Consider the following 54852-nt stretch of genomic DNA (forward strand, 5'->3'; position numbering starts at 1 on the left):
CCGGACAGACGAAGGTACTGACAAAATACCCGCAAACATCACCAAAAAGTTCTTGCAATGCAGGAGCCACCCACAGATGCCTTTCCCGCTTTATTTGACCGCTGCAATTGCATTCTTCGGCTTTGGTTGGATTGCTGATCTTCACGGCTTGATTGGCGAACTCACAGGTCGCGGACGAAGCTGCCGTTAGCTACAACAAATTCCGATGACCGCTTTCGGTGTTTAACACTACCAAGGTATGTTCACTTGTGTTGGCGATAAAACACACTTTACGCACATGTGCCTGTCTCCAACCATGGCTCGAAAAGGAAAATCTTAAAACCGCCATCCCGCATCTGTTAAGGCTGAAATCACCCCTTCCGACAAATCTGGGCTGGAGTAAAACGCTGCCAGAACCAATTCTGGCCTGAACTCTGGCCAGGACTGTTTCAGTTGGTTCAGTATTGCCTTCGCTTTGTTGGTTTCACCCAACCTCTGATGGGCAGCCGCCAGATAAACCAATGACAACGCACTGACAGGGTCACCGTTGTCACTCGCAAATTTCAGAGACGAGATTGCCTCCCTGAACTCTCCAATGTGAAAGCTGGCAACTGCGTGAATGTTCCTGTGTGCAAACCGATGGCTCCCAATTTCTCGCGGATGGCTTGGGTCACTGACTTCATACGCTTCTTCAAAACGACCCAGAACCAGCAATATCAGGCCGCGAAAGTCCAGAACATTTCCATCTTTGGGACGTAGCGACTGCGCGAGTGCTGAATATTCCAGTGCATTGTCATAGTCGCCAGAGACATAAGACACCCATGCCAGCGCGGATTGGCTCCAGCCGTTTGAGGGCGCAATGTCCACCGCTTTCTGTGCCATTTCTATTGAATACAGTATCAGTGCGTCACGCTCTTCCCCGCCTCGCGATAGGAGGGCCTGGGTTCCCAGGCTGTGGGCCAACCCAGCATATCCACAGTAGAAATCGGGGGCTTCTTTAATAGCCATACTGAATATGTCGCCAGCCAGGATCTGGTTATCGATAGATGCGATTGGAAACAGCAGGCCCCGAGCTTGATCGCAGTAGTTTGACGCCTGTACTGCAGCGGGTGATTTAGCGGAAAGAGCACGTCGCTCAAGTGAGCGCGTGGGGGTCTTTTGGTTGAGGTCAACAACCTGTTCCATCCGCCCGCCCAGGATGTAGGCAAGAGCAATGATCGCTATGGTGATAGCAGGGATGCCAATCAGCCAGGGCAATCCTGGGCTGAATGGCGTACGATCAACATTGCTCTGAATTTTGCCAGAGCGGTCCTCGAACCAAGGCGCGTAGCCGCCGCTATCAATGTGAATGCGCAGATCGTCTCCAGCACCTGCCGTTTCATAGTACTGCTGCAGTTTCCGCCGTAACCGCCCCGCATCCACACGAACAACGTTGATGTGGCCGTCATCACTGGCAAAACTCTTGAAGTAAACATCCTGAGCGATTGTTTTGCCAAGAATAGCCTCGGATCTACCCGCAATGGCCTCTTCGACAACGTAGCTCAGAAAATTCCGAAGGCGTTCCGCCTTGCCAAATATGTCACTCGCCAATACCTGGTCCAGCGCGTACTTCACACGGGTCGCGTGACGTTCCGGATCAAGGGTCAATTCTCTGTCGGGCATCTGAAACTTCAAGTTTCTCTGTATTTTCAACTTCATACTGTCAAATGAATATTTGAATGTCACCCTAATTTCACGGTGTAACCCTTCCGCGTTGCGCGATGTGCCCTCAGCCTGGTGCCCAGAGATGGACTAGGCGCCAGGGCAATGACGGACATCAACTTACTAAAGCTCGCTTTTCCGGACCAAATCATCTGCATCCGCGTCATGCGAAAGAACCATCGTGGATTCGAGGCACTTTGCAGTGACTTCGAGTTGCTCTCAGCCGAGTTGGAGAGGGCCCGGAAGGTCAATGAGCAGACGTCACCATGTCTGATCGATCCTGTCACCGAAAGCCTAGACGGGCTGGCCGAGGAAATCGCCGAGCATCTCTCTCGCTTCACCAATTCAGAGATTGTCCCGAAAGCCATTTCAGAAGTGGTTCCCATATTCACCCAGGCTCGAACAAAGGACTGAAAATATGCTGCAAGACAGACAGAGGAAGTCAATTAAGTCACTCAGCGCACTCGCCGTCGCAGCGACATTGTTCGCCACAAGTGCGTTCGGTCAGGCTTCTCCGGTACAGGAGCCCTCATCCCAAGAAGATATTGAGGCTGCACTGACTGGCGGCGTCCCAATGGGACGTTGGAAAGAGGGCCTGACCTTTGAGGGCATCTCTCCTCAACCGTGGTTGAAAAGTGCGGCAAACTGGTTCCCACGCACCGAAGATGTACAGCCCAACGAGATGAGAATTATCTTCATGGGATCTGCTCCGTTCATTCGCCCTGGGCAAATGAACACAGCGATTCTTGTTGAGCTGGGTAACGGTAAGATTTTCATGTTTGACATTGGTGAGGGCTCACCAGCGAACATCATTGCCAGTGGATATGCACTGAATGAAATTACCGATGTATTCATCACGCACCTGCACGTAGACCACTTTGGTGGGTTGCCGTACCTGTGGATGTTCGGAACCTGGGCCGGTGGATGGCACGAGCAGCTCACGGTCCACGGTCCATCCGGCCGCACCAAAGAGTACGGCACCGCAACGATGGTAGAAGGTATGAAAATGATGACCGGCTGGCACCGGGATGCGTTCAGCGTCTTTCCCGTTGGCAAAGGTTGGGACATCGAAGTCAACGAATTTGATTTCCGTGACAATGGCGGCGTGATCTATGATGAAGACGGGGTCAAAGTCACACACTGGCAAAGAAGCCATGCCAAGGACGGTGCGTCTGGATACCGGATGGATTGGAATGGCATGTGCTTCATCTGGACAGGTGACGGTCGACCCAACATGATCGATATTCCTTTTGCCAAAGGCTGTGATGTCTTCGTCACGGAACAGCAGCAGGAAATCATCGAAATCTCCTCTGGAGTTCAAGGCGTGCCGCCATTCCTCGGGCGGTATACCGTCGATACCCATCACACGCCCAGTTATGCGGCTGGCTACATTGCCAACCTGGTGCAACCCAGGCTTTTGATGAATACGCACATGAGCTATGACCCCTATCAGATTGAAGAAACCGTCGCGGAAATCCGCGAGCACTGGAAGGGTCCCTATCACTTTGGCGCGCCAGACGGCATCGTAGTGAATGTGACCAAAGATCAGATATGGGTTCGCGAAGGCATATTGCCCGAGTTTCCAAACTCACGTGCGCCGCAGTTTGACTTTAGCAATGGTCAACTGATCGTGCCGAAGCCACCCCATCGGCGCGAAGACATTCAAGAACCCTACGTGCGCGATATGGAGATCGATCCTAAGCTGTACTATCCCGAGGGATATCATCCTGAGCTGCTGACCGAGTGGCCAGTTGATGACGATCTTGTTGTTCCTCTGGAAGCGCTTCCCGAAAACCTAAAAGAGAGTATGGGCGCGGCGTGGCGCCATCGTGAAGCCAACCGCAAAGTGTTGGAAGAGCAAGGTGACAACTAAGTCATCATGACAAACAGGGCGATCACTCGTAAGTTCGGGTGGTCGTTCGAGCTTTTCTGGAAACATCACGAAGGAATGAAGTCTTGTTAATCGTACTTGGCCTCTACTTTGGAATAGTCTGGCTGGTCTTTTCCAAGTTTCACCTTCTCCCCTGGAATGGATTCTGGAAAACTCTGGTTTACGGTGTAGCCGCTGTTATCGCTCTGGTGGTCATCGGTGCGCTGAACCACACAACTCCGACTGGCCCTGTATCCATTCAGGGTGTTTCAACGAATATTGCTCCGAACGTGGCGGGCACGGTTACAGAAGTCGTTGTGGAGCCAAACCAGGAAGTCGCAAAGGGCGAGACCCTATTTCGGATAGATAATGAGGTTTTCAAAGCCGAGGTTTCCCGGCTCGAAGCTGTCTTGGAAACTGCAAAGTCATCTGCCGACCAACTGGTATCAGATTTATCAGCTGCCGAGGCCGAGATTGAATCCTTGACTGCTCAGCTGACTTTCGGAATTCAGCGTCGTGATGACATCATCCGTTTGGAAGAACGCGGGGCATCAACCACGTTCCAACTGCAAGAAGCTGTCTCAACCATCGACCAGTTGACCGCGAATATCCGCGCAGCAGAAGCCCGGAAGACAAGCCTTGAGCGGCGTATCGCCGCGAAGATCGACGGGCGTGACGCAGGTGTTGTGGAGGCCGAGCAGACACTTGCGCAAGCTCTTTGGGATTTAGAGCAAACAGTTGTAAAAGCGCCGGGAAACGGCGTTGTCACGGCTGTATCACTACGGCCAGGTAACCGCGCCACTCCGCTACAAGGGGCAATAACTTTTGTCGAACCCGGAGACTTTGCAGTAATTGCTACTCTTCCCCAATCCAGTCGTGCCAATGTTTCGGTCGGTGACGAAATCCGGCTGGCATTTAGAACGGAACCCGGTGGAGAAATTACCGGCCGTATTTCCGATTTTCCGGTCGGAACTGTCGAAGGTACTGTTGATCTAAGATCAGGCCTTCCCTCATTGCGGGAACTAACCGGGATATCCAGCTACATCGTATTGGTTGAACTACCTGCAGATGCAGACAATATTTACTTGCAATTTGGAACGTCAGGAACAGCTTTGGTCAAGACAGACAAAGCCGGAGCCATTGGTGTTTTGGCAGAGGTCCTTTTCTGGGTCACCAAGAAGCTCAATTATCTTTGAAAAACCAAGCCAAAGCATCTGTGTCATCAATGAAAACGGTCGAACTCAAATCCTTGATGTTTCGGTGGCCCGGTCAACCTGACCCGGTTCTCTCAGTCGATAGCTTCGATCTTGAGGCCGGGGAAAGCGTGTTTATGAGAGGTCCCAGTGGCAGCGGAAAGACCACGTTGCTCTCGGCAATTGCTGGCGTGATCGATGTACCGCAAAGCGCGGTTCGCGTTGCAGGCAGGGATGTCGGGGCTTTGGCCGGAGGTGATCGTGACTGTTTTCGCGTGGATCATTTGGGGATTGTTTTCCAAATCTTTAATCTTTTGCCTTGGCTCAGCGCGCTTGAAAACACATTACTGCCCTGCCGGTTTTCAGTGAAACGTCGCGATCGATCAGGGCCAGATTCCAAGGCTACCGCAACACGGTTGCTAAGTGAACTGGGTCTTGAGGATGCTGAGCTGATCAATCGACCTGCCAGCGCCCTGAGTGTCGGGCAGCAACAACGCGTTGCGGCGGCGCGGGCGTTGATTGGAGCGCCCGAAGTTGTGTTGGCGGATGAACCCACCTCGGCTTTGGATGAGGACGCAAAAGGCTCGTTTGTCCAGTTGTTGTTGAAGGAATGCAAAGCATCAGGGGCGAGTTTGCTATTTGTGAGCCATGATCGCAGCCTGGAAAAACACTTCGATCGGAGCGTTGACTTGCCGAAGCTGAACGCGGGCAAAACGTGATGTTCAACCTTTGTTTGAAAAGCCTTCTCAATCGCCGCTTTATCGCTGCGTTGACTGTTCTTAGCATTGCCTTGAGCGTGGCTTTGATTGTTGGGGTTGAACGACTGCGAACAGAGGCACGAGCGGGTTTTGCCAATTCTGCATCAGGGATCGATCTGATCATTGCGGCACGCGGAAACGATGTGCAGATCCTGATGGCAACGGTTTTTGGTGTCGGCACAACAGGCGCTGGTATCAACTGGGACAGCTACGAGATGATCGAAGATTTGCCTCAAGTAAGCTGGACAGTGCCGATTATGATGGGTGACAACCACCGTGGATATCCAGTGATTGGTACGTCCGAGCAATATTTTGACCACTTTCGTCATAGTGGCGGCCAGCAACTGATATTTGCTGAAGGTGTTCCCTTTAAGTCTCCAGATGGCGCAGTGATTGGAGCAAAAGTTGCTCAGGCTTTCGGGTACACGTCAGGCACTGAAATCGTGAATGCCCATGGCTCAGGGGAAGTCGCCTTTGATGTTCACGACGAAGCGCCTTTCACAGTGACCGGCGTGCTGGGGTATACCGGGACGGCCGTCGACAGAATGGTTTTTGTCTCGCTCGAGGGGTTTGACGCCTTGCACGAAGAACCTGCGTCAGAGGTTGCGGACCCATTCGTTTTGATCGATGCACCTGAGGTCGCCGAAGAACACGAAGACCATCACACCGCGCATTCCCATAGCGAAGATCACGCAGACAGCGAATTTGCGGACGGGCATGTGGATCACGGCGACGGCCATGGACAAAACGATGACTATGCGGAGCACGGCGAGCCTGACGAGCACGAAGAAGGGCATCAGGAACATGACGACAGTCATGCCCACGAAAGCGACCATGAAGACGAGGCGGAAGCTGTCAAGACCTCTGACGGGCACGATCACGATGGCCATGATCATGAACCGGGGACCATCAACGCGATTTTTGCCGGGCTTGAGGAGAAGACGGCGGTGCTTTCAGTTCAACGGCAACTGGCAGACCATCGCGACGAGGCACTGACTGCTGTTCTTCCTAATGTTGCGCTGTTGCAGCTTTGGTCGATTACCAGTACGGCCGAGACCGCGCTGCGTCTGATGGCCGGCGCTGTGGCAGTGGCTGGAATGATCGGCATGGTGGTCATGTTGTCTGCTTCGCTCGACAACCGGCGGCGTGAATTTGCGATCCTTCGATCCGTGGGCGCAACTCCAGCCGGCGTCTTTTCCCTGATCTTGCTTGAAGCCGTTTTATTGTTGTCGGCCGGCATCGTGCTTGGAGTAATCGCACTCAGCGCTCTCACGCTCGTGATAGATCCGGTTCTTGCCGCAAATTTTGGGCTTCGCATCGGTGTTGGCCTGCCGAGTTTTCGCGAGGTTCTTCTCATAGCCATCGTTTTCTGCTCTGGTCTTCTTGCCAGTATTATACCTGCGTTAAGGGTGTACCGTATGACGCTGTCAGACGGATTGTCGGTGCGGCTTTGAATAAGAGGACCCGCTGAAATGAAGACCATTACGCATTTTCTGAATATCTTATTCGCCCTTGCGATTGCGGGGCCTCTTCTAGCAGCGGATCCGCGCAACATACGTTGGCAGGATCTCCTTCCTGAAGAGCGGCCTTACCACGATCCATTTGCCACCTTAGAATATTCTCAGATCAATTCGTTGGCCATGCTTTATCGGATTGAGGTTCTGCATGCGGACACTGCGGATGACGAGAAGCGCGCCGAAGCGGTTCAGATCCGCGAAGACCTCGTATCTCAAGGCCTTGACCCAGATTGGCTGTTTGAACAACGCGAAGTTGTGATGAACCAACGGTTGATTGCCGCGCGCGAACCGAACCTTGACCTTTTGGGGGAGAACGTGCGTCTTCCCGGCTATCTCCTTCCCCTGGATATTGTCGACCAGAAGGCGGTCGAATTCCTTCTGGTTCCGACAGTTGGAGCCTGCATCCACACACCACCACCTCCCGCCAATCAGATGGTCTATGTGCGATACGAACAAGGCTTCGAAATTGACGAGTTATATAAGCCAGTTTGGATAAGCGGGGAAATGCGGGCACAGAGCAGGTCCCAGTCACTCAATTACGTGGACGGCCAGGCCAATATCGAAACCTCATATGCGATGGATGCGCTGTCGGTAGAAATCTATGACTGATCAGTCAGACTAGAGGTCCGTTCTTTGGCTTCACCGGGATACATTTTTGCACCGAACCCTGTATCAGAATCTTTGGTTCGTGCAGATGTGACGCTGCAAATCTCTTCTGAAGCTCCTTGATGATCAATTCGGCGATTTTTTTTGTCACGATCCGCCATTTTGTGTCCACACCAATCCGCGCGCATGGGTTTAACAAGTACACCCGGCAACCCTCGCTGGTTAATCAGCGTATCATAAGTGGCGAGAACTCTTTTTCATTGCTCTTGATCGATCATGTTGTCTCTTTGACTTATTGATCAGAGTTCTTAATCGAATCGCATACCGCGCTTGTAAGCCGCCTTTCGTGCGTGTCGCAGCATCCGTTAGTTTGGGCTCTCCCCCGCCGTTCTCTGCGGCACGCATCAACTGACTGAACGAGCCCAATGCCGTCATTACCGTACCATCTAAGTGCTGTGGGTATATTCGTCGGGTTGCAACCTGAAGCGGACAATGGATTTGAGGCGCACTTGGCGGGTCAGCGGAAAAAGCTGCCAGCCTGGATGACTGTCTTTTCACGAGCACAAAATTGTTGGTTGTTTTCAAATAAACTCAAGAAAAGTTGCACGCCAACAACGCTGCCATACTCTTGGAACAAAAATTGTCTGAGAAAGAGACTGAAGACTTAACTGCGTTTATGAAGACGCTGTCCTGTACATAGTCGCCCGAGGTTCAAATTTATGGTTTCGTTCCTACAGGTCAGGTCAGAAAAACCACCGCCGTTCGCTGCTACTTACGTGACTATCTGCAGCATGTCTGAAGGGAACACAAATATCCATCGAGATAGCCAAAACTCACTCCCCAAAAAAACAAAGAGTGAATGGCGTGAGCTAAATTCCAAAAATTAGTCTTTTAGGTTCCAAATGCATCTGCCCTTAAAAAAAGTTTTTTCCGAGTAGTTTCGAAAAGTCCGCACGCCGCCGGTTGTCTAAATTTTTTTGTTTTCAATACAGTAAGGCGCTGTATCTTGAGCGGAAAGGACCACCGTTGGGACGCGGGAGATTTCACAATGGAATTGATTACAGAACAACTGCGCGCCTTCCCGATCATGGCACTGTTTCTTTGTCTGGGTCTGGGATACGGCGTAGGAAAGTTTCGGGTCGGCAAGTTCGAACTGGGGGGCATCGCTGGTACGTTGTTGGTGGCGGTCTTCATTGGCCAGATCGGCGGTATCAACCTTAGCACCGATGTTCAGAATGTTTTCTTTTCCCTCTTCATTTTTATGGTTGGCTATAATGGCGGCCCTCAATTTTTTGCGGCTTTGAACCGAACTGCGCTCACCAAGTTACTTGCCGCGTTTATGATGACCCTCTGGGGGTTGTTTTTTGTTATTGTTGTTGCTCGGTTGGCCGGCTTGGATAAAGGGTTGGCGGCTGGATTGGCCGCTGGTGGTCTGACACAATCAGCGATCATTGGCACCGCTGGAAATGCCATCGATCTGCTTGGGCTGGCCGCAGATGAGGCGGAAAAGTTAAAAACCAACATCGCCGTAGGATACTCGGTTACTTATATCTTCGGCTCGATCGGCCCAATATTGGCAGTTAGTGTCATTCCAATCATCATGCGTGTCGACCTGCGGCAAGAAGCGATTAAGCTGGCTCAGAAACTCAGCGGCGGCGGTCGCAAACTAGAGGAAGGTGAGTTCCTTCCTATGAACCGGTTTGACGCCCGAGCCTATCAGGTAAATGCCGATGCAACCATTGCCGGAAAACCCATTAAAGACATCGAAAGCGGCTATGATGGTGATCTGATCGTCGAACGGTTACTCCACGATGGCGCTCCTGTGGATCCGAATCCTGAAACAGTGGTCAATGCAGGAGACGTTGTGGTCGTCTCCGGCCTCGTAGCGACTTTGACCCAGTTCGAGGGTAGCGCCAGTGGTGAAATCGGAGAGTATCCTCCTGAACTGACGGTTGTAGAGGAACGCCGTAACGTAGTGGTCACCAACCGCAAACTGACTGGCAAAACCTTGGCAGAATTGAGTGAGGCTCTGACAGCGGATCAGAGGCGCGGTGTTCACATCTCAAAGATCACCCGCATGGGCCATGATGTCCCTGTCCTGCACAACACTGAGATACACGCAGGTGACGAGGTCAGCATTGTCGGTCACAAGGACGATCTGAACCGAGTTGCGAAAGTTGCGGGCTACGTTCCGCCTTCGGCCTCGGTAACCAATTTCATTGCATTGGGGATCGGCGTGGCCATCGGCTTTCTGATAGGAGAGATCAGTTTTGTCATCGCAGGAACCAAGGTGGCTTTGGGGTCCGGTCTTGGTTGCCTAGTTACAGGGTTGATCATCGGCTACATGCGCATCCGGCGACCCAAGATCGGCGGTATTAACCGTGGGGCCGCGAATTTCCTTCAGAGCTTTGGATTAGCTGTGTTTGTTGGTGTCGTTGGCCTCAATGCAGGCAAGCCCGCACTAGAGGCGATTCAGGAATATGGGATCACGCTGCTGCTGTTGGGTGTGGTGGTTACATTGATGCCCATGATCGTGCAGTTCCCAATCAACTATTTCGCCCTGCGTATTAAAAACCCGATTGAGGCCTGTGCGGTTGTGACCGGATCACGCTCGGGCAATCCCGGTTTTGCGACACTATTGGAAAAGGCCGGAAACTCGACTCCCACACCAGCCTTCACCATGACCTATGCCGTGGCCAACATCTTCCTGACGCTCTGGGGACCGTTGGTTGTGGCTTTTGTTCCGTAAGTCAAACCGGAAATGGGCGCGACAACCGGGGTCCTGACTTGGAAGGGTGGGATCAGCGTGTGTGCCAATCATCACGCTGATCCGTTCCTCTTTGCTATTGCTAGATATCAACCGTGCAACGGCAGTCCTTTCGAGGCACGGTAGGCCTGCACGTAGCCAGTGGCCACAGCGCGCACCGCTTTTCCGATCTGGCGGTAAGCGCTATCATCCAAATTGGCGAACGATACCCGCGCCGACCAGTTGGGCGCGTCAAAGCCCGATCCATTCAGCAAAACGATCCCGTGATCCTGAGCCAGTTTGAAGGATATATCTAGCGGGTGGACATTCTCCTTGATCCATTCGACCACCTCTTCGCCCACGTATTTACGGAGCCAGAATTCGAAGTCGATGATACCGTAGTATTTGTCGAACAGCGGGTTATCTGGAACTTCGATGCCCATCCCTTCGACCAACTCGTCAAAGCGATGCTTCAGAATACCCCAGCAGAATTTCTGATAGGCCTTCTCTTCGTCCATAAGCTCGACCAGTGAAAACAAAGTCATCATCACCTGCTGCGGCAGTGATAGACCGGCGGTGTGGTTCAGCGCAACATCGCGGCTGTCGGCGACGATCCGGTCAATGAACTTGAACGAGGATGGATCAGGCGTCAACGTTTCGTACCGTGCGTTGACGACGGCCTTGGTTTCGTCCGGAGCCTCCGCAATCATCTTGTCGAAGATGTTGTTCTCGGCCACCAAAATTGCGCCCAAGCGCCATCCGGTACAACCAAAATACTTGGAGTAGGAATAGACCCCGATGGTATTTTCAGGCAGGTGCCCCAAGATCGACTGAAAGCTTGGAACAAAGGTCCCGTAAACATCGTCAGTCAGAATGATCAGGTCCGGGCGGCGGTTCTTTACGAACTCGACAAGCCGGGTCGTGACCTCGGGGCTGATTGCAACTGATGACGGGTTGCCCGGATTGACCAGAAACAGCGCTTTGACTTTCGGGTCGGACAAAAGTTCGAAATCATCGTCGTTCAGTTGAAAGTGGTCCTCTTCTTTCGAAGATACATCCACTGTGTTCAGCCCGTAGTCCTCAAGTACCGGCATTTCCAGATACGGTGTGAAGATCGGTGTGCCCAACGCAATGGTGTCGCCGGCATTCAGCAACCGCTGGTTCTTGAGTGCCTTGAAAATGTAACACATCGCAGCGGTTCCACCCTCAACTGCGTAGATATCGAACTTTGCATCCGGTCGGTGCCCCGCGCACATCGCCCACATGACGTATTCGTGGACAATCGCCTCGTTGTGCTCCATGCACCGGTCGGGCATCGGGTAGTGGTCGCCAACAATACCGTCGGTCAACTCGAGCACGAAATCGTCCGGTGTAAAACCAAATTTCTCAATCGCAAAATCCACTACGGCCACCAAAGTTTCCGCACCTGGAGGGCCGTTTCCTTCAACCGATTTGGAACAATATGCTTTTAGCCGGTCATAACAGCCTGGCCCTTGCGGCATCCCGGCCAAACCGACCTGCGGCTCATTACGATGGCGCTGAGCTTCTGTCATAGCGAACTGCCCTAAAAGGAAAAACGCCTCCCGCGCTTTAGTGGCGATCCAGTTAGGGTTCCCTCGACCGGCATTGAGGTATGGCAAAGCCATCTGCCGCGCCTCTTTTTGCGCCAACTTAATAAGTTCGTCTTTGATTTGGAAAGGACTTAGGTTTTCAAATTTATGCAGGTTGAGCGATTCTGGCATGACATCAAATCCTTGCGTTAAAACAGATGACGTAGTTTAGCGGATCGCATGCAAGGCAATGTGTCAATGAAAACAACACTATTTGAAGGGAACGGCGCAAAATCGAGGATTACGAGTCTTCATTTCAAGCCTTAGCTGTAACCATTTTTCAGGGCAGACAGAGTGATTGAAATTTCGCCGAGGCTTTGGGCTGGGAGCTGATGCCCCACGAAAATTTACAAAGTTCTCTATCTGCGCAAAACTGCCTTTCGTGGCCGCTAATACTGCGCATGCAGCGAAAGTCCGGAAGGTGGCCACTCCACCAACTCTGATCCTTGGAGGAACGTCTGTTTTATCCGAGGTAGGATGACGGTGGAATGTTCGCATCGGGATGGGTGCCGTCATTTGTCGCGTTTGGCATCAACCCTGCTTCTTGAAAATACCCGTGATTGCCCTTGAGCTGGCACCAACACGATGACCATGCTTTATGACAGATCAGGCACATTAATAAGGTAGACGAAAACCATGGCAGAACGTTTTGAGCGCCACCGTCAAGCTTGGACACAAGAAGAAATTCAAAAATTGCACCTACTGGTGTCAAAGGGCGTCGGCTTGAAGGCCATAGCCAAAGCTCTCACACGCTCTGAGGAATCGACCAAGAGCAGAGCGAAGCTTGACAAGATAAAGATCAAGAAAGCACGTTGATCTTGGTGCCCTTAGTGTACTCCTGTCTTTCTTTGCAGCCGCGACCAATGGCTTCTTTGGCCTGCGAACAATCAATTGAGCTGAGCGTATAGCATGGTGGCAACGAGCCCAGTTTCACGGCTGCTGTGTGGAGATAGAGTGATCACTTTAGGGCCGGTAGAACTGCATCGACACACCATTTCCGCAGTGCTCAAATCTGGTTCGCTTTAGTTGACAAGGCGGGCTCCCATTCTCGAAAAGACGTTTACCCCCGCCGACAACCACCGGAAAGATCCACAAGCGGAACTCGTCGATGAGATTATGGGCACGAAGCGTTTGAATCAGCCGGGCGCTGCCATGAACCTGTAAAAGAGGCCCATCCCTTGCCTTCAAAGCCGAGATTTCGCCGATAACGTCATCGTTGATCGGGTGCGAGTTTTCCCAGCGCAAACTGTCAGGCTGCGAAGTAACGACGTATTTCCTGGCGCCATTCATTCGGTCTGAAAGAGCGGACTTTGGTGCACCCGGCCAATGACCCGCGAAGATGTCGTAGGTTTTGCGACCAAAAACCATGTCATATGGCTCGGACATGGCGTGACGCTCGACTTGCTCCATCACGCCGTCCCAATACGGCGCGGCCCAGCCACCGTGTTCAAATCCTTCCGACGGATCTTCTTCTGGCATACTCGGGGATTGCATCACGCCATCGAGCGTCACGAATGTCAGAATGGCAAGCTGTCGCATGTGTCCGACCTGTCAGCTAACTTCTCTTGCAGAAAGGTACTCAGCGAGCTTGTCAAAGGCCTGATTCCAGCCACCGGCACCTGCCGTGCCCGCCTCAACACCGATGTGGACCATGGTCATCAAAATTTTGCCATTCACCTCAGAGAGTTCAACAATGATCTCGGTGATGTCAGGAAAGTCATCAGGCATGCCCATCGCCTGAGGTGTGATAAGGGTTCCATCCTCATCACACATGCTCTCCGTATAGACGAGGCGATGCGGTCGGGTGACTTCTTTGTACACGCCTGTGAACCACATTTTCATGGGTCGCTCAGCCGACTTCATTTCCATGCAAACCTTACGCATGCCGCCAACAACCACGTCCATTTCGGCTACTGGAACCGACATGCCACGGGGTCCATACCATGCACTAAACAGGGCCGGGTCAGTCCACATGTCCCAGATGGTGCCAATCGGGGCGTCAAATTCTCGCTCGATCTTTACCCATTTCTTCTCGTCATTCATCCGGTGTTTCCTTCATTCCATTCAGAATTCTGTCCATTGCGTCGAACCGTGCTTCCCAGATGAAACGGTATTGGTCGGTCCAGCCTGCAACGGCCTCCAGCGGTTTTGTGTCCAAAGCACAAGGGCGGAACTGAGCATCCTTGCCACGTAAGACCAAGCCAGCAGCCTCCAGTACCCGGATATGTTTGGAAATCGCGGGTAAGGTCGCATCGAAGGGTTTTGCAAGCTCATTCACAGTCGCTGTGCCTTTGGCCAATCGGGCCAGAATTGCGCGCCTCGTCGGGTGGGCTAGCGCTGAAAAAGCTGCATCAAGTTGTTCGTCACCTGTCATGCTGACATATTATACCATTTAGTTAATTAATCAACTGGTATAATAGAGTTCTGCAAGTACGTGTTCGCATTCACCGCTTTTGTGCGGCTTAGGCGAGCCGAAGTTCAATACACCGTCGGCAGACACCATCAGTTTTGGAGCGTTCCCAGGCAAATGGTTGACTTCAACCTGAATGGTGAACTAATTCGATATACATGATGAAAGCGTTCGACATTTCCAAAGGTTATTACCCTCAGCTTGCATAGCTGCGGACGCTTCACTGTGAATTTTCCGCTGCCCTGACAGCGGTCTTAACACGAAATGATCTCCTGCCGGGCGGCAGTTTTTTGAGGTCATGAGATGAAAAACTCTAGAGTTGAAAAAACCGAGACGTCTGTCGGTATCATCGGTTTCGGCGCATTTGGGCAGCTGATCGCCAGACACTTGAACCAGAAATTTGAGTTGCTTGCATATGATCCGTCACCACACCTGGGAGAAGACGCGTCGAAGCTCGGCGTGTCATTTGCTTCTCTTGGTCAAGTTGCAATGTGCGACGTTATTGTAATCGCTTCACCTGTTTCAAGCTTTGAGAGTGTAGTGAAATCCATTGCTGCAATCTGCCGGCCAGGTGCGATCATAGTTGATGTAGGCTCGGTAAAAGTTCAACCCTCTGAAATTATGGACAGGCTACTCCCAGATTACGTTAGTATCGTCGCAACCCATCCACTATTCGGCCCGCAAAGCGCTCGCAATGGTGTCAGAGGTCTAAAGATCGCGGTTTGTCCAATACGCGGGCATCACCATACCCATGTTGCGGCTTTTCTACGAAAACACCTAGGCCTTCACGTCATAATGACGACACCTGACCAGCACGACAGGGATGCGGCAACTGTTCAAGGCATTACCCATTTGATTGCTAAAGTGTTGCTGCGCATGGGGCCTTTACCGTCTCGCATGACGACCAGAAGTTTTGATCTGATCTCAGAAGCGATCTCGATGGTACAACATGATGCGCCAGAGGTTTTTGAGGCTATTGAGAACGCAAACCCCTACACAAAAGAAGTCAGGCAACGGTTCTTTGGTTTGGCATTCGAACTGAGTTCTATTTTGGAAGATAGCGAGAAGCACGATTGAGCAGCTACCTGCGCCTACCGCCGTTCCTCGCGACGATGAATGCAGCCGAACCCTGCTCTGGACGCCATTTGTGTTCGATACTGAACCCGTGAGCCAGCATTCGCTCAACAAGGATTTCTTGGCTAAGCACACGGATCTTGGGCAACAAACCAATGGCCCCGAGGGCCGGTATGGCGTATTTTTCCATGCCTTCCAGGCAAACTGTCGAGCTGAAGAGCAGGCCACCTTCTTTCAATGAGCCTCGAACCCGCTCCAAGGCTTCGTTAAGATCCAGAACCAGGTGCAGTATCGACATAGCCAATACGGCATCATACTTCTGATCCTTCACCGGAATGGGCCAGTTGCCGAACGCGCTCACTTCGAAGTTCACGTTCTCAACACCCTGTTCTTTGGCTTTTTCCCGAGCAATTGCGATCATTTCTGAAGAGTAATCGATGGCGTCAATATGAGCGACATAGGGGGCGTGAATGAGCGCTGTCGTTCCCGTGCCGCAACCGATTTCCAGGAGGCGATCCTGAGGAGCGAGATGTCTCGCAGTAAAGTCGAGCTTGTATTCGTAGGCAGCTTGGTTTCCGACGGGGCGGCGCGCATATGAACGCGCCATCATGTTCCAAAATCGTGGTGGATGGATGAGCATATCTGTTCCTTGGAATAATATGTTGCAGTCGCGAAGACTTAACTGGCGTCTTGGATGTCGAAAACTTTTCGAGGGGCTTGTCGAAGACGCGTGAGATTAGGATCGCTAGTTCAAGTGTTGGTGAATATTTTGCATTTTCGATGGCAACGATAGTTTGTCGGGTGACACCAACTCTTTCGGCGAGCTCTTTCTGGGTCATTTCGTTGGCGTCAAACCGTAAACGTCTGATGTTGTTGGTGATCTTGAGCTTTCCTATGGCTCAATACCCACGCCGATAGCTAACGAATTTGACTATATCTGCCGCAAAAGACCCGAATGCCATGCCGAAATAGATAATGTTAAACCCAATCAAAGCTGATGCGTTGAAGGCCAGGGCCAAAACGGCAGAGACAAAGCCTGCACCTGCGAAGACAATGATGGCGAGGCTACCGCGGCGTTCGAACAGTTTGTCACGTTCATCGACGACGAAACTGGGCTTGGGTTCGCGTGTGACAATCGCAAAACCGATATAAGCTGTAGGTGTGCGCATAACGCTGCATTACCGCCATTGATTTAATTAAAGAAAATCTTGGAACTTTGCCCAAATCTCTGCGCGGTATATGCGCATAACTTTGCACGATTTGCCCATAAGTTTGCACGTTTCAAAGTACGCGCTCAATTTAAGATAGTTCCTGCATGGTTCCCACAATTTTAACAAATTGTACTTCAATCATAAATGCACTTTGATTGGCAATCTTCAACCCTTGTTTGATGAATGCGGCTCACTCGCACGTTGACGATAGATCGCCAAAATGGACTACAACGGCTGGGGCTTGAGGTCTGTGGCAGATCCTTTGAAACCAATAACTGTCCTTAGGAATTTACGACGGATTGGTTCGGCACTCATCTGGCCGAAATTCAATACCGAGATGTGATATAGTTCCATCATGAGCACCGAAACCCTAATCAGCCTTACCATATCATTTGCTCTAACCAGCCCATACGTTTGGCTAGTGCGTCACGTCTTAAAGCACAGCGGTCGAGACAGAACAGTAGACCCAGAGGCCGTGAAAGAGCTTATGCGAACCCTCGACTGGTCACAGCTCGATAGAGTCTTGGATCGGTCCCGGGGACAAGCAGCCCGCCGCTGAATGCTCGTAACGAATGCCTTAGGGTCAGGATGCATTGATTTTCAAAGCGCTGCGTGATTCACGGCTCGAAAAACGGAGCGGTGATATGAGCGACCTTTTCTGGCCGACTAACGAGTAGATGGCCAAGCTTTCCCCTCTCTTCCCGCGGTCGCATGGCAAGCCACGGGTCAATGACAAGAGGGTGCTGAGCGGGATTATCTTTATCAATCGCAACGGGTTGCGGTGGCGCGACGCTCCCAATGACTACGGACTGCACAGTTGAAGGGGACCGTGATGATCGACGCGACCTATCTGAACGCACATCGCACCGCGACCAGCATGGCCGCGAAAAAAGGGGGGCGTGGCCGCCTGATCGGCCGAACCAAGGCGGCATGAATACCAAACTGCATGCTATCTGTGACAGCCAAGGGCGACCGATCAGCCTTTTTGTCACCGCTGGCCAAGTCAGTGACTCCATCGGTGCGCGAGCGCTACTGAGCAGTATTCCAGATGTCGACTGGCTGCTCGGGGATCGCGGCTATGATGCGGACTGGTTCCGAGGCGCGTTGAAAGACAAAGGAATAAGCACCTGTATCCCAGGTCGAAAGCAACGCAAGACAACCGTGAAGTATGACAAGCGCCGATACATAAGCTGTAGGGACGCGCATAACGCTGTGCTTCTGCTATTGATTTCAATCATTAAATTCAGATGTTCTTGCCCATAACAATGCGTGGTATTTGCGCATAAAATTGCACGATTTACCCAAAAGTTTGCACAATCCCCCTATCGGTGTCCAACTACATCCTTCCAAAAGTCTCTTTGAGTTCTGCGACTTGTTCTGCATCCAACATCCGGGTTGGCATACCCCGCAGTGCCACGAGCAGCTTGGCTGTTTCTTCCAACTCTTCCGCTGCACAGACCGCTGAGAAGAGATCCATTCCTGATACGACGGGACCGTGATTGGCCAGCAGAACAGCACTATACTTGCCGCCCAGTTCGCGGATCAAATCACCGGATTTTGGATCACCGGGCTTAACGTATCGAACCAGTTTGACCGTGCCTACGCGCATGACCACGTATGGTGTAAGCGGCGGAATACAGTCATTGGGATCGGTGTCTTCCAGACACGACAGTGCGGTGGCCCAGGTCGAATGCAGATGCACCACTGCACGAGCTTCCGGCCGCGTCTCATAAAAGGCTTGGTGCAGAAAGACCTCCTTGGTCGGCTTGTCTCCGGAAACGTGGTTGCCATCCAAATCAATCTTGGCAATTCGCTCGGGGTCAACATTGCCTAAAGTCGAATTCGTTGGCGTCATGAGAATCCCGTCCGGTAAACGCGCAGAGACATTGCCCGCAGTGCCAACGGAAAAGCCACGCACAAACAGCGAGGCACACAGCTCCGACATCTGCTGCCGCAGCGCCATTTCTTCAGAGCTCATTTGCCCGACTCCATCATTCTCAGCGCTTTCGCGAAAAAATCCGGAGCGCCAAAGTTTCCGGATTTCAAAGCCATCGCAATGGGTTCAGTTTTTCCAACGCTCAGGACAGGTACGCCTGGGTCAATCTCTGTCCCAATTGACATGGCCGGTGACCCCAGTGCCTCAGAGACAGCCTGGGCGACAGCTCCCGACGTCTCTCCTCCGGCCACGACAAGGCGCTCATAACCCGTTTGGACAAGTTCCCGTGCAGTTTCTGCAAAGAGATTATCCAGCCTGTTCGCTACAGCTTCCTGACCAAATTGATTTTGGATCGCTCGCACATCATCCGGACTTCCCGATGAATATGCGAGCGGCGCCTGACCCCGATGCGCTTTAAAGAAATCCAGAAGCGTTTGCGTGGTCACATCCCCGGACATGACACCCGGAACATCAATGGCGAAGGTTGGATGGGATTTCGCATGAACATCGATCTGCCCGCGGGTCGCACCTGAACAAGAACCCGCAAGGATCGCGGCAGGCCCTGCGATACCAGTGAACGCACTGCCAGCACTTTTGGATGAAGTCTCTCTCAGGAAGTTTCTTGGTAGACCCAGCGCTATACCCGATCCCCCGGTAATGAGCTTGGCATCTTTTATAGCTTCGCCCCAGGCCAACAAATCTTCATCCGAAATCGCATCGCCAATCACAAATCGTTCGTCGGCTTTCTGCAAAGCATCAGCAATCGCCTTTGAACCTTGCTTCACAGTGTCAATTGACACCAACCCAACCGCTTCTTCAGTCTGATACTGCAACCATCGCCCGATGTTGGCATCCCTCATCGGAGTAAGAGGGTGATTTTCCATCCCAGACTCGTGCAACAACTTACCAAGCACAAAGAGATGACCGTAATAGATAGTACGCCCCGTTGTCGGAAAGGCCGGACAGAAAATCACTTTTTCCGCGCCCAGTTCGTTGGCCAGCGCTTCCGCAACGGGACCGATGTTTCCCTCCGTCGTGGAATCAAAGGTCGAACAATATTTGAAGATGAACTGCTGGCATCCTTGGTCCACGAGCCATCGCAAGGCACTCAAACTGTCTGCAACAGCTTCCTCGACCGGTCCAGTGCGGCTCTTGAGCGATACGACACCCGCTTCGATCTCCTCGTCGGCTGGGATATTGGGAACACCCGGAAACTGCGCGGTTCGTAATCCGCCTTCCGGCTCAACGCCTTTTGCCAGGGTGTTCGCTACATCACTCGCACCGGTAAAATCGTCCGCTATGACACCGATCTTCATAATTTGATGTCCCTGGTTGGCCCGAAATCCAGCCTATGGATATGCGGTGCCGCTCCGACGGGAAAAATCTCTCGCACAAGTGGATCATGGCCGGGCACGATGAGTCGAGGGTGCGAGGCCAACCTCTCGAGCGTCTCGAAACCATCCATCATGTCTTGCAGGTCGACGACGATGGGAAACGCTTTGCGCGCCATGAAATTCTCATAGTAATGCGAGGCATCAGAGGCGAGCACCATCCACCCGGCTTCCGTTCTCACGCGAACGCATTGCAACCCGCGCGAATGCCCACCGATGCAGTGCACCGTGATCCCATCTGCAATCTCGGTATCTCCATCGTAGAACACGACCTTGCCTGAATAGAGACGCTTTATGACCTCGCAGACATGGCCGGCCGTGAAAGGCGCGCGCAGATGGTCGTGGCACATGCAGGGGCCTGTGGCGAAGGCCATCTCCGCCGATTGCATATGCAACTTCGCGTTCGGGAACATATGCAGCCCACCCGCGTGGTCATAATGAAGATGGGTCACGATGATGTCTGTCACCGCTTCCGGCGTGATGTCCAAGGGGCGCAGAGCCTCGCGTGGGTCCATCGCAATGGGACGACCACGGGCGGCGGCCTCATCGGAGTCGTAGCCGGTATCGACCAGAATGACTTCGTTGCCGCGCTTCAATACCCAAACGAAATAGTCCATCGCGTGAGGTGCGTCGTGATTGTCATCCAAGATGAAGCTGTCGCGTCGAGTGCGGGCATTGCGATCCGCATACTTGACAGCGTGAATCTCCCAATCGTTCATCGGATGACCTCGAAATACTGGTGAACTGTCTTCGTGGCGATCATATCAGCCACAGCCGCATCGAAGGATTTGAAATGCGCGCTTTCCAGGTGGGCGGAGAACGCCGCGCTGTCATCATAAACCTCATAGAGAAAAACTGTCTCGGGATCGTCGCCGAGGCAAACGTCAAACTGCTGGCATCCGGCTTCGTCACGCAAAGAGGTTGAAGCGTTTTCAACCATCAGCGGTAAAAAAGTGTCTCTCGTACCGGGTTTGAGAGTGAAAGTGACAGTGACTACAAACATCAGACAGAAAGTCCTTTCAGACGTGAGAAAGCGCGCTTTGCAACGGGCAACTGGCTGAGGATCAGACCAATGTTGAGCACCAGCAGAATGGCCGCACCGGGTCGTGAAAAGAAGACCGAAAGATCCCCGTCCGACAAGAACAGCGACCGGCGGAATGTTTCGTCAAACAGGCTGCCCAAAATAACACCTATCACCAACGGCGCGATTGGGTATTTCATCAAGTTCATGAAATAGGCAACGGCGCCGACGCCAAGCATCAGGTAAAGATCATTGATGCCACCACCGACGCTGAAAGACCCAATTGTTGTTAGAACCATCACAACCGGCAAGAAGATAGTCTGCGGAATGGCGAGTATTCTGATGAAAACCCGAGCAGTGAACAGGCCCATAAGGAACATTGTCAGGGAGGCCAACACAAGTATTGCAACCACGCGCAGAATGATCTCGGGATCTATCGTGGGGCCCGGGATCACGTTGTTGATCTTGAAAGCCCCCATCAAAGCCGCGGCGGGTGGTGAACCGGGAATGCCCAACACCAAGAGCGGGATTAGCGCGCCCCCAATGCAGGCGTTGTTTGCTGTTTCAGAGCACAGCAGACCTTCCAATGACCCTTTTCCAAACTTGTCGCCCTCGGCAGATACGGTCTTGCCGACACCGTAACTGACCCAACCGGCGACATCTTCGCCCACGCCGGGAAGCGCTCCTACCCCGGTCCCGATCACTCCTGACCGGCCAATGGTGGGCAGGTAGCGTCGGATGGAGCGTAGGTTCGGAAAGATGCGACCTTTCAGGGCCAGAACTTTCCCGGCCTCAACGTGCCTTAAACCGTCGATGATTTGGGGAATGGCAAATGCCCCCATCAAAACCGGCACGACCTGAAACCCGCTCATCAAGTAAGACCAGCCGAAGGTATAGCGCGGTTCAGACAACAGAGGGTCAAGCCCCACCATGGACATCGCAAGCCCGATCAGACCGGCGATCCATCCCTTGATCACCAGGTCTTCGCTCATCAAAGTGCCAGAAAGCAGAATGCCGAAAAGGGCCAGCAAGGCTTTCTCCGGGCTTGCGATGTTCTTTGAAACCAAAAGCAGCGCCCAGACAAAGATCAAAAGCGTGATGGTCCCGATAACCGTGCCAATGAAACTGGCCGTCGTGGTCAGCCCAAGTGCTTCACCCCCTCGACCCGCTTTGGCCAGAGGGTAGCCATCCATGGCCGTCGCCGCGCTGGCTGCCGTGCCCGGAATGTTCAGCAAAATAGACGGGTAAGAGCCGCCGTAAATCGCGCCGACATATGCCCCGAGCAAAGCGATAAGCGAATAGTCCAATGGGATCTTGTTGCCGAAGAAACCCGTCAGGATCGTCACTGCCAGCGTTGCGGTCAGGCCGGGCAATGCGCCGAAGGTGATGCCCAGGAACACGGATGCGATCAAATACAGATAGGTCAGCGGGTCTACTGCCAGGCCCACGAATGCGGTCCCAAATCCAGCCAGTTGCGAAAGGATAAAGTCCATCCGGTCAATCTTTCCATAACGGACGAAGCGTCACGTAGTAGTGGTATTCGATTTGCTTGAAGATCAACCCGCCGCGCGCGGGCACGTTCTGCCGGAAAACAAAGGCCATCGCACAAACGAGGATGAGCGGGGCAAGTATTGCCACCAAAGGAACGAACCGCAAAACGCGTTCGGAAACCGCCTTGCTCAACACCACAAGTGTGAGCGAGACCCATAAGGCCAGTGTAAACCAATCATCACTGTGTGCGTTCCAGTCCGCCTGCGCGGGAAATACAGCAAACGCAAATAGCCCGGCAGAGACAACCGCGCTACAGGCCACCAAAGCACGCCGCGCATGACCTCCGTAGTAGCCGTAAGTCAAAGCTGTAATCAGCAACCCAGAACACAGAATGAAGTCCACTCTGGGAACGAGCCCCACGACATAGGCAAGAAGGATCAGGCCTATTGTAGAAGCTCGATAGGCTTCCGACTTATCCCATCCGATGCCCAAAGCACTGAGCGCGTTTTGGGCACCACCTGAGCGGATTGAAATAGCCAGCAAAACGAAGGACAAGCCAAGCAATCCCCCGAAGATGAACAGCGGTACAATTGCAGCCGAGTTGTACCAATCCGATCCACTTACACCTGCGCGGTTTTCGCCCCAAAGTGGAATGTCCGACGTCTTCCAAAGAAAAAAGACGGACACTGTTATAAGAACAATTGCTGCCCAAAAGTCGCGCGACCGCATGACCAGTGTTTCGTCAGGTTTGTCCATTGCCTGCCTCCTGAGGGAAAGGGCGCGATCAAGCGCGCCCTTTCAAAATTGATCGGATTAGGGTTGCGCGATACCCAGCGAGGCCGGATCCACTGTGGCAGCGCCAAGGTCTTGCAAGGTATAGGCAAAAGTAGCCTCGAGGTTCGCAAACAGTTCTTGAGCTTCTTCACCGTGTTGACCACCGACATCGTAATTGTTTGCCGCGGCCCATTCGGCGACGGTGTCGGAGGCAATAGCTTGCTCGAAGGCATCACCAAGCGCGGCCTTTACGTCGTCCCCGGCTGAACTGTGGACTGCAAACCCGATGGCCTGTTTGAGTGGTAAATACTGATCGAGACCGTCATAAATGCCAAAGGCAGAAGGCACCGTTGCCCCTGCAATCTGCGCATCTTCGGGCGTCAACATCGCGAGCGGTTTAAGTTGACCGCCTTCAATCAACGGAGCCTGTTCAGCCAGTGACGTCACAACCAACGCAACTTCACCCGCTATCGCTGCTTCCTGCCCGGGCGCTGAGCCTTTGTATGGAACAAACTTGAATTCTGCACCGGCCCCTTTTTCGATGGCCAGAAGATTCAAGTGGTGGATCGAACCCGCGCCGGAGGCCGCCGCTGGAATAGTGCCAGGAGCAGCTTTTGCAGCATCAACCAGTTCTTCCAGCGTATTGTAAGGGCTGTCCGCCGGAACCGAGATCAGATCAGGTGATCCGCCAACAATAAACGGATACCAAAAATCAAATTTCTTATCCCAACCACCTTGCACAGCAGCGGTGACGTTGGACTCTGACAGACCAACCAATGTATAACCATCGTCTGGTTGGTTCATGACATAGACCATCCCGTTGGAGCCTGCGACGCCACCTGTTTGATTGATCACATTGATCGAAACCGGAAGGTGTTTTTCCATCTCGGCCATGATCATTCGGTTGATCGTGTCCGTGCCACCACCGGCCCCCCAGACCACAGCTGTGGTGATATCACGATAGGGATAATCCTGCGCAGCAGCTGCCCCTGTAATCCCGGTCGCCATCACGGCTGCGGCCGCCAACCGCCCTAGCTTTAGTTTCATTTCCAAGTCCTCCCAAACAACTTTGCGTTTATTATTGCATTTATTTGCGTATACATTAAAGAATGCATTGTCAACGGACTGTAGTGAAAGCTGCTATCGCGCTATGAATGCGAAACGGGAAGGAAGCGGGCTAAGATGAAAAAAAGTTATGATGTGGCAGTGTTCCACGGGGACGGAATCGGCCCTGAAATTATGGCCCCTACGCTTGGAATCCTGCGTCAGCTCTCGCGCGGCAGTCCTTCCTACGAACTGGTGTTTACAGACGCTCCGGCAGGCGCAGGCCACTACGCCAAAACTGGAGAATCGTTTCCGGCTGGATCACTCGAAACCGCACGCAATGCGGACGCAATTCTGCTGTCTGCAATGGGCTTGCCGGATGTTCGTTACCCTGACGGAACCGAGATTTCACCGCAGATCGATCTGCGAAAGAAACTGGGACTTTTTGCTGGTGTGCGGCCAGTAAAGGTAAGCAGCGGACAAATGACCCCTTTGGCGCTGCCTCCCGAAAAAGAGATCGACTTTGTCTTAATACGCGAAAGCACAGAAGGGCTGTTCTTCACCCAAGGCGCTGGCGAAGTTACCGATGACGAAGCACGTGAAACTCTGCTGATCACTCGTGAGGTGTCCGAAAAACTGTTCCGGTTCGCGTTTGAACTCGCCCAGAACCGCAAAAGAACCGGGCGCGGTCCGGGTCGAGTTACATGTGTCGACAAAGCCAATGTATTCCGCGCCTTTGCATTCTTCAGATCGATGTTTGATGCAGAAGCCGCCCACCATCCCGAATTACAGGCAGACCATGCTTATGTTGATGCTACCGCTCTGTGGATGGTTCAAAAGCCTTGGGAATTTGACGTTTTGGTCACTGAGAACATGTTCGGAGACATTCTCTCCGACCTTGGTGCGGGTCTCATGGGTGGTCTAGGACTGGCGCCATCAGCGGATATCGGGTTGAACCACGCTGTATTCCAACCCTGCCATGGTTCCGCTCCCGACATTGCGGGACAGGGTATTGCCAACCCGTTTGCGATGATCTTGTCCGCAGCAATGATGCTTGAATGGTTGGGGTTCACCCATGATCATCCAGACCTGTCCAGCGACGGCGAACGATTGCGTGAAGCCGTGGAAAAGGTGACGGCGAACGGACAGAACCTGACCCGTGACCTAGGTGGAACGGCCGGAACGCAGGGTGCCGCGGCATCGGTATTGGAAGCAATGCGGGCATGAATACTCAACAAGCCATCAGGGTCGCGTGCGTGGGTGCGGGGTATTTCAGCAGGTTCCACTACGAAAGCTGGTCCCGAATGCCCGGAGCGGTTCCGATTGCATCCTGCAACCGTGATATCAACAAGGCGAAAGAAACAGGACTGGCCGCTTACGATGATCTATCAAAAATGCTGGAGGCGGAAAAACCAGATCTCGTGGACATCATCCTTCCACCTGTGGCGCAGGCCGACGCCATTCGAACTGCGCTGCATTCGGGCATAAAATGGCTGATCTGCCAAAAACCTTTCTGCATGTCTCTGGATGAAGCGGAGAAAATCGCCTCCGAGGCTGAGGCGGTAGGCGCAACTATTGTTGTGCACGAGAACTTTCGCTTCCAGCCTTGGTATCGCGCAATCAAAGAGGCGATGACCGAGGGTCGAATTGGTACACCTCTCCAAGCGACTTTCCGGCTTCGGCCCGGCGACGGACAGGGACCACGCGCCTACCTAGACCGGCAGCCGTACTTTCAGAACATGCAACGTTTCCTTGTTCACGAAACAGCGGTTCACTGGGTAGACACATTCCGATTTTTGTTCGATACGCCCAGCGCAGTTTATGCGGACTTGCGCCAAGTTAACCCAGTTATCGCAGGCGAGGATGCAGGTTACATCCTGTTTGACCACGCCAACGGTTTAAGAGCTCTGTTCGATGGCAACAGATGCCTTGACCACTGCGCCGAAAACCTGCGTCAGACCATGGGCGAAGCGCTCATCGAAGGAACGGAAGGATCACTGGTTCTTAACGGCGACGGTTCAGTCGAGATCCGCGCTTTTGGAAAACAGGAGCGACAGCAGATTCTACCTCCAAGCGATCATGATGGGTTTGGAGGAGACTGCGTCCACGCCTTGCAAAGTCACGTCGTTTCAGGCCTTCTAAGAGGCACGCCGTTGGAGAACACGGCTCGAGACTATTTGGACGTGATCCGCATCGAAGAAAGCATCTATCTCTCGGCTGCGGAGGGACGAAAGATCAACCTGGAGACGCCGTGAAGGATCAGGACGCAAAAACTCTTTCCAATACGCAACGCGCTGTTAGGGATTTGCGCCAAATGATCCTGTCCGGCGAACTTGCGGCCGGAACTGACCATCTGGAATCGGAACTCGCCGAGACCCTTGGCATGTCCCGCACCCCGATACGGGAAGCTGCGCTGATGTTGGAAAGTAAGGGGTTGCTGGAAATGCGGCCCCGCAAAGGTGTGCGAATACTGCCCGTTTCGTCGGACGATATGCGCGAAATCTATGACATCCTAACGGAACTCGAGAGTCTCGCAGCACAGCGCGCTGCCGAAGCGGGTTATTCAGATGATGAACTGGCGGTACTTGCCGGATCAATTGCAAAGATGGACCAAGCCATCGAAGCCGAAGACCTTGAAGCCTGGGCCGAGGCCGACGAGTTGTTTCACCAGGAGCTTGTTCGGTTGGGCGGCAACAAACGGGTCGAAGCGATTGTCGCCATGATGAGCGATCAGGTGCGTCGCGCGCGCGCATCGACGTTGTTCATCAGGCCCCTGCCCGTCAAGTCCAATGAAGATCACCGAGTCGTTTTCCAAGCGATTAGTGAAGGTCGACCGGATGTCGCCCGTGAACGCCATCGAGAACACAGGCTGCAAGCACAGGTTATGCTTTGCGGGATACTCGAAAAGCATCGGCTCACCAGCCTCTGATCTTCTCGTGTCCGGTCGTTAATCGCTTAAAATAGCTGCCTATTTTCGGCATTAAAGGCGCTCCGAATACTTGTCTCCCACGGCAGCCCACGGTTGCGTCCGGCTGCTCTGATTTACTTTTTTTCAAGCCACTCATCCAATCACCGCATTGACAGGGTTGAAGTAGTACGATTTCGTATTATTTAGTTCGATATCGTACTATTGGAGAGTCAAAATGCCAAACAGAAGACATTTTCTAAAAGTTCTAGGCGGAGGCACGATTTTGGCGGCAACGGGTGCGGTTGGATTCCTCGCTACACGCACGCCGCATGCCGCGCTGGCTCCGTGGACGCCAAAACCGTATGACGACCCACGCAAAACCGCTTTGTCCTACGCAATTCTCGCCCCCAATCCACACAATTTGCAACCTTGGCTGGTCGAGTTGGTTGGACAAGACAAGGTGCGCATCCACCGCGATCCTGATCGCGAGCTTCCGGAAACCGATCCTTACCACCGCCAGCTCTATATTGGCCTCGGTGCATTTGTTGAGACTATGGTCCTGGCGGCAGGTGCACAGGGATTTGATACCGAGGTCAAGATACTGCCAGATGGGAATGATGGACCTATCGCTGAAGCAGTGTTTGTTCCTGGTGGAGCACCCGACCCAATCTCAGATCAAATCCTCAAACGGCATTCCAACAAAGAACCATACACTGAACAGCGCCTCTCTGCCGACCAAGTGTCTACGCTTGGCGATTATGCAACTTTGATTACCGATGAAGATTTGGTGGCCCGTATTCAAGATCTTACGAAACGCGCTTTCGATATCGAAATGCGAACGCCGCAGACTCTGAAAGAATCCGTCGACCTGATGCGGATCGGGAAAGCAGAAATCAATGCCAACCCAGACGGGATTGAATTACGCGATCCCATGCTGGAAACGCTGCGACTTACCGGCCTATTGGACAATGAGACCCTGATGAACGTTGACCACCCAGGCACTCAGTCACACATGCGAGGCTACTTCGCCATGCTAGACGCGACGCCGCAATACGCAGTCCTCACGACAGCCTCAAATACGCGAAGCGATCAACTCGATGCCGGGCGTCAGTTGATGTGTTTTTACCTGAAGACAACCGAAATGGGCCTGGGCGTTCATCCGGTCAGTCAGGCCCTTCAGGAATATCCTGAGATGGCTAACGAATATGCTCTGGCTCATGAGCTTCTTGCGTCACCGGGCCACACAGTGCAAATGTTGCTGCGTTTGGGGTATGGACCCGAGCCAATCGCCACACCCCGCTGGCCGCTGGAGACACGAATTCTGAATGAAGCCTGAAGATGAGACCAACGAAGTCTACCGGTTCTTCACCGAGGTCGGGATCATCAATCAGTTGATCTCGACCAAGCTTGAAGCGTTCTTACCTGGTCGAATGACGGCGACTCAATTTGGAATTTTGGGCCATCTGGTACGGCGGCCCGAAGGTGAAACCCCACTGCAACTCTCAAACGGGTTTCAGGTGCCCAAGACTTCGATGACGCATATGCTCGCCAGCCTTGAAAATCATAACTTGATCACTCTTGAGACCAACCCAAAGGACAAGCGTTCGAAAATTGCCCGGTCAACGCCGCAAGGCGCAGAGTTCCTGAAAACTTGTATGGAGCGGATGTCGGAAGCCCTGGCTCCAATTTTGTCCGAACTCGGGGCAAGTCCATTTCACAATTCGCTGCCGAATCTGACGCTCATACGCGAAGCTTTGGACAGCGAACGGGACTAGGCAAAAACCGGTGTTAGCCAGATTACGAAGCCAAATTCTTAGAACATCATGCAATCTCCGCCCGGGGGGAACGCCAAGGATCGGCGCAAGGTTGTGTGAGTTTGAAATTTCCAGCGCTTCAAACCAAGGTGAAGAACTGGAGCAGTTTCTTAAATCACAGCGAGACCCGAGGGAGGTCCCGTATCGCGCAACAACTATAGAAGAGCCTATCGCGTCACCATTCTCGGCGCTGAGTGTTCCTTGGCTTTGGTGTTACCAATTGCAGAGTTCGATCTGATTTACCCTAACTCACAGAAAGCCTGGTGTTGTGCCCCGAAGCGCTCAAGCTTCAGCGATCATTGTGCCCCAGCTGGAAAAGCCACTCTCTGTCTCACAGATGATCGTTTCCGCCCCGGTTACCTCATCGTTCCCAAAGTAGCACTCCGCAAACGCACCAGTGCCAACAAATGATAGGGTCAGGGCAACAAGGCCCAATGCTGCAATCCTCTTCATGATACTCACTCCTTTAGATAAGCGTCATGTGGGAGTTGTTTTTTGCTAAAAGTACTTTGCTTTGATTAAGTATTTTTAACTTGGGACTGCCAGTCGAGTTGTCTCTTCAGAAAGCAGCACACTCTGAATGTTCGCTCAGAAAAGACAGGTTCAGCATCTAAAAAAGAAACAGCACATCCGCATTCAGGAACTGACAGAAGAAGAAATACCGGCGTTGCGGACCTATTTGAAGAACACAGCCCTCGTTTGAGAGACCTTCAGTAGAATCCAATCTCGCTGACATCTACGCTGGCCTCGTGATCGCGCCCGTAGGCTACAACTCCAACAGAGGTGATTTCGTTAGCAACGGGAATAGCGCGCAACATGGCACCTGAAGCCTTGAAGCCTGACAGAGGTAAAGAGACTTCGGTCCATTTGTCAGAAGTTGCGAACTCGGCCTGATAGTATTGCCACGGAAGCACCGTGCCACGTGTCCTGAGGTGGACGAAGTATTGCTCGCCATTCCCCCGTACCAACAGCCTGACGCCCGATACACTTGCATCTGGCCTGTCTGGCAACTTGCGTCGGAACTGGATGAAGCCGCCGTTGTTTTCTGTGCTGACGGTTCCGGTCAACCGCGCGAATCCACCATCACCTTCCGAACGGAACTGCACCTGCCCTGAGGAAACTCCTCCCATGACGGTGTCGGCAACGTAGTCCCAACGCGTCTCCGGAGACTCGGAGAAGTCTTCTGCAAGATTTTCATCAGCCTGTGCCATTGTAGATCCGATGATAAGAAGACTTGAAACAAGCCCAGCGAAGTTTCCACGCATATCGTTCTTTCTCAGTTCAGTATCGCGATAGAAAAGTTCAAGGCCGTGGCAAATGCGACCCATGCTAAGTACGGCACGAAGCCCAGTGCAGAAACCCTATCCGAGTCCCTGACTCGAGCGATGAACACGACGACGACAATCAGCAACCCGACAATGACCACAAGGGCAAACCACGGCTGTTGCAGTACGAAAAAGGTTGGGGACCACAAAAAGTTCAGACCCATCTGCGCCCACCACAGCTTCATGGCAGTCGAGCTTCGGTCTGCTTCGAACTGGCGCCAACCCGCCATAGCGATCAACACATAAAGCACCGTCCAGACCGGGCCAAATACCCAATTTGGTGGATTGAAAGCCGGTTTAGAAAGCTGAGCATACCAATCGCCAGGTGCGGTCAGTGTCCCGATCAGGATGCCGCCTCCCAACATGAGCGCAAGAAATGCTATGCGGATCAACAAATTCGACATTGCGGGACTGCTTTCAGCAATCCTTGGTCGTCACGTTGACAAGCGCTTCGGAAGAGAATGTTGCAGTACTGACCTTGTCCGCATCGGAATATGATACCGTGGCGCCTTCGATCTCCGACCCTGTTACGGTGATTTCGCGTTGCCCGATGGTGTCGTCTACATCGATGGTAAAGGCGAGTTTGTCCCCGGCTGGAAGGGAGGCGATCTCAAGTTCAATTGAATCTTGCCCGTCCACGACCACTGGAATTTGCCGCAGAGCATCCGCACCCTCAACGAATTCGAGAGGTTGAAAGACCTCTACGCCCGCACCTTTTTCGGTAACGTCGAAGATCAATCGTCCGGTAGATTGCGACAAATCAATTTTGACAGTCGAGGCATCTACTTCGCACGCTCCGACATTTGTCAGAACAAAACGGTCCTTGGGTGCGCCCTCTATGAACCGAATTTGTACACCAGCTTGAAGCGAAGTAGCTGCAAACAATCCAAGGGTCGCGGCAAGATTACTCTTCGAGAGCATATTTATCTCCTTTCTAAAAGGTTCTTGATAAATACGCTTCGGCGGGTTTCTTGGATCAGACTTATGACTTTTAACTATCGTGGCTCAGCCGACAGGGCCTTTCGAAGTTCCATGCACCGCTGTCAGAACGGTTAAGTCAAAACATGCCATTGTCATTCTCGCTGTTTGCTGGAACTTCCTGAAGAACGTCCCAATGTTCGACAACCTTACCATCAGCATCCAGGTGAAAAATATCGATCCCTGCGTACTCGAGACCATCGGGCCAGATTTGGTGGCAATGCAGAATTACGTGATCGTCTTCAGCAAAGGCACGTTTGATGTCCACGCGCTTTCCCGGGTATTCGGCGGCCATGCGCTCGAAGTACTCGACAAAAGCTTGCTTGCCGTCGCCAACATGCGGGTTGTGCTGCGTATAGGTTTCACCAACAAAGGTCGCTATGGCCTCGGCAGGTCGACACTCGTTGAACATCATTTCGTAGAAAGCGATGACGTTTTTCTTGTTTGTTTCGAGGTCCGGCATGCTGATCTCCAAGTCGACGTTTGCACCTCCCGAAAATGTTGACCCGCGTAGTTCTAGGAAGCAACCCCGGCAAGGATCTCAATCCCTAATCGACAAGAAGTTACGAGCATGATTTTGCGTTCCATCTATTTCGCGGGTTAGCCACTTACTCGGTTTCTTCGAAGTCTATATGAATATGATTTCCATCAGGATCGGCCACATGGATTTGGACCATTCGAACCCCCGGGACGTCAGTTTTTCGATACTGGATCTGACTCGAGATCAGCTTTTCTTCGAATGCGCTCAGCCCCGTGGCTGAGAGCGCAAAATGCTCGAGCTTGAGTTTCACTTCGGAGCCGACATTTGGCGTGCCTTCGTGACCCACAAGGTGAACCACGGCGTGATCACCCGCATACAACCAAGCCCCGGAAAACGGAAAATCAGGGCGGGCCCCTGATTTCAAACCCAAGACCTCTTCATACCAAGTAGACATTTCAGACAACTTAGTTGTTACGATATTCACATGATCTAGCCGCTCAATTCTCATCTAAAAACCCTCAAGCACAAGCTTACCTTTGGCCTTGCCGCTTTCGAGGATAGCATGCGCTTTCATTAAGTTTGCAGCATTGATTGTACCAAGTGTATCGGTTGCTGTGGATCTGATCTTTCCATCGTCTATCAACCCGGCAACCTGATTCAGGATTTCGCTTTGACGGTTCATATCTCCAGTCCCAAAAAGCGACCGAGTGTACATGAACTCCCAATGCAATGAGATCGATTTGGGTTTGAATGGCGCGATGTCAAAGGTCTCAGGATCATCGATCAACCCAAAGCGACCTTGAGGTGTCATCACCTCTCCGGCTTGAGACGCATAAAGCTGGGAATGGTTCGTTGAATAGATGAAATCCACGCTTTCGATACCGAGAGCCCCGAGTTGTGTGCCAAAAGGTTCCGCATGGTTGATGACATGGTGTGCGCCAAGCTCTTTAACCCAGTCTTGTGTTTCGGGTCGGGACGCCGTCGCTATCACTGTCAATTCAGTGAGAGCCCGGGCCAATTGAATGGTGATTGACCCGACACCGCCTGCGCCACCAATAACCAGCAACGTTTTTGTCCCGCCGGGAATGGCATCTTGGACTCGCAAGCGGTCGAACAGCATCTCATAAGCAGTGAGCGTCGTAAGCGGCATCGCCGCAGCCGCTGATGCAGGTATGGATTTTGGAGCAGCCCCCACGATGCGCTCATCCACAAGATGGTATTCGGCATTGGTTCCAGGCCGATTGATCGCCCCGGCATACCAAACGGTGTCTCCCGGTTTGAAAGCCTCGACCTCTTCGCCAACGGCTTCGACGATCCCTACGGCGTCCCACCCTAGAATGTCAGGTGCCGGTCCCTCAGGAGCACGCCGTTGCCGAATTTTTGTGTCGACCGGGTTCACCGAAACGGCTTGCACTTCGACAAGCAAATCATGACCTGACGGGGTGGGTTTGTCTGCTTCGAATTCGATCAACGCATCCGCCTGATCAATTGGCCCGGCCGTACGAAATCCAACAGCTTTCATGGCGTGCTCCTCGTTCTGGTTCAAAATCAATCGATGACGGTCATCTCATTCAATGTGAATTCGGCGACCGCTCCGTCTGTCGCCGCCATGTATGCAGCCAGATGTGAGGCCCCCATATGAGTCTGCCAAAGCTCTCGGCTTTCCCAGTTTTCGTAGAAAACGAAATGAGTCGGGTTATCGTTGTCTTGGTGCAGGTCGTAGTTGATGCAACCTTTTTCAGACCGGGTGATGTCGATGAGCTTGGTGAGTTCTGCTTTGACAAGGTCGATCTTGCCGGGGTTGGCTTTGATGTTGGCGACAATGGTCAGCTTGGCCATCAGGTCGTTCCTTTGCTGTTTCGTTGATGTCGTAGATTTACGCCGCCGTCAAAACGGGATAAACAGCCATTCATCGGAAATATAATCCGGAAATACCGACTAATGCTATTCGACAACCTCCGCCTCTTCCTGACCATTGCCGAGAAAGGCAGCCTTGTCGCGGCGGCCCGAGAGACAGGTTTATCGAGCACAACTGTCTCCGAACGGCTCGCTGCGCTGGAATCACACTACGGTGTGGTATTGTTCAACCGAACGACACGCTCAATCAGTTTGACCGAAGAGGGTCGGGTCCTGATCGATGGCGCCAAGAGCATTCTCAGTGAAGTCACCGACCTCGACACCCGCATTCGCCTCGGCGCCGAAACCCTTTCTGGCCTGATCCGCGTCAGTGCGCCTATTGATTTAGGTCGTGGTGTTGTCTCTGACGTGATCTCTGAATTCACCGAAGAGAACCCGGCTGTGTCATTAGAACTGTCGCTATCCGATGGCTATGTCGATCTCGTGGGTCAGGGTTTTGACTTGGCTGTTCGGTTTGGGGACATCACCGACAGCTCACTCCGAATACGCAACCTTGGAAGCTACCAGCGTTTCGTCTGCGCAGCACCCAGCTATCTGGCGACATATGGAGCACCAGAACTGCCCGAAGACCTCGCAAATCATAACTGCCTGGTTATGCGTTTCGGTGGTTCGCTCGACAACGTTTGGGAGTTTGGCGCAGGCCGAGAACGCCAGCTTGTTCCAGTCAAGGGAAACCGAATTGTAAATGATGGCTCGCTTATCCGCAGTTGGGCTCTGGCAGGCCATGGCATTGTGTTGAAATCGGAACTGGATGTTGGCGATGATGTCAGAGCCGGAAAGCTTGTGGCCCTGTTAGGCGAATTCCTCCCACCACCCAAGCCACTACAAATGATGTTTCCACCCGGCCGAGCCCAACCTCGCCGAGTGGCGGAGTTCGCGCAGTATCTACGCCGGAAAATGGGTGCGATCTGACCCAAACGGGAACAGGCAGCCGCGAACTGTTCCAAGAGGGCAATTCTTCAGCGCTCAGTTTCAAGATCACTCAACGACCCGCCACTTTTTTGGAAGTCGCGCCAGACCCAGACCATTCGATCTACAAACCACATTCTACCACCTGAGATCATAACGATTCCAAGGCAGATGAACCCGATATCGAACTTCCACAAAATTGTAGGTTTGCGCATAACGGGCATTTCCGACGTTGATTTCATTAAAGAAAATCTTGGAAGTTCGCCAATAACTCTGCGCGGTATTTCCGCATAACTTTGCACGATTTGCCCATAACTTTGCATGCTACGGAGAACCCATCGAACAAACAGGCTCTCAGGCTTATCTGCGGTGCCCAATTGCAGTTTACTCCCAATCACTAGCAGACGAGCGCCACGTCGTAGCTTCCGCATCCCAAACACTGGCCGTGACGCAAGGCGTTGGGTTTACTCCGTAGCAATTGGATCCATGAATATCTGCCACGACAACGCGTTGACGCCCAAAATCAACAACAGTCCAGCCTTGATTGAGCAATGAATGAACCTCTTCTTTTATCAGGAAGTGCGACATGCATCCGCCAGTTCCGCAATAAAGAGATGCGGCGCTTGAACACGCGAAACCAGACTCATTCAGAACCCAGTCGTGTTGTAGATCTCCGTCGAGATCGACCCTTTCAACTGCGCCCCAGGCTATATCAAACTGACCGTCGTTGAACTCAGCGCAGGCTCGTGCCGCCAGATCAACCTTCGCCTGCAAACCGGGCGGAAGTTGCGAAACATCAGCCGCAACAGCTGGTGGGGTCCAAACAAGGCCCGAAGCAAGCACAATCCCGGCGACCAAACATTTCATCTGACGCGCTATTTGGAAAGCTGGTTTGCAGGAGGTATCAATTGCACTGATCATACCTGTAGTCCCCATATTCCAGCCAGTTTGCCGAGCCGTCGCTAAAAATCAGAAACTCGGACCTGTCTTCTCCAAGCAGGGCGACGACAAATCCAGCGGGCGGCTCAGAGTTCCCGAAGTAACTGTAGGCCGTCATGGCTCTGATCGACTCGCCGTTAACCGCTACTCGCACGTCCCACTCCCCCTCCGGCTTGTCCAAAATTACGGGTTCGATCACGCGCTCTATCGCTCCGCCACCACAATAGACGATGCCTTCGGGCGCTTCGTAGGAGGTCTCTTGGCTAACTTCTGAAACGCACGCAGAACGAAGGGACCGAATTGCTGCGCTGGAACCTTTCAAGTCAAAGATCCCATAGCTGACATCTTGATCAATCATCGACAGATTAACCGATGCATTGGCCGCAAGCTGATCCAGAACAAATCCATAGTCCGGCTGACTATTGAAACTGACCTCGACGGGATAGTTGTCGACGATCTGCACGGCAGCGTTTTCTGCGCCAACCTGAAATGCTCCAACTTCGGTGGTGCCGTTCTTCAAAAAACGAATGGAAAGCCCCTGCTTGTCCGCAATGTCCTGGCTGTCCTCGAATCCAGCCGGAGCAAAGCGAATACGGTCACACTGAAGTTCCAGCGTCATGTTTCCTGTCTGAATAAACGCATTGGGGTTGGGCCCGGAGCTGAACGACCACTCCGCTGATGCTGTGGTCGCCATTGCCATCAGTAGCATTCCAATGGAAATGGTTTTGCAGCTCATTTTTTTCTCTCCATTGAGTTACGGTTCGCACTGTCGTTCAGCAGAAGTTCCAGCCAATTGCCCGGACAGCCAGATCAGGAAACAGGTTCGCCGTATTCGTTTGCGCCTTCTTGGGAAGGTCGTGTCAGCCACCAGATCATAAGGATAGACAGAACCAATTGAAGAATTGAGACAACCACAATACCGGTCACGCCCAGTACTGCCGCGGGTCCTCGTAATGCATCGGGGTTTTCGGTCCCTTGCTCCAATACCGAAAAGAACGCCACCCCACCCAGCATAACAAATAGCGTTGTAATGCTGAGCGCCATCGGCAGCAGCAAATACCAGCCAGGTCGTCCTGTATCATGCAGCCTTCGCCAGCCGGCGGCCAGCATAGGTATGAGAACAGCCAGCTGGAAAACAGAGGACAGGACCCGAGATCCCTGGCCTGTTTCGGGGTTGGTCCCGAATATGATCTTATCCAGCACAGCTAAGGCAGCATTCACGAGAACCACAAACAAGAAGAACCACCAGTATTCTGAGCGTATAGCCCGACCGGAGAACTGGAAGTATTTCGAGAAACACGTCTTAACGGCTTCACCAAATCCCATCTTTCAATCCCTTCATTGTTTTTGTGCGGCCTCAAATCGCTTCGCCGCTCAGGGGAACACACTCGTAGCTCCCACTTACTTTTTTGTTTGAACGCAGAGGCCTATCGTACGAGAGCGTAGAAAAATTTACGCGCGAAAAAAATATTGATTTATAAAAAATTAGATTCAAACATGCGAATTCGACACGGCTTTATTTTACCTCCGTTGTTGTCGCTGTCGCCCGACTTATCGGGCCCTTCCGACTGCTAGAGTGAGTGCTGGCGGTTGGAAGGCACTTTACAATGATTGAGCGCTGGGAGGACGCGATGCTCAGACTTAACGTACTCGCCCTCTCTCCAAAACTCGCTCTAGCTCTTGCCAGCGACGTCATTCGGCCATCACGCGTTTTTGGCGACCCAGATATACAACGAAATATCGTTCCACCGACCAAGCCCCCCGCGACAAGTTGTTGGGAAGGGAAATTACAGGGTCGAAGTATGTTCCATAGCCTGCTCTGACGCGAGAACTTCAAACAAGCCCATCCAATTTCACTAGTTTCAAGGGAACCAGAGGGAGAAGAAAATGTCTAACAAGATGGTGATGATTGCAGGCGCAACATGTTTCGCACTGCTTGCGGCCTGCGACGATACGAGTACATCAAGCGCGTCCGCCGAGCTCACGCCGGCTCAGCAGGCGTGTTTGCGAGATGTAGCCAACACGACGAACAATTCGCAAGTCGTGGTGCTCTCATCCGCGTTTAGCGAGGCGGGAACACAGGTCACAGTCGGCGTTGGCGAGGATCGTGCTCCTTGGAATTGCATTGCTTACAGTGATGGCGCGACGGCTGGAATCGAGTTCCTGGGCGACGAAGGGGCATTGTGATCCGTTTGGTGCGCAGCTGAATACGGCTGCGCAGTACCGGCTCGCACTTCAGAAAACTCGGCTTGGCCTGTCGGATACGCCTTTCAAAGCATAGCGTGGGCATCCGGCTCGGATTATCGGATGCCCGAAAAAACCGACTAGGAATTTCACAAAAAAGCGCGACCACTACGAGAAGGAGTCCTCCATGAGTGCTAGATTAGTCCTTCTGCTTGCTGCCGTCGGCCTCGTGCCAATTGCGTTATCATATGGCCTGATGCCGAGCAGTTCGATCCCAGTTTTGCTGGGATTTCCGGTGGAAGGGACGAACCAAACCCACGTGTTCCGAGCGATTATGGGTCTTTATCTGGCAAACGCGTTGTTCTGGTTGGTGGCCGCTTCGAAACCAGAATTACAGCGCCCTGCGATGTGGGTTCTATTTTTGTTTATGTCAGGACTAGCCTTTGGACGCATACTGAGCATTCTTATTGATGGAGTTCCGAACGGGATACTTCTCTTTTACCTTGCGGCCGAGGTAGCTTTTGCGGCTCTGGCGGCGGTTTCCCTGAAAAAAGTACGGTGAAATAGGAAGTGGTAAAATGGTGAGGTTTGACTTTGTTTTCTCGATGATTGCAACTCTATCAGTTTCGACATCCGCTTTTGCACAATCTTCATCTGCCCAGACTGCGGTGGACGAAAACTTCTTAAGGCTTGAGACTGCCGTTGCCGAAGCGGGAGCTACTCCAATCGCATCGATAGATCACGCGCGCCTGGCCAAAGCCGAAGGCGTAGAAATGCCAGCATCTCGCGTGCTCATTTTCTCTGATCCAGAGATAAACACACCAATTCTGGAAGAGAACGTGCGTGCAGGGCTGGACCTTCCTTTTTGAGTTCTTTCATTCGATCAGGATGGCCGTCCGCAGATCGCATACACAGACTCTCAGTTTCTCAAAGTTCGGCATGATCTAGGTAACACCCAAGCGTTGAATGCACTTGAGAACAAGTTGCTCGAAGTCCTGAACGACTTGGATGCAGCACCGGCGCCGACCAAAGGATTAATTGCGAACTATGGCATCATCGAATTGCGATCTGAGCTCAGTGTGTCCAAGGCAGTGGAACGTCTCAGGACAGCTGTGATGGGACAGGACGATACAGTCTGGTTTGCCGAAATCGATTTTACGACCGAAGCGTCCCAGCTGGGGGTGGAGCTGCCAGAGGCGGTACTTTTACTGTTCGGCGGACCAGCACCCGGTGGCGTGGCAATGGCGGGCTTTCCCGCAATTGGTTTGGATGCCTTTTGCCAAAAACTATTGGTTTACGCGTATGAAGAAGGCGGCTCCGTATTCATTTTCAATGACATCGCTGCCATGGCAGAGTTGCACTACGGCTCCTCAGCCGAACCTCATCACGGCTTGAACAAACGGCTTACCGAAACGTTTCGTTCCGCAATTGAGTAGCCGCTAGTTGGAAGCCACAATTTTCTGAATTGCTATATTCCGTATTTGGCTGCCCATTCTGAGCTGGGTACAGACCATCGCAACACTTAACCCATAACGGCAGTTTGCGGGCAATGTCGCCCTGGGCCCAAGCATATAGTTTTCATTCCAAAACAACGCAGCACGGTCTTGACCATACTCAGTTGCACATTTAGCCAAAAATGATCTGCCCGCTGGGACGACCCGGCCCAACAAGGGCGTTTCTTCAGGACGAACTGGCAAATTGGTGGTCGAACATGACGACTAAAACCAAACAAGCTAGGAAACTGATTGAGGGTAGACCTGCCCTAATCGTAATCGACATTCAAAAGAGCACGTTTATTGATAATAGCGAAGTACGCTCCATCGACAACATGTCGGGCTACAAAGAGCGCATGATCGCTGCACGTGAATTGGTTGATGCCGCACATGATTACAATGTGCCAGTCATTTTCATCCAAGAAATCCATCGTCCCGATAGGATAGACTTCGGCCGTGAACTAGATGGTGACGAAGACATACACTGTCTCGAAGGCAATCCAAGAACGGAGGTTGCAAAAGATGAGATGGGATACCGCAAAGGTGACTACATCGTCCCGAAGCGACGGTATTCTGCATTTTTTGGAACCGATTTCGAAATCCTGCTACGAGGTTTAAAGGTAGACACACTTTTATTGTGCGGCGGTTTGACGGATGTTTGTGTGCACTACACATTCGTCGATGGCCACCAATCAGATTACTTCTGCCGCGTTGTAGAGGACTGCGTTGGCGGGTCATCTGTCCAAGCCCATGAAGCTGCTCTCAAAGCAATGGAATATCTACATAAGCCTAGAAATCCAGGTTTTCCACATTCAGGGCATTTTTCTGGATGAACTCGCGGCGTGGTTCCACCACGTCGCCCATCAGTTTGGTGAACAGATCATCCGCTTCGACCATGTCGTCCACCCGCACCTGCAAAAGCGTACGTGCGTCCGGATCCAGCGTCGTTTCCCAGAGCTGATCCGGGTTCATCTCACCCAGGCCCTTGTAGCGCTGCAGCGACAAGCCCTTTTCACCTTCTTCCAGAATGGCGCGCAGCAGATCCAACGGGCCGTGAATTGCCTGTGACCGGTCGCGACGGACCAGCGTAGCCGGGGTGTTGTAGATCTCTTGCAGACTTTGCGTGAAGCTGCCGGTCTTGCGCGCCTCGCCCGAGCGCAGCATCGGACCGTCCAAGGTACGCACCTCTTCCACGCCGCGCAAAATACGGGCAAGACGAATTCCGTGATCCTGTGTGATCCGACCCTGCCAGCCGCGTTCGTATTCCAGCGCGATGAGGTCAAGACGTGCGGCGACCTTGTCTGCCACGCCCTGCAAATCCGCATCGACCGCGCCTGGCACGAAGGCACCTGCAACGGCGGCCTGTTCCAAGATGTGACGTGGATAATGGGTTGGGAAGGCGTCCAAGACGCGCTTCAACTGACGCGCTTCGTCGACAATGCGCGTCAGATCCTGACCCAGGATCTCTTCGCCAGAACCGAGCTTCAGCACGGCCCCTTCGACACCTTGGTTGACCAGGTATTCATCCATCGCCGCCTGATCCTTCAGGTACACTTCGGATTTACCGCGCGCCACTTTGTAAAGCGGCGGTTGGGCGATGTAGAGATAACCGCCCTCAATCAGCTCAGGCATCTGCCGGTAGAAAAACGTCAACAGCAATGTCCGGATATGCGCACCGTCGACGTCCGCATCGGTCATGATGACGATTTTATGATAGCGCAGTTTTTCGATATTGAACTCGTCTCGCCCGATCCCGGTGCCCAGCGCCATGACGAGGTTGCCGATTTCCTGAGATGACAACATCCGGTCAAACCGTGCACGTTCTACGTTCAGGATTTTACCCTTGAGAGGCAAAATTGCCTGAGTTTGCCGATCGCGGCCCGTTTGCGCTGATCCGCCTGCGGAATCACCCTCAACCAGGAAGACTTCAGTTTTGGTCGGGTCCTTTTCCGAACAATCCTTGAGCTTACCGGCCAGAAAATTCACATCCATTGCCGTTTTGCGGCGGGTCAGCTCGCGCGCCTTGCGGGCGGCTTCACGCGCCAGAGCGGCCTCGATAATTTTGCCAACGATAATCTTGGCCACGTTCGGGTTTTCTTCAAACCATTCAGCCAGCTTTTCGTTCATCAGACCTTCGACCGCAGGGCGCACTTCTGATGACACCAGTTTGTCCTTGGTCTGGGACGAGAATTTAGGGTCGGGGACTTTGACCGACAGCACACAGGTCAGACCCTCGCGCGCATCGTCGCCGGTAAAGCTGACCTTTTCCTTTTTCGCGATCCCGCTGGTCTGGGCGTAGTTGTTGATGGTCCGGGTCAACGCACCGCGGAAACCGGCGATATGGGTTCCGCCATCGCGCTGTGGGATGTTGTTGGTGAAGGGCAGGACTGTCTCGTGATAGCTGTCGTTCCACCACATGGCGATTTCGACACCGATATCGTCGCGCTCACCCTTGATATAGATCGGTTCGGGCATCGCGGACGTCTTGGAGCGGTCCAGGTATTTGACAAATTCCTTGACGCCGCCTTCGTAAAACAACTCGGTCTCTAACCGTTCTGCCGGGCGTTCATCAATCAGGATGATCCGCACGCCCGAGTTCAGGAAGGCCAGTTCGCGCAGACGCTTTTCCAGCGTCTCGAACGAGTACTCCAGGTTTGAGAACGTGTCTAACGAGGCCAGAAACCGCACCTCGGTTCCGGTCCGGTCACCGCATTCAGCGACAACTTTCAGATGCTCGACCGTCTCACCACCTTCGAACCGTGCAACGTGTTCCTTACCGTTGCGCCAGACACGCAATTCCAGCCAATTGGACAGTGCATTCACCACCGAAACGCCCACGCCGTGCAGACCGCCGGACACCTTGTAGGAATTGCTGTCGAACTTGCCGCCGGCATGCAGCTGGGTCATGATCACTTCGGCTGCGGACACACCTTCTTCGGGGTGAATGTCGACGGGAATTCCGCGACCATTATCGCTGACCGAGACGCTGGAATCAGCGTGGATTTTAACGGTTACATGGTCCGCGTGACCGGCCAGCGCTTCGTCAATCCCATTGTCAACGACCTCATACACCATATGGTGCAGACCCGAGCCATCGTCCGTATCCCCGATATACATACCAGGGCGCTTTCGAACTGCCTCTAACCCTTTGAGAACTTTGATGGAATCTGCACCGTATTCCTGGGGTGCCTGTGCGTCTTCGGACATGCCGTCAGTACCTATATTATTTTGGTAACTTATACGTTTTCTGGGGGGGATTGTCACGCGCTACCCCAACATTTTGTGTCCGTCTTGCGTGATTTAGTTTCTTTCGACAGCTGACTGCCGTATCCCTACAAACGGTCGATATCAGCCGCTATATCCGCTGCGATTTCATGGGCGTCGACATCACTGCGCTCGGCTGACAAACGCAGCCCCAAAAGGTCGGATTGATAACGCGTCGCCAGCCGGTTCGGATCGTGGCTTGGGGCAATATCCCCGGCCTCTTGCGCCTGACGGAACAGCTCTGCAAAACAGGCCTTCATCTCGGACATAAGAACACCCGCCCGACCGGCGAGCTCGTGATCCTTAGCCTGCAATTCAGCGTAAGTCTTGGCCAACATACAAGCCTTCGCGGGCGCTCCGCTTGCCTCGATAACCAAACGCGGCTGCGCCTTTAAAGCCTCGAGCGGACCTACTCGGTCAGCCAATGCCCTCAGCCGCGCGACACCCTCTTGCGCGTAGCGGTCCAACGCCAGCCCGTAAAGCGCGTCCTTTGACCCAAATGCCGCATAGAAACTGCCGGGTTTCAACTTCAATTCGCGCTCAAGGTCTTTCAGGGATGTGCCAGCCCAACCCTGACGCCAGAAGACATCCCTGGCCCGGGCAATCAGGTCATCACGGTCATATTCGGGTTTGCGTGGCATCGACTTCACCAATTCTTGAACGATTGCTCAAATATATACTTGAGTGATCACTCAAGAAAACCTATTTCTGCCTGAACGCGCCAGAAAAGGAGTTCCGACATGGCCAATTTCCCGTCACATGATCTCGAGTCCGCCCCCGAAGGGTCCAAACCGCTGCTGGAGAAATCGCAGGCCGCTTTTGGTCGCCTGCCCGGCCTGCATAAGGTCATGGCCGAAAGCCCCCAGCATCTGGAAGGCTATCAGGTACTGCACGGCCTGTTCATGCAGACCGAGTTCGACAATGACGAAAAAACCGTCGTCTGGCAGACCATCAACGTGGAAAACGAATGCCACTATTGCGTGCCCGCTCATACCGGCATCGCCAAGATGATGAAGGTTTCGGACGAAATCACCGAAGCCCTGCGCAATGAAACCCCGCTACCTTCGGCCAAGCTTGAAGCACTGCGCACCTTCACCCTGCAAATGATGGAAACCCGCGGCAACCCGACCGAAGCACAGCTGCAGGCATTCTTTGATGCGGGCTACTCTCACCGCGCTGTTTTGGATGTGGTTCTCGGCCTGGCGCAAAAAACCATGTCGAACTACGTGAACCACATGGCAAAAACCCCGGTCGACGAAGTCATGCGCGGCTTCCTGTGGGAACGTAAGGTCGGCGAGCCGGCCTAAGCGGACACGACCGAGCCCTCAAAGCCATCACTCACGATCAATGATTGGGCCCGGTCGCCCAGTTCCGCAAACAGCTCAGGCCCGGTGCCCGTCATCCAGGCCTGAGCGCCAAGCGCATAAATCTCATCATACAGCGCCGCGCGCCGATCCGCGTCCAGATGCGCCGCCACCTCGTCCAACAACACGATCGGGGGCGCGCCGATCATACTCGCCAAGGCTCGTGCGTTCGACAGGATCAATGAGACCAATAAAGCCTTCTGCTCACCTGTCGAACAATCCTTGGCCGGAACGCCCTTGGCCGCGAACACCCCGTACACGTCCGACCGATGCGGACCCACCAGCGTACGTCCAGCCGCCATATCGCGGAACCGGCTTTCACTTAGTGCTTCGCGCAGATCCGCTTCTGTTTCCGGCATCGCGCCTTCAGTCTGTACCAGCTCCAATTCCGCCGATGGAAACGCGGTTTCCGCCTGATCCTGCGCCGCGCGCAGATGATCAAGCGCCGAAAGCCGCGCCGCGTGGACGCGGTGACCAGTCTCCGCCATCTGCCCCTCAAGTGCGGCATACCAATGCGCATCCCGCACCTGCTCTTTCAGCAGGCGATTCCGCTCGCGCATGGATTTTTCGTAAGTCAAAGATGCCTCAGCATGGGCCGGATCGAAACTCAGCGCGATCCGGTCCAGAAAACGCCGGCGTCCTTCGGCCCCCTCGATCCAAATCCGGTCCATCGACGGGATCAGCCAAACAATCCGCGCCAGCTTGCCCAGATCAATCTGGCTGGACGCCTTGCCGTCAATGCGAACCTGCCGCGCGACACCGCCCTCGGACCAGGTTTCTATCTCGTATTGTCGCCCCTGCGCCTGCAGCAACCCGGACAGTTTCCAACCTAGCGCCTCGGGGCGTCGGGTCATCTCGGCCGCGCTGGCCCGCCGCATTCCGCGACCGGGGGAAAACAGGGACACCGCTTCCAGGATGTTGGTCTTGCCCGCCCCGTTCGGTCCGTGAATCGCAACAGGCCGACCATCCAAAGATAGTCGCGCCAGCTTGTGGGACCGAAAATGCGAGACGGTAAGCTCGGTCAGGGCCAAACCCATGACCCCTCCCTTCATCTTTTCAAAAATACTCCTGCCGGAGGCATCGCACGTCCGTGCGATCAGACGCGCATCGGCATGACGACGTATACCGCGCTCAGATCATTGCCTTCGCGCATCAGGGTCGGATCAGCCGCTGAATTGAACAGGAACACAGCGTTCTCACGATCTACTTGAGAGGCGATTTCCAGCAGGTACTTGGCGTTGAACCCGATCTCCAGCCGCTCGTCGCCATAGGCGACGGCAAGTTCTTCCTCGGCCGCGCCGCTATCTGGAGCGTTGACGGAAAGTACCAGTTTATCGGTATCCAGCTGAAGCTTTACCGCGCGAGACCGTTCAGAGGACACGGTTGCAACCCGGTCCACGGCCTTTGCGAACTCGGCCGCATCGACTTCCAGCTGGCGCGTATTGCCCTGAGGAATCACACGTGTGTAATCCGGGAAGGTCCCGTCAATCACTTTTGAGGTCAGCGTGATGTCCGGGGTTGCAAAGCGCACCTTCGTTTCACTGACCGACACGGCGATATCCATCTCATCGTCGTCCAGCAGCTTGCGCATTTCGCCTACGGTTTTGCGCGGTACGATCACACCGGGCATGTCTGCAGCGCCATCCGGCAGATCCGCGTCGATGCGCGCCAGGCGGTGGCCATCGGTGGCCACACAACGCAGCACCTTGCCGCCTTCGGACCCGTCGGCCACATGCATATAGACGCCGTTCAGATAGTACCGAGTCTCTTCGGTCGAGATGGCGAATTTCGACTTATCGAACAACCGGCGCAGCAAGGCTGCCGAGGCGGTAAAGTTCGACTGGTATTCCGAAGACGCCATCACAGGGAAGTCTTCCTTCGGCAGCGTCGCCAATGAGAAATTCGACCGGCCTGCTTCAACCGTCAGACGACCTGCGGCGCTGTCGGCGGTAAGTGTCACCAACGCTCCATCGGGCAGTTTGCGCACGATCTCATGCAACGTCGTCGCGGCGACCGTTGTAGCCCCGGCTTTTTCGACCTGCGCAGGCGCCTTGTCGACAACTTCGATATCCAGATCGGTCGCCCGGAACATCGCCTGATCGCCCTCGGCTTCGATCAAAACGTTGGCAAGTATGGGAATGGTGTTGCGACGTTCGACAACAGATTGGGCCTGGGAAACGGCCTTGAGAAGGGTGCCGCGTTCGATGCTGATCTTCATACCCTTAATTCCTCTGACTTGCGTGCCGAAATGGGCGGGACTGGCACGTTAGCGGTTCCGCCCTGAGGCACAAGGATTTTTTATGGATTTCTCGGTCGGATTGCCCAAAGCGTCAAGGGCCGCGTGGCCCAGTGGGCACAGTTCATTTCCAACCGTGGAAAATAGCGCACAAGAAAACGCCCCGGGCGTGAGGGACCGGGGCGTTTCTCAAGTGATATGAGTAGGAGCTCAGGCCTCTAGCGCGCGCCGCAGCATTTCCACATCTTCGGCGATCTGGCCGTCCGTGGTTTTCAGCTCTTCGATGCGTTTTACGCCGTGCATGACAGTCGTGTGGTCACGTCCTCCGAACCGGCGCCCGATTTCCGGCAGAGACCGGCTGGTCAGTCGCTTGCACAGATACATCGCCACCTGACGCGGGCGGGCATAAGACCGCAGGCGTTTGGGTCCAATGATGTCGGACAGACGGATGTTGTAATAGTCCGAAACCTTGCGCTGAATCTCTTCGACAGTGATCTTGCGCTCGGATGCGCGCAGCACATCGGCCAGACAGTCCTGCGTCAGCTCCATGTCGATCTCACGACCCACCAACGAGGCAAAAGCGAACAGACGGGTCAGAGCACCTTCCAGCACGCGAACATTGGTCGAGATCCGGTGCGCCAGGAATTCCAGAACGCCATCGGCAATTGTCAGGTCGGGATATGTGCTGCTGTACTGCTGCACCTTGTTTTGCAGGATGCCCAGGCGCAGTTCATAGTCGGTTGGGTGCAAATCGACCACCAGACCACATTGCAGACGGGACTTCACCCGATCCTCTAGGTCCTTGATCTCACCCGGGGCGCGGTCGGCCGAGATGATGATCTGCTTGTTCTGGTCCACCAGTGCATTGAATGTGTGGAAAAACTCTTCCTGTGTCGAATCTTTGCCGGCGATGAACTGCACATCGTCCACCATCAACACGTCAACCGATCGGAAAAGATGTTTGAAGTCCATCATCCGGCGTTCGCGCAGAGCCTGCACAAAGCGGTACATGAACTGTTCCGCCGACAAATAGAGCACGTTCAACTCGGGGTGCTTTGTTTTCAGCTCCCATGCAATGGCGTGCATCAAGTGCGTTTTACCTAGACCAACGCCACCGTAAAGAACCAGCGGGTTGAAGGTCACAGGACCACCTTCTGACACACGACGCGCCGCGGCATGGGCCAGTTCGTTGGGTTTGCCAACGACAAAACTGTCGAAGGTAAAGCGCGAATCCAATGGCGCGGCCTGCAAGGATTCAAACGCGCCATTAGCGGCTTCCATCTGAGGCGCAATAGGTGCATCCCGCACAACTGTCGGCTCGGATTCGGTGTCTACCTTAGGGCGCGCCGGTGAGTTGGCAGCGACGCGAAAGGCCAGTCGTTGGACCGTTTCCCCTGCGGTGTTCATCTCATACAATATGAGATCCGCAAAGTTCTGACTGACATAGTTGCCCATGAAGTTTGTCGGCACGGAAAACACCGCTACGCCGTCCTGCAACTCTTGGAATTCAAGAGGTTCGATCCAGGTCGTGTAGTTGTTTTTTCCGATGGCCTTGAGCAACTTGTTACGTAGTAGTCCCCATTTCTCTTGTGTCATTAAGCGCCTCACGCATCCCATTCTTTATTGGCCTGTCGGCCTTATTGCTATTTTCCGGTTGCCCGGATTAAGCTTTCACACGCAAAGGGATAACCAACGCCAAACCGCAGAAGTTTGGCGGGTGTGTTTTAGAAAGTCTGCACATCCCAATTTGCCGGCGTTCCATACCCGGAACGCCCTGGAAACAGGGTTGCGCAACGCAATCTCATATTCGACAGGGCTTGGTTCCCTGGTGACCCAAGGACCGCAGCAGATTAGCAAACCAGTTGCCAACATTCGTTCCTGACCGTCCTGATGCCCGTCAGTCTAGTCGTTGGAACAGCCTGTCCCCCCAAGCGAGTGAATCGCTGTAACAGTGGTAGCAAGAGGCCAAGGCATCCGGCAACGAAACTCTGATATTGACTCGTATCTTTCGCCGAAAGAATCTCTCGGGTTTGTGAAGGCGCGGCTTTCCGGCAACAGCAAAAAAAAAGCGCCGCAGGACGCGGCGCATTTTCTATCATTTCACCTTGTTTGGTTGACCCTAGGTCAACCCAAGCCTTAGCCCAGCGCTTTTACACGAGCCGACAGACGCGACATTTTACGCGACGCGGTGTTCTTGTGGAAAACGCCTTTTGTGACGCCACGCATCAGTTCAGGCTGAGCTGCGCGCAGTGCTGCGGTTGCAGCGTCCTTGTCGCCGGATGCGATCGCTTCTTCTACCTTACGCAGGTAGGTACGGATGCGCGAACGACGTGCTTTGTTGATTGCGAAACGGCTCTCGTTCTGACGAGCGCGTTTTTTTGCTTGGGGCGAATTAGCCATGTGTGTCTCTGACCTTTGGTTCGGTACGTTGTCTAGGGTTGCGCGCCACGGAAAATCCGCACCAGATCAGAAATCACGAGTGTGAGTCGGGCCAAGCGGGCCGCACGCGCATGTATGGTGGCGGTTACTACCCAAGTTGGCCGGGTTTGCCAAGGCGATTCTTTTGATGCGCATAGCTGGTATGAAAAAGGCGGGCAAAGGCCCGCCGGTTTCGATTTGATCAGGGCACCGCTTACTTGTCGCGGAATTGCGCGGCGCGTTTTTCCAGGAACGCGGCCATGCCTTCTTTCTGATCTTCGGTCGCGAACATCGAATGGAACACGCGGCGTTCAAACAGCATGCCTTCGCTCAGCGGCAGCTCATAGCTGCGATTCACCGATTCCTTGGCCGCCATAGCGGTCAGCTGCGATTTTTCGGCAATCTTCTGGGCTGCGCCCATCGCCTCATCCATCAGCTTCTTGGCGGGAACAACGCGGCTGACAAGACCAGCGCGTTCAGCTTCTTCTGCATCCATGAAACGGCCGGTCAGGTTCATGTCCATGGATTTGGACTTGCCGACAAACCGCGTCAGGCGCTGGCTGCCCCCAAGCCCGGCAATGACGCCAAGATTGATCTCAGGTTGGCCAAATTTGGCAGTGTCCGCTGCGATGATGAAATCGCACAACATCGCAAGTTCGCACCCGCCGCCCAACGCATAGCCCGCGACGGCTGCAATGATCGGCTTGCGGATCGCGCACACGCGGTCATTCAACGAACCAAACAAGTTCGAGCTATAGACATCCACAAAGCTCATCTCGGACATTTCCTTGATGTCCGCGCCCGCAGCGAACGCCTTGTCCGACCCGGTGATGACGATGCAGCGCACTTTGTCGTTGCTATCCGCATCTTCCAATGCCGAGCACAATTCCTGCGCCAGTTGTGAGTTCAGCGCGTTCAGCGCATCGGGCCTGTCGAGCTTGATAAGGGCGACGTGGTCTTCGATTTCGACGATGATCGTCTCAAAAGCCATGAGGTGAGAGCTTCCGGTTGTTCCGTTCAGGTACGATTCCTTACCACGCGCATTCGCTGGATCAAGCTATCTTTGGCATTGCGCACAGTAGAAGGATGAGCGACCGGACTGGGTGATTCTTTTGATTGGAGCCCCACAACCGTCAGTCCTGCAGGGTTCTCCCTCACGGCCATAGACGTCAAAGCTGTGCTGAAAATATCCAAGTTCTCCATCGGCTTGGCGGAAATCGCGTAGGGAAGATCCACCTGCTTCGATGGCGTCCTGCAATACCTTCCTGATGATCGGAACAAGTGCTGCGACTCGGGTCGCAGAAATTTGGCCGGCTTTGCGACGTGGCGACACTCCGGCTCGAAATAGCGCCTCGCACACGTAGATATTGCCCAGGCCGGCAACGATTCCCTGATCCAGCAGCGCCGATTTGATCGGAGTGTTCTTTCCCCGAAACGCATCGATCAGATGTTGTTCGTGAAAATCATTACCCAAAGGTTCAGGCCCGAGGACAGACAGCAGCTTGTGATCGTCCGCAGTTGCTGTCTGCAATAGGTCCATCGCACCAAACCGGCGCGGATCGTTGAACGTGACACGTGCGCCATTCGCCATGTGAAAGACCACATGGTCATGTTTTTGGGTTATCGGATGTTCATGCACGAATTGCCCAAGCGGATCGCCGGATACGGTCATCCGGCCTGACATGCCCAAATGGATCAACAAGGTTTCACCACTGCTGAGATCGGCAAGAATGTATTTTGACCGACGACGCAATTTTTGAACCGTCTGCCCGGTCAACCGCTCGGCCATCCGTTCAGGGAAAGGCCAGCGCAGATCGGGGCGATTCACATCTGCCCGGTCGATCACCACGCCTTCCATCGCTGGGCTCAGGCCGCGTCTTACTGTCTCGACCTCGGGCAATTCCGGCATTACACGGCTCCTATTCCAAAGGGCCGCATTGTGCCCCGGTTCCAGAGCCCTATAACAGAGGCGAAATTCGAAAAACGGCAAGGCTAATGTCCGACAACAGCGACAAGACCACTCATTTTGGGTTCGAAACCGTACGTGAGGCTGAAAAGGCCGGGCGTGTACAGGGCGTGTTTAACTCGGTCGCCTCGAAATATGACGTGATGAACGATGTCATGTCGATGGGCATTCACCGGGTCTGGAAAGACGCGATGATGGACTGGCTTGCGCCGCGCCCAGGCCAGCGCCTGCTGGATGTCGCAGGTGGCACCGGAGATATCTCGTTCCGCTTTTTGAAACGCGCCGGCTATGGCCATGCTACCGTGCTGGACCTAACCGAACCGATGCTGGTCGAAGGCCGACAGCGCGCCGAGGCCGACCAGATGGCCGACAGCCTGAACTGGGTGGTCGGCGACGCGATGGCTCTGCCCTTCGACGACAACACATTCGACGTCTACACCATCTCGTTTGGCATCCGGAACGTGACCCGCCCGCAGGAGGCCCTTAACGAAGCATTCCGTGTGTTGAAACCCGGTGGCCGCCTGATGGTGCTGGAATTCAGCCAGTTGCCCAATGACGGGCTGCAAAAGCTCTATGACCTCTACAGCTTTAACGTCATCCCCCGCATGGGGAAACTCATCGCCAATGACTACGACAGCTATCAATACTTGGTCGAATCGATCCGCAATTTCCCGGATCAGGAAACGTTTCTGGGCATGATCCGCGCGGCCGGATTTGAAAATGCCAAGTACCGCAACCTGAGTATGGGCATCGCCGCGCTGCATTCCGGCTGGAAAATCTGATGCGGGGACCACACAACATCATTCGCCTGATCCGTACAGGCGCCACTCTTGAGCGCACAGGCGCCATGAACGTTGTGCTGGACGCGTTCGAGGCTCCGCGCGCACTGCGGTTTCTGGCGCATGCTTTGGGAAAACCGTTCCAATGGCTGGGTTACAAAGGCGATCCTGACATGCCCCCCGCCACAAGGGCGCTGACGGCGCTTGGACCGGCATACATCAAGTTTGGTCAGGTACTGTCGACCCGCCCCGATGTGGTCGGGGATGAGTTGGCCGAACAATTGCGCGTGCTGCAGGACAAGCTTCCCCCATTCTCCAAAGCCGAAGCCATGGCCGAGGTTGAAAAGGAACTGGGCCAGCCGGTTTCCGAAGTGTTCAGCGAATTCAGTGAACCCATCGCCGCGGCCTCAATTGCTCAAGTCCACAAGGCCAAGCTGGTTAGCACCGGCGAAGACGTCGCCGTCAAAGTTCTGCGCCCGAACATTGAACGCGCCTTCCGCAAAGATGTAGACGCATTTTATTTTGCCGCCCGCATCGTGCAGCTATTCGCCCCCGGTGCGCGCCGCTTGCGCCCTATGGAGGTGATCGAACATTTCGACGGCGTGGTCCGCGGTGAGCTCGACCTGCGGTTGGAAAGCGCCGCCGCGTCGGAATATGCGGCCAACACCAAGAACGACACAGGCTTCTGGCTGCCCCCGGTCGTCTGGTCTCTGTCCGCCCGCCGCGTGATGACGCTCAGCTGGGCCGACGGCGTTCCGCTGGGCGACAACGCCGCGCTGGACGCCGCCGGGCACGACCGCGGCGATCTAGCGGAACGCGTGCTGCGCCTGTTCCTGCTGCACGCGCTGCGTGACGGTTTTTTCCACGCTGACATGCATCAGGGCAACCTGAAGGTCGCGGCAAATGGGGACATCATTGCCTACGACTATGGCATCATGGGTCATATCGACGAATATACCCGCCGGGTTTATGCCGAGATCCTCTTTGGCTTTATTCGCCGCGACTACAAGCGCGTGGCCGAAGTGCATTTCGAAGCCGGCTATGTCCCTGCCGACAGGGACGTCGACGAGTTTGCCCGCGCCCTGCGCGCGGTTGGAGAGCCGATCTTTGGCATGGATGCCACTCATATTTCGATGGGACGCCTACTGAATTACCTGTTCGAGGTGACAGAACGGTTCGGTATGGAAACCCGCACGGAACTGATCCTGCTGCAACGGACCATGGTGGTTGTCGAAGGTGTGGCGCGGTCACTGGACCCGCGCATCAACATCTGGGAAGTTGCCCGCCCGGTTGTCGAAGATTACATCAAGCAATCCATCGGCCCCCGGGCTGCACTACGGGATTTTGGCAAAACCGCTATGGTGCTGGCCCGCTTTGGCCCGCGCCTGCCCGCTTTGGTGGAAAATGCGCTGATCGCGCAGACGCAAAAGGACGTCACTCAGAACAAAGGCCTATCGGCGGCCATTCTTCCGGCAACCATCGGCGCCGCTGCTGGCGCCGCAATTGTCCTGATCCTGACAGCCTTCACCTAAGGCATATCCGTCAGCTTCATCTGGCCAAAAATATCCTCGGGGGGGTCGCGCCGAAGGGCGCGATGGGGGGGCAGGCAGCCCCCCTCTGCCCGATCCGGATCAGATCCGCTCGAAGGCAATGGCGATGCCCTGTCCGCCACCAATGCACATGGTGACCAGGCCCTTGGATCCGCCGATGCGTTCCAGTTCATACAACGCCTTAAGGGTAATGATCGCGCCTGTAGCGCCCACCGGGTGCCCCAAGGCAATTGCCCCCCCGTTTGGATTCACCTTGGCGGCATCCAGCCCCAGTTCTTTGTTTACGGCCAAGGCTTGCGACGCGAAGGCTTCGTTGCTTTCGATCACGTCAAAATCCTCGATCGACAGGCCCGTGCGCGCCAACAGGTTCTGCACGGCCGGAACCGGTCCGATCCCCATGACCTCGGGGCGAACACCGGCGTGGCCATATCCCAGAATGCGCGCCTTGGGTTTCAGACCTGCTTTCTCAGCAGCCTCTGCCGTAGCCAGAACCATCGCGGCGGCACCGTCATTGATGCCGGACGCGTTCCCAGCCGTCACCCGGCCGTCCTTCTTGAACGCCGGACGCAGTCCTGCCAGCGCTTCGGCCGAGGTCTGCTTGGGGTGTTCGTCAACCGTGAAGTCGACCATGTCACGTTTGACTTTGACCTGCACCGGCGCGATCTGGCTTTCAAAATAGCCAGCCCCAATCGCAGCAGCAGCCCGCACCTGGCTGGCAAGGGCAAATTCGTCCATTTGCTCACGCGTGATCTGATGTTCATCCGCCACGTTCTCGGCTGTCACACCCATATGACCGGTGCCAAAGGGACAATTCAGGGCACCCAGCATCATATCGAGCGATTTAACATCCCCCATCTTCGCACCCCAGCGCGCCTGAGGAACGATGTAGGGGCTGCGCGACATGCTTTCGGCACCTCCGGCCACGGCAAATTCTGCATCACCCAACATCAGAGACTGTACAGCGGACACAATCGCCTGCGCTCCCGACCCGCACAGGCGGTTCACATTCATCGCAGGTGTTTCGTTCGGAATGCCCGCTTGTTTTGCAGCGGCGCGCGACAGGTACATATCGCGTGGCTCGGTGTTGATAACATGACCAAAAACAACGCTGCCGATCTGGGTCGGCTCGACCCCTGAACGTTCCATTGCCGCTTCCGTCACCACGGTCGCAAGATCAATCGGCGCGGTTGAGGCCAGCGCCCCGCCAAAGGTGCCGATCGCCGTGCGGGCACCATCAAGAATCACGATGTCTTTCATGTCTCTACTCCTCCGGAATTTGACGGAACTATGCATCTGCGGCATCAGGCTGTCCTATGGAACGTACCGTCACAAGCAGAATTGACATATGACGGACAAACGCGCATGAGATTCCGTCATGACGGAAAACCCAGATGATATCCTGACACGCCTGCCCGCACGCCTGAAAGAGGCCCGCCGTGCCAAGGGCTTGTCGCTTGAAGCCGTGGCAAACCTCAGCGGCGTCTCCCGATCCATGGTCAGCCAGATCGAGCGCGGCGAAAGCAGCCCGACGATCTCGACCTTGTGGAACCTGACCCGCGCATTACAGGTGGATTTCGCGGGTCTTCTGGAGGAAGCGAACAGCGCGAACCAGATCGAAGTCCTCAGGAAATCCGAGGTGCCCAGCATCGACAACATGGGCCAAAACTGTCGGATTCGCATTCTTTCACCGCCCGAGGAAGCAGGTGGTCACGAGGTCTACGATATTGAGTTTGACAAAGACGGCGCACTAAACAGCCAGCCCCACGCCCGTGGAGCCAGAGAACAGTTGACCGTGCTGGAAGGTGCCGTTCGTGTGACCTCCGGTACGGCTGTCAGTGATCTGCAGAAGGGTGATACCGCACGCTATGCGGCGGATATCGTGCATTCGATTGTTGCTAACGGGGCAGCGCGGGTCTTCCTGATCGTTAAAAACGCCTGACACCTGCAAAATCCGTATTCACGGAAATTTTTCCCGTATATTGTAATTCCCCTATT

General features: G+C 53.9%; 59 protein-coding genes and 2 pseudogenes. 26 read left to right on the forward strand and 35 right to left on the reverse strand.

Annotation, left to right across the window (positions count from 1 at the left end; genetic code table 11):
• A partial coding sequence (locus AC2FIS_RS16315; protein WP_496774412.1) for a hypothetical protein occupies window positions 1–190 on the forward strand: 190 nt, incomplete at its 5' end.
• A 125-nt stretch (window positions 191–315) separates the two neighbouring features.
• Here the strand turns inward: AC2FIS_RS16315 and AC2FIS_RS16320 are convergent.
• Window positions 316–1641: a tetratricopeptide repeat protein gene (locus tag AC2FIS_RS16320; protein ID WP_496719646.1), complete on the reverse strand. Its 1326-nt coding sequence runs from the start codon at window positions 1639–1641 to the stop codon at window positions 316–318.
• Window positions 1642–1785: 144 nt separating this feature from the next.
• Between AC2FIS_RS16320 and AC2FIS_RS16325 the strand changes: the two genes are divergently transcribed.
• From AC2FIS_RS16325 to aspT, 7 genes are all read left to right on the forward strand, one after another.
• Window positions 1786–2094, forward strand: coding sequence for a hypothetical protein (locus AC2FIS_RS16325; RefSeq protein WP_496739160.1), 309 nt, complete (start codon window positions 1786–1788; stop codon window positions 2092–2094).
• 4 nt (window positions 2095–2098) lie between these two features.
• Window positions 2099–3553 (forward strand): guanitoxin biosynthesis MBL fold metallo-hydrolase GntH, encoded by a 1455-nt coding sequence (gntH, locus tag AC2FIS_RS16330; protein WP_496774413.1) that lies wholly within the window; start codon window positions 2099–2101, stop codon window positions 3551–3553.
• A 38-nt stretch (window positions 3554–3591) separates the two neighbouring features.
• Window positions 3592–4746, forward strand: a complete 1155-nt coding sequence (locus AC2FIS_RS16335) for an HlyD family secretion protein (RefSeq protein ID WP_496774414.1) — start codon at window positions 3592–3594, stop codon at window positions 4744–4746.
• 29 nt (window positions 4747–4775) lie between these two features.
• On the forward strand, window positions 4776–5462 hold the full coding sequence (locus AC2FIS_RS16340; protein WP_496774415.1) for an ABC transporter ATP-binding protein: 687 nt from the start codon (window positions 4776–4778) through the stop codon (window positions 5460–5462).
• On the forward strand, window positions 5462–6955 hold the full coding sequence (locus AC2FIS_RS16345) for an ABC transporter permease (RefSeq protein ID WP_496774416.1): 1494 nt from the start codon (window positions 5462–5464) through the stop codon (window positions 6953–6955). The genes AC2FIS_RS16340 and AC2FIS_RS16345 overlap by 1 nt, the downstream gene beginning before the upstream one ends.
• A gap of 18 nt (window positions 6956–6973) precedes the next feature.
• On the forward strand, window positions 6974–7627 hold the full coding sequence (locus AC2FIS_RS16350) for a DUF3299 domain-containing protein (RefSeq protein WP_496774417.1): 654 nt from the start codon (window positions 6974–6976) through the stop codon (window positions 7625–7627).
• 1045 nt (window positions 7628–8672) lie between these two features.
• Window positions 8673–10373 (forward strand): aspartate-alanine antiporter, encoded by a 1701-nt coding sequence (gene aspT / locus AC2FIS_RS16355; RefSeq protein WP_496774419.1) that lies wholly within the window; start codon window positions 8673–8675, stop codon window positions 10371–10373.
• A 107-nt stretch (window positions 10374–10480) separates the two neighbouring features.
• Here the strand turns inward: aspT and AC2FIS_RS16360 are convergent, their stop codons facing one another.
• Entirely contained in the window at window positions 10481–12112 is a 1632-nt protein-coding gene (locus AC2FIS_RS16360; RefSeq protein ID WP_496774420.1) for a bifunctional aspartate transaminase/aspartate 4-decarboxylase, read from the reverse strand.
• 504 nt (window positions 12113–12616) lie between these two features.
• On the opposite strand from AC2FIS_RS16360, the gene AC2FIS_RS16365 reads away from it, so the two are divergent.
• Window positions 12617–12796 carry a hypothetical protein gene (locus tag AC2FIS_RS16365; protein ID WP_496724267.1) on the forward strand — a complete coding sequence of 60 codons (180 nt, stop codon included), beginning with the start codon at window positions 12617–12619 and terminating at the stop codon, window positions 12794–12796.
• Window positions 12797–12943: 147 nt separating this feature from the next.
• Here the strand turns inward: AC2FIS_RS16365 and AC2FIS_RS16370 are convergent, their stop codons facing one another.
• The 3 genes from AC2FIS_RS16370 to AC2FIS_RS16380 are packed head-to-tail and all read right to left on the reverse strand — an operon-like array spanning window position 12944 to window position 14354.
• On the reverse strand, window positions 12944–13519 hold the full coding sequence (locus tag AC2FIS_RS16370) for a dihydrofolate reductase family protein (RefSeq protein ID WP_496724265.1): 576 nt from the start codon (window positions 13517–13519) through the stop codon (window positions 12944–12946).
• Window positions 13520–13531: 12 nt separating this feature from the next.
• Window positions 13532–14023: an SRPBCC family protein gene (locus AC2FIS_RS16375; RefSeq protein ID WP_496724263.1), complete on the reverse strand. Its 492-nt coding sequence runs from the start codon at window positions 14021–14023 to the stop codon at window positions 13532–13534.
• Window positions 14016–14354, reverse strand: coding sequence for an ArsR/SmtB family transcription factor (locus AC2FIS_RS16380; protein ID WP_496724261.1), 339 nt, complete (start codon window positions 14352–14354; stop codon window positions 14016–14018). Before AC2FIS_RS16380 ends, AC2FIS_RS16375 begins: the two co-directional genes overlap by 8 nt.
• 339 nt (window positions 14355–14693) lie before the next feature.
• Here AC2FIS_RS16380 and AC2FIS_RS16385 point away from each other — a divergent pair, with 339 nt between their 5' ends.
• Window positions 14694–15467 carry a prephenate dehydrogenase/arogenate dehydrogenase family protein gene (locus tag AC2FIS_RS16385; RefSeq protein ID WP_372578937.1) on the forward strand — a complete coding sequence of 258 codons (774 nt, stop codon included), beginning with the start codon at window positions 14694–14696 and terminating at the stop codon, window positions 15465–15467.
• 4 nt (window positions 15468–15471) lie between these two features.
• On the opposite strand, the gene AC2FIS_RS16390 is transcribed toward AC2FIS_RS16385, so the two are convergent.
• The 3 genes and pseudogenes from AC2FIS_RS16390 to AC2FIS_RS16400 form a co-directional block, all read right to left on the reverse strand.
• The gene (locus AC2FIS_RS16390) at window positions 15472–16104 is read right to left on the reverse strand and encodes a class I SAM-dependent methyltransferase (RefSeq protein WP_496774422.1); all 633 of its coding nucleotides are present in this window, start codon (window positions 16102–16104) and stop codon (window positions 15472–15474) included.
• Window positions 16105–16225: 121 nt separating this feature from the next.
• A pseudogene (locus tag AC2FIS_RS16395) lies at window positions 16226–16303 on the reverse strand (helix-turn-helix transcriptional regulator); the annotation flags it as partial.
• A gap of 60 nt (window positions 16304–16363) precedes the next feature.
• A complete protein-coding gene (locus tag AC2FIS_RS16400; protein ID WP_496774423.1) occupies window positions 16364–16633 on the reverse strand; it encodes a hypothetical protein in 270 nt (89 codons plus the stop codon).
• Window positions 16634–17352: 719 nt separating this feature from the next.
• Here AC2FIS_RS16400 and AC2FIS_RS16405 point away from each other — a divergent pair.
• Window positions 17353–17860 (forward strand): annotated as a pseudogene (locus AC2FIS_RS16405) (transposase); the annotation flags it as partial.
• A gap of 151 nt (window positions 17861–18011) precedes the next feature.
• On the opposite strand, the gene otnC reads toward AC2FIS_RS16405, so the two are convergent.
• From otnC to AC2FIS_RS16440, 7 genes are read right to left on the reverse strand one after another with little or no spacing between them, the layout of a single operon-like run.
• Window positions 18012–18653, reverse strand: coding sequence for a 3-oxo-tetronate 4-phosphate decarboxylase (otnC, locus tag AC2FIS_RS16410; protein ID WP_496774424.1), 642 nt, complete (start codon window positions 18651–18653; stop codon window positions 18012–18014).
• Entirely contained in the window at window positions 18650–19927 is a 1278-nt protein-coding gene (gene otnK / locus AC2FIS_RS16415; RefSeq protein ID WP_496774425.1) for a 3-oxo-tetronate kinase, read from the reverse strand. Before otnK ends, otnC begins: the two co-directional genes overlap by 4 nt.
• Entirely contained in the window at window positions 19924–20721 is a 798-nt protein-coding gene (locus tag AC2FIS_RS16420) for an N-acyl homoserine lactonase family protein (RefSeq protein ID WP_496774426.1), read from the reverse strand. Before AC2FIS_RS16420 ends, otnK begins: the two co-directional genes overlap by 4 nt.
• Window positions 20718–21005: a putative quinol monooxygenase gene (locus tag AC2FIS_RS16425; RefSeq protein WP_496774427.1), complete on the reverse strand. Its 288-nt coding sequence runs from the start codon at window positions 21003–21005 to the stop codon at window positions 20718–20720. Before AC2FIS_RS16425 ends, AC2FIS_RS16420 begins: the two co-directional genes overlap by 4 nt.
• The gene (locus AC2FIS_RS16430) at window positions 21005–22516 is read right to left on the reverse strand and encodes a tripartite tricarboxylate transporter permease (protein WP_496774428.1); all 1512 of its coding nucleotides are present in this window, start codon (window positions 22514–22516) and stop codon (window positions 21005–21007) included. Before AC2FIS_RS16430 ends, AC2FIS_RS16425 begins: the two co-directional genes overlap by 1 nt.
• Window positions 22517–22520: 4 nt before the next feature.
• Window positions 22521–23270: a hypothetical protein gene (locus AC2FIS_RS16435; RefSeq protein WP_496761467.1), complete on the reverse strand. Its 750-nt coding sequence runs from the start codon at window positions 23268–23270 to the stop codon at window positions 22521–22523.
• 57 nt (window positions 23271–23327) lie between these two features.
• On the reverse strand, window positions 23328–24335 hold the full coding sequence (locus AC2FIS_RS16440) for a Bug family tripartite tricarboxylate transporter substrate binding protein (protein WP_496761468.1): 1008 nt from the start codon (window positions 24333–24335) through the stop codon (window positions 23328–23330).
• 135 nt (window positions 24336–24470) lie between these two features.
• On the opposite strand from AC2FIS_RS16440, the gene AC2FIS_RS16445 reads away from it, so the two are divergent.
• The 5 genes from AC2FIS_RS16445 to AC2FIS_RS16465 all read left to right on the forward strand — a co-directional run bounded on the left by AC2FIS_RS16445 (window position 24471) and on the right by AC2FIS_RS16465 (window position 29015).
• On the forward strand, window positions 24471–25559 hold the full coding sequence (locus tag AC2FIS_RS16445; RefSeq protein WP_496761469.1) for an isocitrate/isopropylmalate dehydrogenase family protein: 1089 nt from the start codon (window positions 24471–24473) through the stop codon (window positions 25557–25559).
• Entirely contained in the window at window positions 25556–26587 is a 1032-nt protein-coding gene (locus tag AC2FIS_RS16450; protein ID WP_496774429.1) for a Gfo/Idh/MocA family protein, read from the forward strand. The genes AC2FIS_RS16445 and AC2FIS_RS16450 overlap by 4 nt, the downstream gene beginning before the upstream one ends.
• Window positions 26584–27261, forward strand: a complete 678-nt coding sequence (locus tag AC2FIS_RS16455) for a GntR family transcriptional regulator (protein WP_496774430.1) — start codon at window positions 26584–26586, stop codon at window positions 27259–27261. The genes AC2FIS_RS16450 and AC2FIS_RS16455 overlap by 4 nt, the downstream gene beginning before the upstream one ends.
• Window positions 27262–27475: 214 nt before the next feature.
• Entirely contained in the window at window positions 27476–28576 is a 1101-nt protein-coding gene (locus tag AC2FIS_RS16460) for an Acg family FMN-binding oxidoreductase (RefSeq protein WP_496774431.1), read from the forward strand.
• On the forward strand, window positions 28566–29015 hold the full coding sequence (locus tag AC2FIS_RS16465; RefSeq protein WP_496774433.1) for a MarR family winged helix-turn-helix transcriptional regulator: 450 nt from the start codon (window positions 28566–28568) through the stop codon (window positions 29013–29015). Before AC2FIS_RS16460 ends, AC2FIS_RS16465 begins: the two co-directional genes overlap by 11 nt.
• Window positions 29016–29336: 321 nt before the next feature.
• Here AC2FIS_RS16465 and AC2FIS_RS16470 read toward each other — a convergent pair whose 3' ends face one another.
• The 8 genes from AC2FIS_RS16470 to AC2FIS_RS16505 form a co-directional block, all read right to left on the reverse strand.
• Complete coding sequence (locus AC2FIS_RS16470; RefSeq protein WP_282121329.1) at window positions 29337–29507, reverse strand: hypothetical protein; 171 nt, start codon at window positions 29505–29507, stop codon at window positions 29337–29339.
• A 257-nt stretch (window positions 29508–29764) separates the two neighbouring features.
• Window positions 29765–30265, reverse strand: coding sequence for a CIA30 family protein (locus AC2FIS_RS16475; RefSeq protein WP_496774434.1), 501 nt, complete (start codon window positions 30263–30265; stop codon window positions 29765–29767).
• A gap of 65 nt (window positions 30266–30330) precedes the next feature.
• Window positions 30331–30783: a TspO/MBR family protein gene (locus AC2FIS_RS16480; protein WP_496774435.1), complete on the reverse strand. Its 453-nt coding sequence runs from the start codon at window positions 30781–30783 to the stop codon at window positions 30331–30333.
• Window positions 30784–30796: 13 nt separating this feature from the next.
• Window positions 30797–31300 carry an aggregation factor core gene (locus tag AC2FIS_RS16485; protein ID WP_496774436.1) on the reverse strand — a complete coding sequence of 168 codons (504 nt, stop codon included), beginning with the start codon at window positions 31298–31300 and terminating at the stop codon, window positions 30797–30799.
• 136 nt (window positions 31301–31436) lie between these two features.
• The gene (locus AC2FIS_RS16490; protein ID WP_496774437.1) at window positions 31437–31820 is read right to left on the reverse strand and encodes a nuclear transport factor 2 family protein; all 384 of its coding nucleotides are present in this window, start codon (window positions 31818–31820) and stop codon (window positions 31437–31439) included.
• 145 nt (window positions 31821–31965) lie between these two features.
• A complete protein-coding gene (locus tag AC2FIS_RS16495) occupies window positions 31966–32346 on the reverse strand; it encodes a VOC family protein (protein ID WP_496774438.1) in 381 nt (126 codons plus the stop codon).
• Window positions 32347–33360 (reverse strand): zinc-binding alcohol dehydrogenase family protein, encoded by a 1014-nt coding sequence (locus tag AC2FIS_RS16500; protein ID WP_496774439.1) that lies wholly within the window; start codon window positions 33358–33360, stop codon window positions 32347–32349.
• A gap of 26 nt (window positions 33361–33386) precedes the next feature.
• Window positions 33387–33677, reverse strand: coding sequence for a putative quinol monooxygenase (locus tag AC2FIS_RS16505; RefSeq protein WP_496774440.1), 291 nt, complete (start codon window positions 33675–33677; stop codon window positions 33387–33389).
• 102 nt (window positions 33678–33779) lie between these two features.
• Here AC2FIS_RS16505 and AC2FIS_RS16510 point away from each other — a divergent pair, with 102 nt between their 5' ends.
• A complete protein-coding gene (locus AC2FIS_RS16510) occupies window positions 33780–34667 on the forward strand; it encodes a LysR family transcriptional regulator (protein WP_496774441.1) in 888 nt (295 codons plus the stop codon).
• A 381-nt stretch (window positions 34668–35048) separates the two neighbouring features.
• On the opposite strand, the gene AC2FIS_RS16515 is transcribed toward AC2FIS_RS16510, so the two are convergent.
• From AC2FIS_RS16515 to AC2FIS_RS16525, 3 genes are all read right to left on the reverse strand, one after another.
• Window positions 35049–35585 (reverse strand): hypothetical protein, encoded by a 537-nt coding sequence (locus AC2FIS_RS16515; RefSeq protein ID WP_496774442.1) that lies wholly within the window; start codon window positions 35583–35585, stop codon window positions 35049–35051.
• Complete coding sequence (locus AC2FIS_RS16520) at window positions 35569–36339, reverse strand: hypothetical protein (RefSeq protein WP_496774443.1); 771 nt, start codon at window positions 36337–36339, stop codon at window positions 35569–35571. The genes AC2FIS_RS16515 and AC2FIS_RS16520 overlap by 17 nt, the downstream gene beginning before the upstream one ends.
• A 74-nt stretch (window positions 36340–36413) precedes the next feature.
• Window positions 36414–36929: a DUF805 domain-containing protein gene (locus AC2FIS_RS16525; protein WP_496774444.1), complete on the reverse strand. Its 516-nt coding sequence runs from the start codon at window positions 36927–36929 to the stop codon at window positions 36414–36416.
• A gap of 561 nt (window positions 36930–37490) precedes the next feature.
• Between AC2FIS_RS16525 and AC2FIS_RS16530 the strand changes: the two genes are divergently transcribed.
• The 5 genes from AC2FIS_RS16530 (at window position 37491) to AC2FIS_RS16550 (ending at window position 40113) form a co-directional block, all read left to right on the forward strand.
• Entirely contained in the window at window positions 37491–37790 is a 300-nt protein-coding gene (locus tag AC2FIS_RS16530) for a hypothetical protein (RefSeq protein WP_170337109.1), read from the forward strand.
• Between the two features lie 184 nt (window positions 37791–37974).
• Window positions 37975–38349 (forward strand): DUF4345 domain-containing protein, encoded by a 375-nt coding sequence (locus AC2FIS_RS16535; RefSeq protein ID WP_496774445.1) that lies wholly within the window; start codon window positions 37975–37977, stop codon window positions 38347–38349.
• A 16-nt stretch (window positions 38350–38365) separates the two neighbouring features.
• Window positions 38366–38656 (forward strand): DUF302 domain-containing protein, encoded by a 291-nt coding sequence (locus AC2FIS_RS16540; protein WP_496774447.1) that lies wholly within the window; start codon window positions 38366–38368, stop codon window positions 38654–38656.
• A 114-nt stretch (window positions 38657–38770) separates the two neighbouring features.
• On the forward strand, window positions 38771–39223 hold the full coding sequence (locus AC2FIS_RS16545) for a DUF302 domain-containing protein (RefSeq protein ID WP_496774449.1): 453 nt from the start codon (window positions 38771–38773) through the stop codon (window positions 39221–39223).
• A gap of 275 nt (window positions 39224–39498) precedes the next feature.
• Window positions 39499–40113 (forward strand): cysteine hydrolase family protein, encoded by a 615-nt coding sequence (locus tag AC2FIS_RS16550; protein ID WP_496774451.1) that lies wholly within the window; start codon window positions 39499–39501, stop codon window positions 40111–40113.
• Here the strand turns inward: AC2FIS_RS16550 and gyrB are convergent.
• Both gyrB and AC2FIS_RS16560 read right to left on the reverse strand, forming a co-directional pair.
• The gene (gyrB, locus tag AC2FIS_RS16555) at window positions 40070–42487 is read right to left on the reverse strand and encodes a DNA topoisomerase (ATP-hydrolyzing) subunit B (RefSeq protein WP_496774452.1); all 2418 of its coding nucleotides are present in this window, start codon (window positions 42485–42487) and stop codon (window positions 40070–40072) included. The genes AC2FIS_RS16550 and gyrB overlap by 44 nt on opposite strands.
• Before the next feature lie 125 nt (window positions 42488–42612).
• Window positions 42613–43185 carry a TetR/AcrR family transcriptional regulator gene (locus AC2FIS_RS16560; RefSeq protein WP_496774453.1) on the reverse strand — a complete coding sequence of 191 codons (573 nt, stop codon included), beginning with the start codon at window positions 43183–43185 and terminating at the stop codon, window positions 42613–42615.
• Between the two features lie 99 nt (window positions 43186–43284).
• On the opposite strand from AC2FIS_RS16560, the gene AC2FIS_RS16565 reads away from it, so the two are divergent.
• Complete coding sequence (locus AC2FIS_RS16565) at window positions 43285–43851, forward strand: carboxymuconolactone decarboxylase family protein (protein ID WP_496774454.1); 567 nt, start codon at window positions 43285–43287, stop codon at window positions 43849–43851.
• Here AC2FIS_RS16565 and recF read toward each other — a convergent pair.
• From recF to mutM, 6 genes are all read right to left on the reverse strand, one after another.
• Complete coding sequence (gene recF / locus AC2FIS_RS16570) at window positions 43848–44945, reverse strand: DNA replication/repair protein RecF (protein WP_496774455.1); 1098 nt, start codon at window positions 44943–44945, stop codon at window positions 43848–43850. The two genes, AC2FIS_RS16565 and recF, sit on opposite strands and share 4 nt — an antisense overlap.
• Before the next feature lie 59 nt (window positions 44946–45004).
• Window positions 45005–46126 carry a DNA polymerase III subunit beta gene (dnaN, locus tag AC2FIS_RS16575; RefSeq protein ID WP_113789128.1) on the reverse strand — a complete coding sequence of 374 codons (1122 nt, stop codon included), beginning with the start codon at window positions 46124–46126 and terminating at the stop codon, window positions 45005–45007.
• Window positions 46127–46354: 228 nt separating this feature from the next.
• On the reverse strand, window positions 46355–47740 hold the full coding sequence (gene dnaA, locus AC2FIS_RS16580; RefSeq protein WP_496774456.1) for a chromosomal replication initiator protein DnaA: 1386 nt from the start codon (window positions 47738–47740) through the stop codon (window positions 46355–46357).
• Window positions 47741–48280: 540 nt separating this feature from the next.
• The gene (rpsT, locus tag AC2FIS_RS16585; protein WP_058272970.1) at window positions 48281–48544 is read right to left on the reverse strand and encodes a 30S ribosomal protein S20; all 264 of its coding nucleotides are present in this window, start codon (window positions 48542–48544) and stop codon (window positions 48281–48283) included.
• A gap of 232 nt (window positions 48545–48776) precedes the next feature.
• Window positions 48777–49553, reverse strand: a complete 777-nt coding sequence (gene acuK, locus AC2FIS_RS16590) for an acryloyl-CoA hydratase (RefSeq protein WP_496705845.1) — start codon at window positions 49551–49553, stop codon at window positions 48777–48779.
• Window positions 49554–49619: 66 nt separating this feature from the next.
• Complete coding sequence (gene mutM / locus AC2FIS_RS16595) at window positions 49620–50471, reverse strand: bifunctional DNA-formamidopyrimidine glycosylase/DNA-(apurinic or apyrimidinic site) lyase (protein ID WP_109311257.1); 852 nt, start codon at window positions 50469–50471, stop codon at window positions 49620–49622.
• An 86-nt stretch (window positions 50472–50557) separates the two neighbouring features.
• On the opposite strand from mutM, the gene ubiE reads away from it, so the two are divergent.
• Together ubiE and ubiB are read left to right on the forward strand one after the other, a co-directional pair.
• The gene (gene ubiE, locus AC2FIS_RS16600) at window positions 50558–51310 is read left to right on the forward strand and encodes a bifunctional demethylmenaquinone methyltransferase/2-methoxy-6-polyprenyl-1,4-benzoquinol methylase UbiE (RefSeq protein WP_496705848.1); all 753 of its coding nucleotides are present in this window, start codon (window positions 50558–50560) and stop codon (window positions 51308–51310) included.
• Entirely contained in the window at window positions 51310–52839 is a 1530-nt protein-coding gene (gene ubiB / locus AC2FIS_RS16605) for a 2-polyprenylphenol 6-hydroxylase (protein WP_496774457.1), read from the forward strand. Before ubiE ends, ubiB begins: the two co-directional genes overlap by 1 nt.
• Window positions 52840–52938: 99 nt before the next feature.
• Here ubiB and AC2FIS_RS16610 read toward each other — a convergent pair whose 3' ends face one another.
• Entirely contained in the window at window positions 52939–54114 is a 1176-nt protein-coding gene (locus AC2FIS_RS16610; RefSeq protein WP_496774458.1) for an acetyl-CoA C-acyltransferase family protein, read from the reverse strand.
• A gap of 118 nt (window positions 54115–54232) precedes the next feature.
• Between AC2FIS_RS16610 and AC2FIS_RS16615 the strand changes: the two genes are divergently transcribed.
• Window positions 54233–54796, forward strand: a complete 564-nt coding sequence (locus tag AC2FIS_RS16615) for a helix-turn-helix domain-containing protein (RefSeq protein ID WP_496774459.1) — start codon at window positions 54233–54235, stop codon at window positions 54794–54796.
• Window positions 54797–54852 lie beyond the last annotated feature (56 nt).

It is taken from the genome of Ruegeria sp. CDSB113, from assembly GCF_059611045.1.

What these genes read in the sequence shown, in the direction of transcription:
- AC2FIS_RS16515 (WP_496774442.1), bottom strand. Translation starts at nt 35,585, where the DNA reads ATGATCAGTGCAATTGATACCTCCTGCAAACCAGCTTTCCAAATAGCG.
- AC2FIS_RS16610 (WP_496774458.1), bottom strand. Translation starts at nt 54,114, where the DNA reads ATGAAAGACATCGTGATTCTTGATGGTGCCCGCACGGCGATCGGCACC.
- AC2FIS_RS16425 (WP_496774427.1), bottom strand. Translation starts at nt 21,005, where the DNA reads ATGTTTGTAGTCACTGTCACTTTCACTCTCAAACCCGGTACGAGAGAC.
- AC2FIS_RS16390 (WP_496774422.1), bottom strand. Translation starts at nt 16,104, where the DNA reads ATGCTCATCCATCCACCACGATTTTGGAACATGATGGCGCGTTCATAT.
- AC2FIS_RS16350 (WP_496774417.1), top strand. Translation starts at nt 6,974, where the DNA reads ATGAAGACCATTACGCATTTTCTGAATATCTTATTCGCCCTTGCGATT.
- AC2FIS_RS16470 (WP_282121329.1), bottom strand. Translation starts at nt 29,507, where the DNA reads ATGAAGAGGATTGCAGCATTGGGCCTTGTTGCCCTGACCCTATCATTT.
- AC2FIS_RS16375 (WP_496724263.1), bottom strand. Translation starts at nt 14,023, where the DNA reads ATGAATGACGAGAAGAAATGGGTAAAGATCGAGCGAGAATTTGACGCC.
- AC2FIS_RS16550 (WP_496774451.1), top strand. Translation starts at nt 39,499, where the DNA reads ATGACGACTAAAACCAAACAAGCTAGGAAACTGATTGAGGGTAGACCT.
- ubiB (WP_496774457.1), top strand. Translation starts at nt 51,310, where the DNA reads ATGCGGGGACCACACAACATCATTCGCCTGATCCGTACAGGCGCCACT.
- AC2FIS_RS16445 (WP_496761469.1), top strand. Translation starts at nt 24,471, where the DNA reads ATGAAAAAAAGTTATGATGTGGCAGTGTTCCACGGGGACGGAATCGGC.
- mutM (WP_109311257.1), bottom strand. Translation starts at nt 50,471, where the DNA reads ATGCCGGAATTGCCCGAGGTCGAGACAGTAAGACGCGGCCTGAGCCCA.
- AC2FIS_RS16400 (WP_496774423.1), bottom strand. Translation starts at nt 16,633, where the DNA reads ATGCGCACACCTACAGCTTATATCGGTTTTGCGATTGTCACACGCGAA.
- AC2FIS_RS16440 (WP_496761468.1), bottom strand. Translation starts at nt 24,335, where the DNA reads ATGAAACTAAAGCTAGGGCGGTTGGCGGCCGCAGCCGTGATGGCGACC.
- AC2FIS_RS16525 (WP_496774444.1), bottom strand. Translation starts at nt 36,929, where the DNA reads ATGGGATTTGGTGAAGCCGTTAAGACGTGTTTCTCGAAATACTTCCAG.
- AC2FIS_RS16340 (WP_496774415.1), top strand. Translation starts at nt 4,776, where the DNA reads ATGAAAACGGTCGAACTCAAATCCTTGATGTTTCGGTGGCCCGGTCAA.
- AC2FIS_RS16530 (WP_170337109.1), top strand. Translation starts at nt 37,491, where the DNA reads ATGTCTAACAAGATGGTGATGATTGCAGGCGCAACATGTTTCGCACTG.
- AC2FIS_RS16480 (WP_496774435.1), bottom strand. Translation starts at nt 30,783, where the DNA reads ATGTCGAATTTGTTGATCCGCATAGCATTTCTTGCGCTCATGTTGGGA.
- AC2FIS_RS16345 (WP_496774416.1), top strand. Translation starts at nt 5,462, where the DNA reads ATGTTCAACCTTTGTTTGAAAAGCCTTCTCAATCGCCGCTTTATCGCT.
- AC2FIS_RS16325 (WP_496739160.1), top strand. Translation starts at nt 1,786, where the DNA reads ATGACGGACATCAACTTACTAAAGCTCGCTTTTCCGGACCAAATCATC.
- AC2FIS_RS16490 (WP_496774437.1), bottom strand. Translation starts at nt 31,820, where the DNA reads ATGCCGGACCTCGAAACAAACAAGAAAAACGTCATCGCTTTCTACGAA.
- aspT (WP_496774419.1), top strand. Translation starts at nt 8,673, where the DNA reads ATGGAATTGATTACAGAACAACTGCGCGCCTTCCCGATCATGGCACTG.
- otnC (WP_496774424.1), bottom strand. Translation starts at nt 18,653, where the DNA reads ATGAGCTCTGAAGAAATGGCGCTGCGGCAGCAGATGTCGGAGCTGTGT.
- gyrB (WP_496774452.1), bottom strand. Translation starts at nt 42,487, where the DNA reads ATGTCCGAAGACGCACAGGCACCCCAGGAATACGGTGCAGATTCCATC.
- AC2FIS_RS16385 (WP_372578937.1), top strand. Translation starts at nt 14,694, where the DNA reads ATGAAAAACTCTAGAGTTGAAAAAACCGAGACGTCTGTCGGTATCATC.
- AC2FIS_RS16380 (WP_496724261.1), bottom strand. Translation starts at nt 14,354, where the DNA reads ATGACAGGTGACGAACAACTTGATGCAGCTTTTTCAGCGCTAGCCCAC.
- AC2FIS_RS16435 (WP_496761467.1), bottom strand. Translation starts at nt 23,270, where the DNA reads ATGGACAAACCTGACGAAACACTGGTCATGCGGTCGCGCGACTTTTGG.
- AC2FIS_RS16565 (WP_496774454.1), top strand. Translation starts at nt 43,285, where the DNA reads ATGGCCAATTTCCCGTCACATGATCTCGAGTCCGCCCCCGAAGGGTCC.
- AC2FIS_RS16450 (WP_496774429.1), top strand. Translation starts at nt 25,556, where the DNA reads ATGAATACTCAACAAGCCATCAGGGTCGCGTGCGTGGGTGCGGGGTAT.
- ubiE (WP_496705848.1), top strand. Translation starts at nt 50,558, where the DNA reads ATGTCCGACAACAGCGACAAGACCACTCATTTTGGGTTCGAAACCGTA.
- AC2FIS_RS16500 (WP_496774439.1), bottom strand. Translation starts at nt 33,360, where the DNA reads ATGAAAGCTGTTGGATTTCGTACGGCCGGGCCAATTGATCAGGCGGAT.
- recF (WP_496774455.1), bottom strand. Translation starts at nt 44,945, where the DNA reads ATGGGTTTGGCCCTGACCGAGCTTACCGTCTCGCATTTTCGGTCCCAC.
- AC2FIS_RS16365 (WP_496724267.1), top strand. Translation starts at nt 12,617, where the DNA reads ATGGCAGAACGTTTTGAGCGCCACCGTCAAGCTTGGACACAAGAAGAA.
- AC2FIS_RS16560 (WP_496774453.1), bottom strand. Translation starts at nt 43,185, where the DNA reads ATGCCACGCAAACCCGAATATGACCGTGATGACCTGATTGCCCGGGCC.
- AC2FIS_RS16495 (WP_496774438.1), bottom strand. Translation starts at nt 32,346, where the DNA reads ATGAGAATTGAGCGGCTAGATCATGTGAATATCGTAACAACTAAGTTG.
- AC2FIS_RS16320 (WP_496719646.1), bottom strand. Translation starts at nt 1,641, where the DNA reads ATGCCCGACAGAGAATTGACCCTTGATCCGGAACGTCACGCGACCCGT.
- AC2FIS_RS16510 (WP_496774441.1), top strand. Translation starts at nt 33,780, where the DNA reads ATGCTATTCGACAACCTCCGCCTCTTCCTGACCATTGCCGAGAAAGGC.
- AC2FIS_RS16420 (WP_496774426.1), bottom strand. Translation starts at nt 20,721, where the DNA reads ATGAACGATTGGGAGATTCACGCTGTCAAGTATGCGGATCGCAATGCC.
- AC2FIS_RS16465 (WP_496774433.1), top strand. Translation starts at nt 28,566, where the DNA reads ATGAAGCCTGAAGATGAGACCAACGAAGTCTACCGGTTCTTCACCGAG.
- AC2FIS_RS16505 (WP_496774440.1), bottom strand. Translation starts at nt 33,677, where the DNA reads ATGGCCAAGCTGACCATTGTCGCCAACATCAAAGCCAACCCCGGCAAG.
- gntH (WP_496774413.1), top strand. Translation starts at nt 2,099, where the DNA reads ATGCTGCAAGACAGACAGAGGAAGTCAATTAAGTCACTCAGCGCACTC.
- AC2FIS_RS16460 (WP_496774431.1), top strand. Translation starts at nt 27,476, where the DNA reads ATGCCAAACAGAAGACATTTTCTAAAAGTTCTAGGCGGAGGCACGATT.
- dnaN (WP_113789128.1), bottom strand. Translation starts at nt 46,126, where the DNA reads ATGAAGATCAGCATCGAACGCGGCACCCTTCTCAAGGCCGTTTCCCAG.
- AC2FIS_RS16430 (WP_496774428.1), bottom strand. Translation starts at nt 22,516, where the DNA reads ATGGACTTTATCCTTTCGCAACTGGCTGGATTTGGGACCGCATTCGTG.
- AC2FIS_RS16535 (WP_496774445.1), top strand. Translation starts at nt 37,975, where the DNA reads ATGAGTGCTAGATTAGTCCTTCTGCTTGCTGCCGTCGGCCTCGTGCCA.
- AC2FIS_RS16360 (WP_496774420.1), bottom strand. Translation starts at nt 12,112, where the DNA reads ATGCCAGAATCGCTCAACCTGCATAAATTTGAAAACCTAAGTCCTTTC.
- dnaA (WP_496774456.1), bottom strand. Translation starts at nt 47,740, where the DNA reads ATGACACAAGAGAAATGGGGACTACTACGTAACAAGTTGCTCAAGGCC.
- AC2FIS_RS16615 (WP_496774459.1), top strand. Translation starts at nt 54,233, where the DNA reads ATGACGGAAAACCCAGATGATATCCTGACACGCCTGCCCGCACGCCTG.
- AC2FIS_RS16370 (WP_496724265.1), bottom strand. Translation starts at nt 13,519, where the DNA reads ATGCGACAGCTTGCCATTCTGACATTCGTGACGCTCGATGGCGTGATG.
- AC2FIS_RS16475 (WP_496774434.1), bottom strand. Translation starts at nt 30,265, where the DNA reads ATGGCACAGGCTGATGAAAATCTTGCAGAAGACTTCTCCGAGTCTCCG.
- AC2FIS_RS16520 (WP_496774443.1), bottom strand. Translation starts at nt 36,339, where the DNA reads ATGAGCTGCAAAACCATTTCCATTGGAATGCTACTGATGGCAATGGCG.
- AC2FIS_RS16540 (WP_496774447.1), top strand. Translation starts at nt 38,366, where the DNA reads ATGGTGAGGTTTGACTTTGTTTTCTCGATGATTGCAACTCTATCAGTT.
- acuK (WP_496705845.1), bottom strand. Translation starts at nt 49,553, where the DNA reads ATGGCTTTTGAGACGATCATCGTCGAAATCGAAGACCACGTCGCCCTT.
- AC2FIS_RS16485 (WP_496774436.1), bottom strand. Translation starts at nt 31,300, where the DNA reads ATGCTCTCGAAGAGTAATCTTGCCGCGACCCTTGGATTGTTTGCAGCT.
- otnK (WP_496774425.1), bottom strand. Translation starts at nt 19,927, where the DNA reads ATGAAGATCGGTGTCATAGCGGACGATTTTACCGGTGCGAGTGATGTA.
- rpsT (WP_058272970.1), bottom strand. Translation starts at nt 48,544, where the DNA reads ATGGCTAATTCGCCCCAAGCAAAAAAACGCGCTCGTCAGAACGAGAGC.